We start from the raw sequence: 57,671 nt of genomic DNA on the forward strand, positions 1-57,671 counted from the left end.
TTGGTCGGCGAGCTTGGCGTATTAACAGGGACGTATCGTGTCTCTGATACCCTTAAACTTGGCTATTTTAACCAGCATCAAATGGATATTCTTGATGCAAAGGCAACCCCAATAGAAATGCTGCGTCGTCTAGCAGGCAAAACGTCTGATGCGATGCTACGTTCGTTTTTGGGTAGTTTTGACTTCCGTGGAGAGCGCATTGATACCCCAAGTGAATTATTCTCTGGTGGCGAGCGTGCGCGTTTGACGCTAGCATTAATTGTTTGGCAACGTCCGAACGTCCTCGTCCTTGATGAGCCAACCAACCATTTAGACTTGCAAATGCGCCAAGCATTGACCATTGCCTTACAAGGTTTTGAAGGGGCAGTGGTACTGGTTTCGCATGATCGCGAATTGATTGCGAACGTCTGTGATGATCTGTTTTTGGTACATGATGGTATCATCGAAGAGTTTGATGGTGACATCAGCGACTATGGCAAGTGGCTGGCAGAAAAGCGTAAACAAGAGAATTCACCAGATAAAAACACTAGCAAGAAAAAAAGCAAAAAAGAGAGTAAGAAGTTTGTTTCACGTGAAACAGATAGTAGTCAAATCAGCAATAAAGCGTCTAATGCACCTTCAAAAAACAAAGCCGCTGAACCTACGCTTAGTAAAGAAGAGCAGCGCAAACTGGCCGCCGAACAACGTAAGTTGACCGCACCAATTCGCCGTGAAATTGAAAATACAGAAAAGGCGCTGGCTAAAATTGATGCGCAATTAATTGCTCTAGAAGAAAAATTGGCCAACACGGATCTCTATGAAGATAGCCGAAAGTCCGATTTATTGGTGTTGCTCAATGAGCAAACCGCGCTACAGCAGCAGCACAGCGACCATGAAGAAAAGCTATTGCTAGCGATGACCACGCTAGAGGAAATGGAAGCAAATGCTCGTTAAGCAATATGGTTAGCACAATTAACGGCTTATTGTATGGTCGCTAATTGATAAAATCAGACATAAAAAAGGGAGAGCGTTAGCTCTCCCTTTTTCATTACATTATTCCTTACGGTATCTACCATCACCATAAGAGAGTATCTTCATACTGGTCGTACAAAGTTGACAGTCTATCTTACCAGCAGCGGCTTTAGATAAATCAAGAATGCGTCCTCGGATGAAAGGTCCTCTATCCGTAATTTTTACTATCACGCTCTGCTTTGTCTTTCTATTGGTCACTTGTACCTTAGTACCGAATGGCAACGTTCTGTGCGCCGCAGTCAAGGAGTGCATGTTGAAGATACTGCCACTGGCTGTGCGCTTACCATGAAACTTATTACCATAATAGCTGGTGTTACCGGCAAAAACGGTGGTAGTCAGCAGTAGTGATAAAGTGATAACTAAAGACTTGATGAAATAAGACATTTAATACCTTTAAATGATTTATAAAATAGACAGATAAGCTTGCCTATATTATTCATACTCCCTATGAGTATAAACATTATATTCATTTTACAATACATAGCTTGTCATATCCTTACCGTTCTGTAAAAGAACGCTAGAGGTCACGTATTCATTTATCGAAAATTAAGAAAATGGACCGTTAAAGTGCAAAATAAAGCACGAAATCCAAAGAAAAAATATCGTGTTGTAGATGATGTTAGCAGTGATTTAAGCAACGTTTTTATAGTAGTTAGCCCTTATAAAATAGCGGCTGTGGCTGAATCTTTAATCAATTTATTGAAATAACTTAACACTGTTGTGTTTTTAATAAAAAATGAGCATAAGTTGATGTAAATAAAAATTGCTAGATTCTTACATTTTTGTAAAGTGTATCAAATTGAATATTACTCTAGGGCGTATCTTCATCTCAAAAATGGTATGTTGAACAAGTTGCGATGGTTTTAGTCGCTGCTGCCATGATTTTGTTTGGCGAGCATTTCAGCAGTTTCCATGGCGCGATGTGTGTGACTAGAGAGATTTTTAGGCTTGGCGATATCGAGTTTTTGGAGACGGCATTATTTGAACAACATATGCTATATTTTAAGAATGAGCAGTCAGACAAAGTGCCATCTGCATTGAGTAATAAAACCATGCCAACCAAAGTGACATTATGGCAACAGTGGTCAAAGAATAATAATGCCAAAATCGTCGTGACATCTATCAGGGTCTGTTGAACATTCAAAAATTTCACTGCGTATTGTCTAAAAAATAGCCACTGCCAGTTCCACATTTGAATGTTCAACAGACCCCAATATAATGACGCAGGCGAAAAATTAAATATTTATTCATTATCCCCATATTATGTATTAACTAAATTTATTAGAAATAAATACGATAAGGAAAAACAATATGGCAGAGAAAAATTACTATGACATTTTAGGGGTCAAAAAAGACGCCTCAGACGCCGATATCAAGAAAAAATACCGTAAGCTTGTCCGTCAATTCCATCCTGATGTCAGTGACGATCCAGACGCTGACAATAAGATTGCTGTAATTAATAACGCTTATGAGACCATCCGCGATAAAGACAAGCGCGCTGAATACGATGCGATGCTAAACAATCCGTTTGCTGGTCAAGGTGGCGCTAGTGGTTTTGGTGGTCAATCAGCGGGCGGCGGGCAAGGTGGTTTCCGCTGGGAAGACATCAAAGACCAGTTTGGTGAAGGTGAAGCGTTTGGCGATGGTAGCTTTCGCTTTGATGATATCTTTTCTGCATTTGGTCGCGGTGCACGTGGTTCAGCGAATGGGCAGGCAGGTGGTCGCTCTCAAAATAGTGGTTTTGACCAATTTGGTGGTGGTTTTGGGACACAAGATAGCAAAGGTCAAGACCAACATGCAGAGATTACCGTTGATTTGTCTTCGGTATATAGCGGTGACGACTACAGTATTAAATTAAACGTTCCGGTTCGTCAGCCTAATGGCAGTGTCGATTACGAAAATAAAACCCTCAAAATTAAAATTCCTAAAGGCATCACTGATGGCAAGCAAATTCGTTTGACAGGTCAAGGTGCGGCTGGCGGCGGTAATGGTGAAAACGGTGATTTATTTTTAAAAGTGAAAATCCGTCATGCAGACAATATTCGTATCGAAGGTGTTGATGTTTATCAAACCGTCAACATCGCCCCATGGGAAGCCGCGTTGGGTGAAAAAATCAACCTCACGACACCAGCAGGTACGCTTGGTGTGACGATTCCTAAAAATAGCAAATCCGGTAGCAATTTGCGCTTAAAAGGTAAGGGCATCCCTGCCAAGCAAGCGGGCGATTTGTATTTAACTTTAAACATGGTCAACCCTGATATCAGTACCGAAACCGCTACCCAAGCTTATGAGCAGCTAAAACAAGCTTTTTCTAATACCAATATTAGTCGTTAATGACCGCCAAGAAATACTTAAATCGAAGCAGAGATAAAGACCATACGATAACAATAAAATAAAGAGCAAACGAGGATAATCGCTATGAAACACTCGCCTGAATTTACCGATATTATCATGAGCTTAGATGAGCTAGTATCGGCCTGTGGCCAAGAGCGCCAATGGGTTATCGAATTGATTGAAGAAAATATCATTGAGTATGACGTACCAGAACGTGAGCAATTTACTGGCTATCAGCTAACGATTGTGCGCCGCGCATCGCGTTTGAGTCGTGACTTTGAAGCCAGCGTGCCAGCGATTGGTTTGATACTAGAGCTATTAGGTGAGGTGGAGCAACTCCGCCAATTAAAACATCAGCTGGATATGCAAGCACCCGTCATTGAAGTGGATATTGAACACTCAAAGCAGCCGCATTAGCAGTAAATAGTAGACAATAAAAAAGGGCCTTATCTGAACTGACCCCCATAAGTTGGACACAACTTATGGGGGTTATTTTATGAAGTATGACATCGACTTTAAACTAAGGGTGATAGCCTATTATCAACAAGGACATTCAGGCATTGCTACCGCAAAGCATTTTAATATTAATGATAAAGATGTTTTTAAGTGGGTAAACCAGTATTTAAAAGACGGTATACTTGCAATCAAACCTAAAGCTGGCAAAGCCATCTACAGTAGCGAGTTCAAGCTTCAAGTCCTGACCACAATGGCAGGTGAAGGTTTAAGTCAATCGCAAGCCGCTTTGAGGTTTAACATTAGCTCGCCTGCGCTGATTAGTGTATGGCGCACCGCCTATGCTCGTCATGGTATGCTAGGCTTAACTGCCAAAGCTAAAGGACGACCTACTGTGAAGCACCCTTATCTCACTGACAAGCCTGAGCATGAGAAGAGTATAGAGGAGCTCAAACGCGAGAATGAAAACCTCAAAGCGGAGAACGCCTACCTAAAAAAGCTCGATGCCTTGCTCAAAGAGAGGAAAGCCAACCAGACAAAGCAAGGCTCGTCAAAGGACTAAGAGATCAGCATCCGCTCGCTTACTATTACTCATTGCGGATATAGCAAGGAGCAGCTTTTACTATCATCTGCGTGTTCTGCAAGCGACAGACAAGTATGCCGATCTTAAACAGCGTATCAGTGACGTCTATCATCACCATAAAGGTCGGTATGGCTACCGTAGAATCACTCAAACGCTTAAGAACGAAGGACTAAGATACAACCACAAGCTCATCGCACGGCTTATGAACGAGCTTAAACTTACCGCGAGAATCAGACGACAAAAGTATCGTTCCTACAAAGGACAGTGCGGCGTTATTGCCAAGAATAGGGTCAAACGTAGGTTTAGAGCAAAAGCGCCAAATCGCAGGTGGCTGACTGACATTACTGAGTTTAAAGTGGGCGATGATAAACTGTATCTGTCACCCATACTCGATTGCTTTAATAATGAGATCATCAGTTATGAATTATCAAGACGACCCGTATATGACTTGGTGAAACAGATGCTTGATCGCGCGCTCAAAGGCATATCATTAAAGCGCAGGCTCAAGGAGCAGCTAACGCTGCATTCAGATCAAGGGTGGCACTATCAGATGAAACCGTTTGCAACAACGCTAAAAGCCAATAACATCCAGCAAAGTATGAGCCGAAAAGGTAACTGCTTAGACAATGCGCTGATGGAGAGCTTCTTCGGTACGCTCAAGTGTGAGACTATTTATATTGAAAAGCCATCGAGTATTGAGGCGTTAGAGCAACAGATTCATAAGTATGTGCATTACTACAATCATGAAAGAATTCAGCTTAAACTAAAAGGACTGAGCCCTGTACAATACAGAGCTCAGTCCTATCTTTAATTAAACCGTCCAAGTTTCGGGGGGCAGTTCAATCAGACCCTTTTTTATTGCCAGAATGAATAACGGACTAAAGCTTAACGAGAATACGTTGGATCAGCAGCTGCCGTAAATAGTACGTCAGTCGATGAGTTCAGTGCTGTTTCTGCCGAGTCTTGTATCACACCGATGATAAAGCCAATTGCCACCACTTGCATGGCGATTTCGTTTGGAATACTAAACAAGCTCGCCGCCAATGGAATCAGTAGTAACGAACCACCAGCGACACCAGACGCACCGCAAGCACTAATCGTTGCTACCAAACTTAGCAGAAGCGCTGAAGCAAACGTCACTTCGATACCCAAGGTATGCGCCGCTGCAAGTGTTAAGACGTTGATCGTAATCGCCGCGCCTGCCATATTAATGGTCGCACCCAGTGGAATCGTCACCGAATAAGTATCTTCGTGCAGACCCAGTTTACGCGCAAGGTTCATGTTGACGGGAATGTTGGCAGCGGAACTACGCGTAAAGAAAGCTGTAATTCCTGACTCACGCAGGCAAGTGAATACTAGTGGGTAAGGGTTTTTACCAGTCTTAATAAGCACAATAATAGGGTTGGCGACCAAGGCGATAAATAGCATACAACCGACCAGTACCATCAAGATACGCGCATAACCAGCCAACGCGCCAAAGCCTGTCTCCGCGACGGTATTGGCAACCAAGCCTAAGATACCAAAAGGCGCTAAGGCAATGACCCATTTCACCACTTGTGAGATGGCATCCGCGAAATCACCGACGACAGTACGAGCCGTATCGCTAGCTTGACGTAGCGCAAAGCCAATGATGATTGCCCATGCCAAGATACCAATATAGTTGGCTTCAGCAATGGCGCTGATAGGATTGGCCACCAAATTCATCAGCAGATTGGTCAACACCTCTTTTAAGTTCGCCGGTGGTACTTGCTCGATAGTAGCATTCACCAACGTCAGCTCGGTCGGGAACAAGAAGCTTGCGCCCACCGCAGTCAGGGCGGCCAAAAAAGTGCCGAACATATACATAATGAGCACGGGCTTAACGAAGACTTCATTGCCGCTACGATGCTGACTAATCGCTGCGATGACCAAAGTAAATACCAGTATCGGTGCCACCGCTTTTAGTGCACCCACAAATAGCGTCCCTAACAAGCCTAGTGCTATACCAGTATCTGGTGCTAGCCAACCAATCAGTACGCCTAATATCAAACCAATAATAATGAGCGGCACCAGACCTATACGCTGGTACATCGCAATTAGTGAACGCATCTATACATCCTCGATTTAGTCAATATTCCAAATTATTTATAAATGATGACCGCATTAACCTTGCTTAAAATACGCATTGTACGCTCGGTTGCTTGGTCGCCATTTTGAAATAATTCGACTGTAAATAAGACGTTTATAGTGAAAACAGAAAAATAATCGAAGGATGGTAGCATTTTTTAGGATAAGAGCCTACCTTTACCACCAACCGACATAGGCGGGACAGGTGAAGGTAGAGACTTAATATGAGAAAAATTGACGTGGATTCTCTGATGAGAAATCGTGCTTTTCGTGAGAAATGAGGAGGTGTTAGGGCGCAGGCTGCAACTTAAACTTTAAAATGCGTCAGCTCATAGCCTAATTGTTGATAGGCTTTATACTTATTACGACCTTCTTGAACACTGGTCGCGTCAGGTTTAATCAGCTCAAGAATACGGGTAGGTTGGGCATTGCTGGTTGCTTGCATAAAAGCATTGACGGGCTGTGTTGTTGTATTAATAACGATACCGTTGAAATCTGCTGGCATATAGCCGCCAAGCAGAACAGGCGCTAATCGTTTGTTAATATCAATCTCAGGATCATTGCCTTTAGTATTGTTGGTTAAAAGGCGTTGATGCGGTATAAAGCTTGTCGCTTCTTGTGCCCATAGCGCCTCATCAAGCGTCGATGATAATTCTGCGTCATCACCCACAAGAATGAGCAGCGATTGGCTGCTTTTATTGAGTGCCGTTTGGGTCAACTGACAAATAAAGCCCAAGAAATCTTGGGCTTTACTGTCGCTTAATACATAAAAACTGATCTTCATAGAATTGTTTTCATAAAGTGATTTTCATCAAATAGTTTTCATAAATTGACTGTCATTGATTGACTAAACCATGTCTGCGCTGTTTTTTAAGTATTGCATAAATAACGGTACAGGGCGACCAGTCGCGGCTTTATCTTTACCCGAGTTCCATGCCGTGCCAGCGATGTCTAAATGCGCCCATGCTTGACCTTCTTCGACGAAGCGCGACAAGAAGCATGCAGCAGTTACAGCACCTGCACCTTTACCACCGATGTTTTGCATGTCAGCGATAGGCGAGTCGATCTGTGCTTGATACTCGTCATCCAACGGCATATGCCAGATGAGATCGCCAGATAGGTTGCTGGCATTTTCTAAATCAAATAAGACATCTTCATCATTACTAAAGACAGCCGAGCGGACATGACCCAGTGCAACCACGCAAGCGCCGGTCAATGTGGCGACATCGATGATAGTTTTTGGTTGATAACGCTGTACGTAGCATAAAGTATCTGCCAATACTAAGCGACCTTCCGCATCGGTATTTAATATTTCAACGGACTTACCATTCATGGCTTTTACGATATCGCCTGGGCGCGTGGCATCACCTGATGGCATGTTTTCTGCACAAGCGAGAGCACCAACGACGTTGATCGGTAGACGCGCTTCACATAAAGCTTTAATCGTACCGAGTACAGAAGCTGAACCACCCATATCAAATTTCATCTCATCCATCGCCGCACCGGGCTTGATTGAGATACCACCTGAGTCAAACGTGACGCCTTTACCGACTAATACGATAGGCGCGTCATCATTTGCTGCTTGCACAGTGTCATCGTTCTTTTTAGAGGCTTTTTTGTTAGCAGCCTTGGTTGGTAGTTTATCAGTCAAGGCTTTTAGGCCGCCACTAACTTTGGCACTGCTAGTCGTGGATTTATCAGCGTCGGCGCTAAAGTTTGACTTACCGCGATACTCCATGAGTACCAGCTTGCCTTCTTTAGTAGAGCCTTGCGCGACTGCTAAGAAGCAATTCATGCCCAGCGCTGACATCTCATCTTCACCCAGTACGGTGACTGTTAATAGGTCAGGGTAGGTTGCTGCTAGCTCTTGGGCTTTTTCTGCCATGTAAGCTGGGAAGCAGATGTTGCCTGGTTCGTTAGCCACATCACGAGTCAAGCTTTGACCAGCAAATACTGACTCTGCGAATTCTAATGCTGGCTGTAGTGATTCGTCAGCTAGTAGATAAATATCAGTTAGCGCAGGTGTGCTTTGCTCAGATTTGTATTTGTCAAAACGATAGGTCGCGGCCAATAGATTGAGGGCAAACTGACCAAATTGGTTTTCTTCAAGCGTGTCGCCTAACGCAACGGTGATAGAGGATACCCGTTTCTGTGTGCTGCTATAGATGGTTTGAGTGATTTTTTGCAAGACCGTATTGTTGAGCTTATCAACGTTGCCAACACCGACCAATAATAGCTGGATAGGGTTTTGCTTAGTGGTTTTTTTATCACCCGCTAATGCATAATCAACTACCGTTTCGCCAGCTTTACCGTTGAAGTGCGAGACTTCGATCAATTGCTCGATACGAGTGCTATAGTCTGTCAACACCGATTGAGCAAGGATGTTTTTTTTGTCATCGATTAGGACGACTAGGCAGGCCTCGTCTTTATTTTTAGCTTCTTTTTTTAGAATTTTTTGAGTATGAGTTTTTGGCAGGTGCTGAGATAATTTAATATTCATATAGTTATCCTTATTAGAGTTATAAATTTAGAAGTGCAAATCAGTGATGAAGACAATATCAGCATTTTACTACTCTTATGTCGCCTCACTATTTTTTAAATTTTTAAATTGCTTATTATTGTAGTGTAGCATATCAGCGAATCGCTGCGCAGTCGGCAAGGATTAGGTAATGTTTTCGTTTAAATTTGCTGCACTATCTTGCTAAGGCGTATGGGACGTTCTACGACGAGTCTGCTAGTGGCTGAAAACGAGCTGGAAACAAGCTAAAAGCAGGCAGCCGCCATACTATCGAATGTATGACGATTACGCACAGTGACAGTGACAGTGACAGTGACATTAACCATTAACCAAGTCGTCAGTCGCAACCAAAGCCGCAAATCTATCTTGCAAGGCCGCCATGGCAGTATCGTGCATCACTTCAGCGCTGATGCCCTCTCTTTTAGCACTAGGAAGTGCGCGAGTGGCACAGGCATCATGGCAAACAAAATTATCAAAGCCTAAATCAAACGCTGCTCTGACGCTAGAGCTGACACACATATGACTCATAAAGCCTGCAAAAATAACCTGTTTTTTTCCGGTCGCTGAGATAAGTGCCTGAAGCTGAGTGTCATGAAAGGCATTAGGATGCTTTTTGGTGATTATTTTTTCGCCATCCATTGGTTTTAGCTCGTCCACAATAGCGACGTTAGCAGACAATGGGTCAAAAACATTGCCATTGTCTTCGCCATGATGAGCGATATGAAAGATAGGAACGTCTTGCTTACGGGCTTTATCCAGCAATAGGCGCGCGTTTGCAGTTGCTTTGCTGCCTGCTTGACCTAATGGCATGGCGCCATCGATATATTCGTTTTGATAATCAATAAAGACGACAGCGCAGTTTGACCAATCAAGCGCATCGAATGCGCCACCAGCGAGTTCAAGTAGGGTAGAGGGTGTAGATGTGATTTTGTTCATTATTATTCTCCATTGATCGATATAAAAATATTTTTTGTTTTTACTTAGCGATGTCACTCAGTCTAGCAATTAATATTAGTCATACGCGCTCAGTGATACGAATGACAAACAAACCTTTATAAAATAAATAAAGCAAAAACTTAGTGGAAGAGACATCGTTCATTTAATCTTATTCAGGATTTGGTTACCGCTTCATCCAATATTTGCTATATTTCTCTCTCACTGTCAATAATGCGCTATCAGCAAGGTGTAGGTAATGTTTTCAAACACATTTCACAGTCATTTTTTATCAAAATATGCTAGCATTAGCGGTTACGTTTATCGCTTATCTTTATATCATTTGACTTATAAGTGGCACCGTTACGTTGATATCTATTTAAGTGTTTGTCTGTTTAGGCATTTGAGTAGCATTACGCTGGTAACACCATACTATTGCGCTTGCCTCTGTCAGTCAGCACGCGATACACCGTCCACATATCCACTGTTAAAGAGTACCTATTGTGATATTACGCCGCTACATGACCCAACAAGTTGCCTCAACCACCGCTTTGGTATTGGGGTTTTTGGTGGTTATGATGCTTGGTGGCCGTCTGATACGTTACTTTGGCATTGCCGCAGAAGGCAATCTAGATATCAGCTTATTATTTACCATCATTGGTTATAACTTGCCGTATTTTTTAGAGCTGATTTTGCCCTTGGCTTTTTTTATTGCTTTAATGCTGGTGTTTGGGCGCTTATATGTCGATCAAGAGATGGCGGTTATCAATGCCAGTGGTGTCTCACGCGGCAAACTGGCTCGGCTGATGACTCCCTTGATACTGGTCTTATTCGTTGGCGAGGCCGCGTTATCAGTCGTCGGAAAACCGTGGGGTGTACGCTCATCTGAAGCTATTTGGCAGCAGCAAGCCTTTACCAGTGCTTTTGATTTGATTCGCCCCAATGAGTTTATCAGTAGTGGCAATTATCATCTTTATGTTGGCAGCCTTAGCGATGACAAAAAACAGCTACAAGATGTGATACTTATTCAGTCTGAGCCAAAAGCTAAAGGTAGCAACGCCAAAGCGGCTGCTATGGATGTCGATAATACGATTGATCCTGAAACCGCAGAACAATTAGCGATTCCAGATGTACCGCAAGCGCTGATAAGCAAGGGCGATAAAAACATCAGTAAAGACACCATTACTTTGGCCAAAAGAGCCGAGCAAGTACAGACAGGTGACAAGGGCGTGACCCAGTTGGATTTATTCCAAGGGCGTCGTTACGAGGTCGGTGCGGGCAGCTTGAAGTATAATCAAGTCGGCTTTGATCGCTATCGCATTACCTTGACGGAATCCTCACAAGATGTGATCACCGAAGACAATATCGAAACCCAAGCAATCGGACCGTTATGGCAAGCGGCAACTGGCAGTGCCCAGTTCGGTGGTGAAAATGCGCTGCGTGCGGCACAGGGTGAGCTTGGCTACCGTTTTGCTTTGCCGTGGCTGATGATTATCGCGCCGATGCTCGCTGTCCCACTGGCGCAAGTACGTCCACGCCAAGGTCGTTGGTTACGCCTATTTCCTTCGATTTTATTGTTTGTCAGCTGTGCGCTGGGTATCATTTCACTCAAAAACGCTGTGAGCAAAGGCAGTGTGAGCGTTTGGGCGTATGCTTGGCTGATTTTAGGATTTATGGTATTGGCACTTTATATGAATTGGGGTAGCCGTGTGCAGCACCGATTGCGCTTTCGCAAACCAGAGAATGGGTCTCTAACAGTTGCCGATCATCAAAGCAGTGGCTCACAAGGAGGGCAGTCCTCATGAGTGCTTTATTCTCTAAATCTCCCAATGCTGACTCGCAAAACGCGAATGCTCAGTTTGCCAAAAAACCTGCCAATCTAAAAGTCCTTAGCCGTTACGTCAAACTGAATGCTTTGCTAGCAATCGTCGGAGCGGTTATAGGTCTGTGGGCATTACAACTGGTATTTTCTTATTTGTCTGAGCTGGATTCGTTAGATGATAGCTATACAATGGGTGAGGCGATTAAATATATCTTTTATCGCTCGCCTTATTTTTTAGAGCAGTTTATCCCGACGGGTGCATTGCTCGGTGCAGTGGTCGGCTTGGGTTTACTCGCCAATAAAAGCGAGTTGGTCGTCATGCGCGCCGCTGGCGTTAGCGTCTATCGCATCGTTGGCTGGGTATTACAGCCTGCTTTGATTTTTGTACTGCTCGCCTTGCTCATCAATCAGTTTATTCTGCCGCACTCTAATCAATTGGCAAAAGAGATTAACGATGAAGACAGCACTTCGTTGGTCACATCAGTGCGCGGTTATTGGACAGTGCAACCACGTTTTGAGAATACAAAAGCTGGTCGTACTAAGCCGGATGGTAGCGATATTTTGTATATCGATTATGCCGATGTGCAAGGCAATATCGGCGAGGTCAAACGTTGGCATTTAGACAATAATGGCAATCTACAAACGGCTGTTCACGCTGAGGGTGGGCAGTATATTGGTCGCGAACCTCTGGATACAGTCAGTAGCCAGCCGAGCGAGCAGTATCGTTACGAGTGGGCGTTGAATAACATGACCAAGCTGATGATTAATCAAGGCTTTGAGAGTAGCCAAGCGATCTCGCCGTCAGATACCTTAAGCTTGCCCTTTGCGCCTGAATCAGTATATTTGCTCACCCGAAAAGCCGAAGATCTGTCATTGACCCAGCTATACGAGCATCGTCAGTTTATGCGCCAACAAGGTCAGCGCTCTTTGAGTCATGAGCTGGCTTTTTGGCAAAAATTGCTATCACCATTATCGATATTGTCGTTGGTGATCGTTGCTTGCTCCTTTGTCTTTGGCTCACTGCGGACGCATAGCTTGGGCTTGCGTATCGTGGTGGCATTATTGTTCGGCTTGCTGTTTAGTTATGTGCAAGACTTGGTTGGCTTTGTCTCATTGGCGACTGGATTTTCGCCGTTATTGATGGTGCTACTACCGATCATTGCCAGTGCGATATTGGGTGGGTATTTGCTTAAGCGACAGATGTAGCGAGATATAATCTGCTACAGAAGAGCCCGCTAAAACTATATGTTTTAGCAGGCTTTTTATTTGTGTCATGTTCAAAAATCTAGTCTTTGGTCGCCATCGTAATCGTATAGGTTTTGCCTTGCTTGATTTTGTCGCTATTGCCAAACACTTCGGTAAATGAACGCTTCACAAACTGACGTAGGCCATTGATTGTCACCACATAAAAGCGGCCACCTTTACGCATGCGCGCATAGGCATCGAGGAAATATAGATAATGCTGCTCTTTACCCACTTTGGCTGGCAAGTTCGACATCACGAGGCTAAAGTCTTTGTCTTTTGCCACGTGATTGAAGCCGTTTGATAAATGTACATCGACATTTTTCAGACCGTTTTTCTCGCAATTTAGGCGCGCATATTCTACCGCCATAAAGTCTTTATCAATCAACGTATGCAGACCGTTTGGACATTCACGCGCCGCCGTCATGCCAAGCACGCCATAGCCACAGCCCAAATCGATTGAGTCATCATCCGCTTCAAAATCCACATAATCGAGTAGCATCAAGCTACCATCATCGAGCTTTTGCGGTGAAAAAATACCCCACGTGGTCGAAAAATCAAACGGCTTGCCCAGTACATCTTGGCGAAAGTTAATGTCTTCGCGCCAATGTTGGGCACTTTTCAACAGGTCAGCAGGGGGTCTATGGCTCATAGGATTCTCGAATAATGGATAAATAAAAGGCGGTGCATCGCTCAGTTATGCAGCGTGCACATCATACGCGTATTGTAACGAGAAAAGAGCGGGTTTGCAGCTATGGATTGATGAAATTGTATTGTAGGAAGTTGTCATTGTAAAAATTGTGGTGGGAGCTGATCGCGCCTTCTGCTTGTATCTGTACCTCCGAGCGGGGCGGTCACTATTGGCTAATGGCATTCCTACTCAGCGATACTACCCTCAGCCTAGTGACGCAGCCCGCTCAGATGCACAGGATGCCGCGACAGTCACGGCTAAAAAACCTAGTTTGATTCAGGTTTAGCTTGTTGTTGAGAGGACAAGTTATTATAGATAAGGTGTGCCATGCGCACCTCAATGGAGAAAACGTCTAAAATCGGTGCGCTGGGCGCACCCTACATCTATCTTGTAGTGTAAGATTAGTTTATAACGATATAGCCTATGAGATTATTATGAATACGACAGAAAAAGGCGATAAATTTGAGGACAAAGTATTATCACTTCTTATGAAGGATATCAAAAGTTTCAGCCTATCGATGGGTCATGAGAGTCATATAAAGGTTTTTAAAAAGAAAAAATATTATTCAAGGTTTCGTAAAGGGGATATAGAGTTTGATATTGCTATCGAAATATATAGAGATAAAAATATTCCAAATTATTCATCATTAATACTTATTGAGTGTAAAGATTATAAAAAAGCGGTTGGTGTTGATCAAATAAATAAGTTTTTACAAGATGTTAGAGATCTTAGTGAGGGCAGTTTTACACATGGTTTAAAGCCAATAATGGCGATTAGCTCTAGATTAGCGAAGTCAGCTTATAATATAGCATTAGAAAGGAATGTAGGACTCATCAAAATAAACGAAAGCGATGGGCTGAAATGGATATTAAATAGAAGCTTTGAAAAATATGGTATCAATCAAGCTCTTAGTTCAGAGGGTATATTCGTGGATAGCGACCAACCAAACTACTATAACTCTAGTTGGTTCTTTTATGCTCATAATAGATGGTTTAGTAGTCTGAAGGAATACCTAAAACACATCACTGGACAGAAAGACGAAGTCACTAAATCTCAAGTAAAATATTTTTCTAAAGATACTTTAGAAGATATGGCTAAAGACGTACTGATAAAAATTGCGTATTTAGACGGTGCTGTTTGCTTATCTGAATTACTATCTTACGAGGTATTAAATAACGTAAAGTTATATCAAAACGTTATTCCATCTGTACATGAGAAGAGTCTACTCGGTAGAGTTGATTTTAAAAGTAATGAAATTTTTATGTATAAAAAAGAAGTTGATGACAAAAAAAGAGATAGATTCACTCTTGCACATGAAATCTCACATATCTTACTAGGACACAGTCAATATCTGGATAAAGATTCACTTGAAGAGAGCGACTTAGATAATCTAGAAGTTTTAGATAACTCTATGGTTGCAAAGCTCGAGTTTCAAGCAAATTACTTGGCAAGCTGTTTGTTGGTTCCTAATGACCAATTAGCAAAAGAATTTTCAAAGATATATTCTAATTCAGGATTAAAACGAAGAGGTGTGTTCTGGATCTATTTAGATAACCAGCCCGAAAACAAAATGATAGCGAACAATATTGTTAGCAAGCTAGCTCGTTACTTTGATGTTTCAAAAAGTGTTATTAGAATTAGATTAATAGGTTTTGGTTTACTTCATGACGAAAGATCGAAACTACTTTAACTCCCTAGATGATGCCCAGCATGCAACTTCTGCAATCTTGTCATCGTAATCAAATCATTATCCTCAAAAGTCTAAGTGCAACCGATACCCAAAATTTTTCCATCCTATCCTCGCAAATGCTTCTTTAACAAATGATCAAACACAAACGGCCCAAATGGCAAAAATGAGCCAAGCACACCTGCAGGCATTGCCCACAGCGGCATTTTTATTTTGCTGGTTGCAATCAACAGCATCAAAATATAGGCAATAAACAATGCCCCATGCGCCATACCGACATATTTCACTGCTTCAGGAATACCCAGCATGTATTTTAGTGGCATGGCGATACCAAGCAATAATAAAAAAGAAGTGCCTTCTAAGTAACCCATGATGGTCAGGTTTTTAAGGATAGAATTTTGCCCTTTTGTTAGGGTAGGCAGAGTAGATGGCTGAGCTTGCAACACGTTTTATTCCTTTTACAATTATCAATAAATCTTTGATTTAGACTTTAACCGCGCGGATGATGCTCAGCATGCAACTTCTGCAATCTCGCCGTTGCCACATGGGTATAAATCTGCGTCGTTGATAAATCACTATGCCCAAGCAATAGCTGCACGCTACGTAAGTCCGCGCCATGATTGAGTAGATGGGTAGCAAAGGCATGGCGAAGAGTATGCGGTGATAACTCTTTATCGATACTAGCAACCTTGGCGTATTTTTTGAGCAAATACCAAAAGTTCTGCCGCGTCATGTAGCCACCTTGCGCAGTCAAAAATACTGCTTGGCAATTGCCAGATTTCAAATGCGCAATCAAATCACCACGAGCATGCGTCAGATAATCTTCTAGCGCATCACTGGCATATTCACCTAATGGTACCAGTCGCGTTTTATTGCCTTTCCCTGTGATTTGTAGCCAGCCAGCGTTTAGATTCACTTGCTCTAGTGACAGATTAATCAACTCGCTGACACGTAGACCACAGGCGTATAGCACTTCTAGCATGGCTTTATCACGCAGTCCCAGCGCGGTGCTGGTATCGGGTGCAGCGAGTAGATTATCAACATCGCCCTCGCTTAAGTCCTTTGGTAGTGGACGCCCAAGTTTAGGGCTTTTGATACGCTCGCAAGGATTGTCTTCGCGTAGATTACTGGCAATCATCCATAGATAAAACTGACGCAAGCTTGAGAGCATGCGTGCTTGGGTACGTGGGGTTTTGCCATCTTGGGTAAGGGTTGATAAGCAGTGCAGCACGTCATCAGGCTGCCAGCGGGTCAGGGCGATAGGATTGGTCAGCTCGCAAGAGCGCAAATCGCGCACATAAGCATTACGCGTACGTGTTGCTAAACCACGCGCCAGCATCGCTTGACGAAACTCAGTGATATAAGTTGGTTCGTCGTCTACTGCCAGCGCCTTGGGTTGGCGCTGTTGCACGGCACGGTCGCGACTCATAAGTGATGGCTCATAAAATAATGCTCAATTATTAAATATTAGGCAGGTTCTAAGCACCATAACGAGGTCACTTCCGCACTACGTGCCGCATAAAGAGGATCGGTATCGTCTTGACTGCGACCATGCTTAGGTGTGGTATCGAGACGGTATTTCACTTTTAAACCGCTATCTGCAAACCAACCCAATAGCTCATCACGAGTACGTAACTGTAGATGTTCCGCCAAATCCGACAGAATCAACCAGAGCTCACCTTGCTTAGCTAAGTGAGATTTCGCGCCCTGCAAAAATCCACGCAGCATCTCGCTATTAGCATCATAGACGGCGTACTCTAAAGGCGAGCTTGGCTTAGCAGGTAACCAAGGTGGATTACAGACAATCAGATTAGCGAGAGGTGCATCAGTCGGATACAAATCTGCTTGCTGCAACTGTACGTTAGCCAGTTGTAGGCGTGTAAAGTTTTCGCTGGCGCAGGCCAAAGCACGTGGATTTAAATCCGTGGCAATCACCTGTTTGACACCGCGCTGCGCTAAGATAACGGCGAGTAAACCAGTGCCAGTACCGATATCATAAGCAACCTCATGAATTTTTGGCAGTGGTGCATCAAGCAGTAGCGGTACATACTCATGCCGTGTTGGCGCAAAAACACCATAATGCGGGAATATCGATAGACCTAGGCTTTCAATTGGGACGCCTTTTTCGCGCCACTGCGCTGCACCAAGCGCCCCTTGCAAATCACGAAACGACAGCACGCATGATTCGTCTATCGTTTTATCCAACTGGCCAAAAGCTGCTGTGCAGGCCGCACTGACATCAGGGGCGCGGCGTAGCTGGCTGACATAATTGGCATCAAGCTCTAGTAGCAAACGGCTTAATATACGCGAGCGTTGAGCTTGTATTTGGCGCTGCTGGTGAAATAGGTTAGGGATTTTATTAGCGTTTACTGTATTAGGTTCAGCCGCAGATTTATTAGCCGCTTTCTTTATTTTGCGCTGCTCGGAGCGCTCATTGGTACGCTCGATGCGCCGAGCGAGGGCTTGTAGTAATTGCTTGGCATTATGAAAGTCACCACGCCACAGCAGTGACGTGCCTTCGCAAGCCAAGCGGTAAGCCTCATCTGCGGTCGTTTTGTCATCGACCAATACAATACGCGCAGGCGGTAGATGATTGCTTTCCGATAACCAGCGGGCATTATGGAAAATGTCGTTTCCGTCTTTATTTTCGAGCCACTGCACATACTGTTTTTCGGTTGGTAACACGTTATCTACCTTTAATTTGTGAATGGTATGTTTGGTACAAAGCAAAGATATCTTGATGCTATATAGAGCTAATTGAATGCGTTCAAATATTCTTTTTCTTAACCAAATAACGATAAAGCGTGGCGCTGATTGGTGCATCCTCATCGCCAGCGACCGTTATTTCATCAGGATCGATACTTAGATCTACATTTTCAGCCAGCGTTTCTTGCTGGACAAGCTCATGCCCCAAATGACGGCAGAAATTAGGAATGTCACGAGTGGTGGCTGGGTCGGTAGCGAGTATTTCAATCACCTCGCCAGCATCGGCTTTGCGGATGGTTCGATGCAGCATCATGACAGGCTCAGGGCAGATCAGCCCTTGAGTATCTAAATGATGATTGATCGTCGTTTGCGTGGTAGAAGTGTTCATAATAGTCATTCAAATCGATAATATAAGGTGAAAGTTTTTTGCGTCATTTATAAGTATATTTTGATAAGCATGTTTTACGCTTCTTCAGCGATTTCATTGTCTTTTTCTACTTCTAAAAAATTAAAAAAGCGCTTAAAGCTTACTTTAAATAAAAACGCCACACCTAGCCAGCAGGATAACCCTAACCAAGCGGTATCAGCGAATAATAACCCACCAACCAATATGATGGTCGAGACGCCAATACTCATGGCAATCATTGACGCCTGGTTTAAGCGATAACGATAAATTACCAGCGCATCATAAATAGTAATAGGAATCGTGAGCGCAACCAAGGCATAGGGTAGGTTATAGAAAAGTTGATAAAGCAGCTGATTGTCATGAAAGGCTTTGATACTGGCAATGGTGCCAAAGACCACAAAGGCGAGAATGGCGGCATAAATAAGATAAATCGCTATTTGATTCGCTCGCTGTGCGCCTTTGATACGGGCGATGGCAAGCGGCGCAAAACCATGTTGCGATTTTTTTTGCAAAGAGTGGTCTGAGACAGTGGTCATAATAATCAGGCATTTATCCGTGTAGAGTGACGATATGTCAGAAATTGGCGCTGTTTTAACAGCAGGCTTGTCGCTGATTTAATCGGCTTTGATGGCGTCGATGGCGATACTGCTACTCGGGTCAGCAAAGTAAGTCGACATCAGAATACAGGCAGAGATGTCATCGATTGGGTCGCGTTCATGCTTAATCCAACCGTTATCCCACGCGATCTCACGCGCCGCCACTGAGGTCAGGCGCTCATCACAGAGGCTCACGACCACTGGTAGATGCTGTTCCATGACTCGATGCGCTAGGCGACGGGCAAATTTATGCGCACGCTTCGACAGCATTGAGCTGCTACCATCCATATTAAGCGGCAACCCCACCACCACTTTTGTTACACCCCAGACTTTGATAATACCTAGCAGATTATCCCAGTCCGGTTGACCATTATTCATGGCTAAAATATCAAAGGCACGCGCAGTCTCGGTAATAGTATTGCCTAGCGCCATCCCCATTTTTTTAACCCCGTAATCGAGCGCCAAAATAAGATGAGGCTTAATAACTGGTTCCACCACAGAACTGTCAGCAGTTTCGATTTCAGTGCTAGTATCAGACTCTATAATCATTATGCGCGCTTCCTGTTTCTGTTGGGCGTGATTCTTCTGTTGGGCGTGATTCATTTGGCTTAACGGCTTTAATTTGAATGCGGCTTTATTTAAACGGATAATTTAACCATCATAACCAATCATTAAGCATGACCAATATCACTACTAAGGTAGTCAAAGTTAACGCCAATCTTATCAGCGGCGATTTGCCAACGTTCTTCAAATGGCGTATCAAACAATAAATTCAGATCAGCAGGACAGACGAGCCAGTCGCCACTAGCAAGCTCTTGATCGAGCTGTTTTTTACCCCAGCTGGCATGACCCAAGCACAGCTGATAATGACCAACGCCTTGACCGGCGGCGATACGCTTGAGGATATCTTGGCTGGTAGTAATACAGACATTCTCTGAGATCGCAAAAGACGATGCCCATTCTGGTTGACCCGTATGCAGCACAAATCCAACCTCTGGATACATCGGGCCGCCTTCTAATGCCACATCTTCCATCACTTGTGCATCTGTCACTTCAATGTCTAAATCTTCTAGCAGTTTGCCCACACGTGCCTGCTCTAATGGACGATTGACCATCAGACCGAGTGCACCGTGTTTATCATGACGGCAAATATAAATCAGCGCCTGCTCAAACCTTGGGTCTGACAGTTCTGGTGCCGCGATTAAGAAATGATGGGTCAAATTGGCTTTAGACATAGAAACAAATGCAACCTAGTATTAAAGGTAAAATAATAGAGATGACACACCACTATATGGCGATACTGAGGTGAAAATCAACCAAAGCAAATATTTAGCGGTTATGAGATGCTAGGGCGTGTCCTCATTTTTAAAATGAGGACACGCCCTAATGACGACAAGGTTCTTTACTTAACGTCCGTTAATAAACTGCGGGCGTGGTCGCGGGTAACGTCAGTGATGATCACACCACCAGACATGCGTGCCAGCTCATCGATTTGCGCGCTATCGGTCAGTATTAATAGCTCGCTTTCGGTTTGCTCGTCATGGTGTTTTTGTACCAAGATATGCTGATGCGCTTGCGCCGCGACTTGTGCTTGGTGAGTAATGGCCAGTAACTGCTGCGTCTGCCCAAGCGCGCGCAGCAGCTCACCGACCACTTGCGCCGTGCCGCCACTGATACCGACATCGACTTCATCAAATACCAGCATGGGCTTGGCAGCATTATTGTCAGCATTGGTTGCTTGTAATACCTGCATCACCAGTGCCATTCGTGACAGCTCGCCGCCTGAAGCGATTTTATGTAGTGGTTGAATTGGCATGCCGACATTGGCGCTAAATAATAGGTCAATATCATAGCAACCTTGCGCATTATATTGGCTAGGTTCGGTCTTTTTGGTAAAGACAAACTCGCAGCGCGCGTTGGGCAAAGCTAGCGGTTGTAACTGTTTAACCAGTTGCTTACTGACAGTGGGCGCAGCTTTTGAGCGCTCTTTATTTAACTGCGTTGCTAGCGCAAGGTAATCTTTCCAAGCCTGTTCAATTTGTGCTGCCATGGCATCGCTGCTTGGCTCGTTTTCTAGCTGCTCTAATTGCGTTTCCCAACCTTTAGCTTCCTCGATTAAGTCGCTCGCTGGCAAGCTATGTTTACGAGATAAGCGATGACCTAAGCTGATAAGACTGTCTAGCGTTTGCAAACGCTCAGGATCAGGCAGTTGTTGTTCAGCATAATCTGACAGTAAGCCTGTTACCTCAGTGATTTGCTGCTGCGCTAAATGCAGTTGCTCGGAGGCTTGCTCAAAGGTTTGACTGACGCTCATTTGGTTATCACAAAGCTTAATCGCCTGCCCGAGTAAGGTCATGACATCTGGCTCATCCGTGTCATTATCAAGCAGATGCAAGCCATGACTGGCCTCGATCATCAAAGCTTCGATATTAGACAGCTCTTCGTGCTCCGCTTCGACTTCTGCATAATCAACCGCCAATAACGGCGCAATGTCAGCTAATTGACTCTGCAATAATTGCATACGGTCTTGGCGCTGAGCCTCACGGCTCGCAATGTCATCAGCACGGCGTTTAAGCTGCTGATAAGCTTGATAGCTGCTGGTCGTTTGTACAGCAAGTGGCGTGATTTGTGCCATCTCATCAAGCCATTGCACCACAAACTGCGGCTTAAGGAGCGCTTGCTGAGCATGTTGGCTATGAATATTAACCAGTAACGTACCGAGGTTTTTCAGTTCAGCCAAACTGACTGGCGTGCCATTCAACCACGCTTTTGAGCGTCCGGTATTGCTCAGCTGACGACGAATCAATACTTCTGGCTCTTCTAATGGTCGGTCATTTTTGGCAAACCAATCGGTGACGACGCTGTTATTTTCCACATCAAACTGAGCATAAATATCAGCGTGCGCCGCGCCATGTCTGACCATCGCACTGTCTGCACGTTCGCCTGCACATAAAGATAGCGCATCCAGTAATAGCGACTTGCCAGCGCCCGTTTCACCAGTGATGACATTAAAGCCTTCAGCCACACTCAACTCATGCTGAGCGATCAACGCAAACTGATGTAAAGTTAATGATACAAGCATCAACGCCTCTCATGACAGACAGTCGACCTCGCATGAAATCATAAGAGGCCATATCTAAAATAGGATAAATAAAGGAATGAAGTCGTTCAGTTGATAATGTTAGCGAGACAAATATGGTTGGCAAATAGTATGATGTTAAATGCCATTAAATACAAATTTTAAAGCCATTAAATCCTGCAAGTCACCCTAAAAAGACTGTCATGAAAATCCATTAAGCTTATGATAAATCAGTAATTACTATCTTAATGATGGTCTTTGTAACGGCAATATTAGGGAGGATAATCCTAATTAGGAGTTACTGTAATAGCAGGGTGTCAGTATAGTAGCGCATCAGCAATAATAGCTCTCAACGCTTCAGTCTTATAGGCGCAAGCCGATAATCTAAGCATGAATCATCAAGCGTTCTTTAACCTAAAAACCAAATAAAATTTTCATTGCCGCTGTAACAAACTTTATAGATATAATGTGGTAGCATAATCTCACATAATGATAAACTCTTACCACTAGATTTTTAATCATTGTACGTCATGACGTGTTGTTACCATATCGCAAATGAATAGTACAACCTAGGTAGAGTAAGCAATTAAATTCGTTACTTATTTTTTAGTTTGGCAATAATTATTTGATAAGGAAGCCACTATGACAGCGGCGCAATTTACCAGTGTAACAGTCAACGCCCAAGCCACGATATCGTATGATGGTCGTTGCTCAAGCCATACCATTATGTTTGAGGATGGTCGGCATAAAACATTAGGTGTGATCTTACCTTGCGACAACTTGGTTGAGCATTATCACTTTAGTACTAACACTTCCGAACGTATTGAGATCATCAGCGGCGAGTGTGAAGTCAAAATAAATGGTGATGAAGAATTCAGCTACTATCGTGCGGGACAATCATTCGTCGTTGAAGGCAATAGTGGTTTTAACTTACGCACAGAGGAAATCGTGCAGTATATCTGTCATTTAGAAGGTTGAGACTATCCCAAGTTAAAGTTTTTAAAAGACAATTTATAACGCCTAAGCCCTCAAAAAGAAATAAATCTTGCGATAAGGTTTATTTCTTTTTTTTGGTAACATTATTTTTTAAGCCCTTCATTAGTTGCTACAATTATCGTCATATTTCCCCTTTCTATCGCAGTGTGCGATACCCACTTTATAACCGGTAGTCCTATTATGGCAAAACCCATTTATTTTTATGGCATTCATGCTATTGACGCGTTACTCGAACACCGTCCTCTTGATGGCCTTAGCTTGTTTGTACAGCAAGGTCGCGAGAGTGACAGTCATGTCCGAGCGATTATGGCGCAGGCAGCAGACAATGGCATCAGCATTCAACCGACGCAAAAAGACAAGCTCACGCAATTGTGTGGCAGTCCGCAGCATCAAGGCGTGGTGCTGAATGCGCGTCCGTTAGGTTTCGCTGATGAAGGCTTGCTTGATATTATTATCGGCCGCGAACAGTGTTTGCTATTGGTTTTGGATCAAATTACTGATGCACATAACTTTGGTGCTTGCTTGCGTACTGCTGTCGCGATGGGTGTTGATGCGGTGGTTTGTCCGAAACATCATGCGGCTAGCCTTACGCCTACGGTTGCTAAAGTGTCAGTAGGGGCGGCAGAAATGATGCCTATTATTAGCGTCACCAATTTGGCACGTACATTATCGCAAATTAAAAACGCAGGTGTTTTTGTATTCGGTACGGCACTCAATGCAGAGGCGAAGCCGATACATGAGGCAGATTTGACGGGCAAGACGGCGATGATTATGGGGTCAGAAGGAGAGGGCATGCGCCGCCTGACGACAGAGAGCTGTGATGAGCTGGTTTATATTCCGATGTCAGGCAATGAACATGGCAACTTACAAAGTCTAAATGTAAGTGTTGCCACGGGTATGGCGCTGTATGAGGTTAATCGGCAGCGTACCTTAGCTGCTGGGCAAGCGTAAGATAGCTCTGATGTAGCGGCTCTAATTTTAGGTAGAGATCAGCTAAATTACCATCATTAAGCACGACATCATCGGCGTGCTGATTGCGCTCTTCGCGACTTAGCTGATTGACCATAATGGCTTTAATTTTTTGTACGCTTTGTTCATCTCGTTGGCTGGCACGGGCTAGCTGAGTATCTACCGCGGCGTCCATGACTAAAATACGCTGGCACAAGTTAGCCAGACCTGCCTCCGCCGCTTCAATGAGTAGTGGCGCTGATAACACCACATAAGGTGAGGTACTGGCGGCCAGCTGTAATTTTGCGGTTTCACGTATCGCTGGATGGGTAATCGCCTCTAGCTCAATGAGTGCCTCAGGGTGGGTAAACACATGGGTGCGCACGGCGGTACGATCCATTTCGCCATTGCCATTCAATACCCAATTACCAAACTTCTTCTGGATTTTGCGTAGGGTTGAGCTGCCTTTAGCAACGACCTGATGAGCAATGACATCCGCATCAATAATATCAATCCCTTGTTCAGCGAACCAATCACTGGCAGCAGACTTGCCACTACCGATGCCCCCGGTTAAGCCAATGACTAAGGTTTTGCTTTTCTTTTGCGGGGTCTGAGGCTCATAAGAATAAGGTGAAGATGCTTGTTTTGACATAATAATGACTTATCTGCTCGATATAATGACAGTGATGGTTATAAGTTGAGAAAGTATTCTGACGCTTATTTTAAGATTTGATGTTTACTTTAAGAGGAGCGATCAAAATACTTTCTAAGACAATCTAGTAAGTATACATGCCGAGATACCAGTTGACGATATCTGAGCCATATAATAAAGCAACAATACCAGCGACAGCGATATAAGGACCAAAGGCAAACGGCTTGCTCTCACCTTGTTTCTTCATCAAGATAATCCCAACGATTGAGCCGAGTAGGGAAGACAGTAAAATAATCAATGGCAGCATCATAGGCCCAAGCCAAGCACCCAATACTGCTAGTAGCTTAAAGTCGCCTTGTCCCATACCGTGTTTTTTGGTGATAAGAAAGAATACTTTGACCACTATCCATAGTGATAAAAATCCAAACAATAAACCCCAAATAGACTGAGTTGGCGAGACAAACCAGCTTTGTGAGTTGACAGCCAATCCTAAGCCCGCTAACGGAAAGGTTAGGCGATCTGGTAGTAGTTGAGTATCAAAATCAATACCAGTTAGCGCAACCAATGTCCATACTAAAACTAAGGCTGATAACCCAGCGGCACTGACCCCAAACTGATAGATGACCAATAGTGACAGCAATGCAGTCACTAGCTCAACCACAGGATAACGCAGGCCGATAGGAGCTTTACAGTCTGAGCAGCGCCCACGTAACAGCAGCCAGCTTATTAAGGGTATGTTTTCATACCACTTTATTTTGTGCGTGCAGTGAGGACAGCGTGACGCTGGTCGACTCAACGTAATAGGGGTATCCGCTGCGACGATATTGGTCAGTGGTATGGTATGCTCTTGCGGCATGTCTGCTTGTTGAGACATAAATTCACTGCATTCTTGACGCCAGCTATAGACCATCATCAGCGGCATACGGTGAATCACCACATTTAAAAAACTGCCCACACAAAGGCCCAACAGACCAAATACGACCAATGCTGCCGCCATATTACTTTGTAGTAATTCTATAAATTGCATTAAGTAGCTTTCCTTTCCGTCATCTTTAACCTACTACTGCACCCATTTGAAAAATCGGCAAGTACATCGCAATCACCAAGCCACCAATCAATACACCCAGTACTGACATAATTAAAGGTTCCATTAAACTGGTTAATCCATCAACGGCGTTATCGACTTCGTTTTCGTAATAGACCGCTACTTTATCTAGCATTTCTTCTAAACTACCAGACTCTTCACCGATACCGACCATTTGAATGGCTAAGCTTGGGAATAAATTGGTAGAGCGTATAGAAAACTGTAGTTGTTGACCAGTAGATACGTCATTTTTTATTTGCTGAATAGCATTGTAAAAAACGACGTTATTAGCCGCTCCCGCCGTTGAGTCTAAGGCATCAATAAGTGGTACACCAGCGGCAAAAGTGGTAGATAAAGTACGCGCAAAACGAGCAATGACTGCTTGATAAGCAATGTTGCCAAATATGGGAGCTTTTAGCACTGCGCGGTCTAAAAGGTCACGGAATTTTTTAGAGCGTTTTTTGGCTTCTGAAAAACCAATAATCGCCCCACCAATGATAATAATTAAAACAAACCACCATGCTTGCATCCACTCAGACATGGCTACTACCATTTGGGTGAATGCTGGTAGCTCCGCGCCAAATGATTCAAATAATCCAGAGAATACAGGGACTACTTTTACAAGTAGAATTATAGTCACGATAATGGCAACAACGATGACCGCAATAGGATATTTCATCGCCTTTTTGATTTTGGCTTTTAATAGTTCACTTTTTTCTTTATAGGTGGCAACCCGCTCTAGCATGGTCTCAAGCGCACCCGACTGTTCTCCAGAGTCAACGAGCGAGCAAAAGAGATCGTCAAAATAGCGAGGATGCTTACGCAGGGCAGAGGCAAAAGTACTGCCGGCTTCAATATCAGCTTTTATTTGCAAGACCAGCTCTTTCATACTAGGATTATCGAGGGAGTCGGCGACAATTTCAAAGGATTGAGTCAATGGCACGCCAGCCTTCATCATGGTTGCCAATTGCCGAGAAAAAATGGCAATATCAATAGGCTTAATAGACTTTTTAAAGGTATAAAGGGGCTTCGGTTTTTTCTTAATACCTTTGACGGTGATGCCTTGTTTGCGCAGAGTAGCTTTTGCCAGCTCTAAGCTACGACTGGTCGTTTCACCTTTTACTTTTTGTCCGCGTCGATTTACACCGTCATAGACAAAGTCTAACAGCATGTCGGTCTTTGCTTTTGCCATGATACTACCCTCAAAATTTGTCCAATATAAATATTGCAAAGATGTACGATGCCAGACTTATTACACAAAGATGGCATACTTTATTTTAACGTAAAAAACCAGTATAACTCTGTTTTATTTTTAAGTACATCTGAGTGGATATTATTGCTCATTTATAAAAGCCAATCTATTAAATCTAAAAGCTATCGATATTGAAATTTCTACCACCGTTATTTCTACTTTTAGCATTTACGATTATTCAGAGGTGACACGCATCATCTCTTGAATACTGGTCACGCCTTGCAATACCTTCAAAATACCAGAACGGCGCAAGTCTCGAAAACCATTTTTGAGGGCAGCATCTTTGATATCTATCGCGTTGCCGTCTTCCATGATAATCCGAGAAATATCAGGGCTGACTTTCATCACCTCATAGATACCTACGCGGCCTTTATAACCTTCACGACATTCGCTACAGCCTACTGGTTCATAGATCACATTGTCTGGGTTGTCTAAATCGGTGTCATTAAAGCCAAGCTCAAGCAAGCTTTGCCGTGGGACGTTAATGGGTTTTTTACAGTTTTTACATAAGCGCCTTGCTAGGCGCTGGGCGATGACCAAGTTTACTGACGTGGCAATGTTAAAGGAAGCCACACCCATATTGCGTAGGCGGGTCAATGTCTCTGGTGCTGAGTTGGTATGGAGAGTCGAAAGTACCATGTGTCCCGTTTGCGCAGCTTTAATCGCAATCTCTGCCGTTTCAAGGTCACGAATCTCACCCACCATGACAATATCAGGATCTTGACGTAGGAATGACTTCAGAGCATTGGCAAAGGTCAGACCAACCTTAGCGTTCACGTTGACCTGATTAATGCCTTCGAGGTTAATCTCGACTGGATCTTCAGCAGTGGAGATATTCGTTGCACCCGTGTTTAGTATATTAATACCAGTATATAGCGATACCGTTTTACCAGAACCCGTCGGTCCGGTAATCAGCAGCATACCTTGCGGTTTATGTAAAGCTTCCAAAAACATTTCTTGTTGGTCAGGCTCATAACCAAGGGCTTCGATGCCGAGCATAGCGGATGACGGGTCCAAAATACGCAAAACAAGCTTTTCACCAAACAGGGTCGGTAATGAGTTGACCCGGAAATCGATGGCTTTATTTTTAGATATTTTAAGCTTGATGCGTCCATCTTGCGGTATGCGACGCTCTGAGATGTCCATCTGTGACATCACTTTTAGCCGTGCTGCGATTTTGCTGGCAAGCTGCACAGGTGGGTTGGCCATTTTTTGCATGACACCGTCGACACGAAAGCGGACACGAAAGGTTTTTTCATACGGCTCAAAATGTAAATCTGAGGCACCCATGCGAATGGCATCAACCAGCATTTTATTGACAAATTTTACGACAGGGGCTTCATCAACACTGTCGCTGAGCTCAGTTTCACCCTCTTCTTCACCATCGTCAAAACCTACATTTAAGTCACTGTCCGAAAAACTATCAAAACTTTGCATGGTATCGGCATAAAGACTTTCAATGCGTTTTTTGAGCTTATCTTCTTCGACGACGACGGTTTCGATAGAGAGGCGAGAGTTAAAGGCAATCGCATCAATGGCATCTATACGGGTTGGGTCGCTTAAAGCGACAAATAAGCGCTGCCCACGTTTAAAAAGAGGCAAAGCATTAAACTTACGCACGATTTTTTCATCGACTAAGTCTTTTGGAATGACATCCAAACTGATCGCGTCAAGATCAAAGAGTGGATCACCAAAAGCTTGAGACAGCATTTGTGCTAGCTGATAAGCATTGGCCAATTTATTGTCTACCAAATAAGGGACGAGTCCGATCTGCTGCTGCTGTGATTCCGTCTGCGCAGTTTTCATATGCGCTTCGCTCACGACACCTTCGCTAATCAGCTGCTGGGCTAGACCACCGTATTTATTGGCTGTAATAGACATAATAACCTCTCTTTGATATCGAATGTTTTGCTAAAATCCGCTTGCTCGGTATTGATGGTTTTCATGAGTAGCCCTTTATCATTAATTATCGCTAACGCTTGTTATAACCGTTTGAGGTAAATAATTTTAAGATGCTGTCATTTTTTAGTATTAATAACACCGTGTGGAATTGATATTGTTTTAGCAGTTATATTTTTTAAAAGCTATATATGGAATATGGCACTATATAAATATGGCACTATATATAAGATATGCCGCTATTTAAAGTATTCCACCCTTAAATCAGTCCATGAGCCATTAATCTACAGAGCGTCATAACTGAGTAAAATTCAATGAAAACAGGACGGCCGTAAAAGCCGTTCTGCTGCAGGTCGCACTATACTATAGCACTTGTGAAATATTTGTTATACTGGCGCGCATATAAGCCAAATTGGCAGGAATACATGAGACAAGGTAAATGAGTATGCAAGCTTGGGTAATTGGCAATTGGAAGCAAAATCCAGCAACGAGCTACGACGTCAATGCGCTACTAGATGACTTATTGACTGCAGTTAATACTGAAGAGCAAGTGGTCAAAAACAGCTGCAGGTTAATGGTGGCTCCCAGTTGTATTCACTTAGCTGCTGTCAGCGCCCGCTTAAAAGATACCTCAGTGCTGTGTGCCGCGCAAGATATTAGTGCGCATAGCGCGAACACTGGTGCGTATACGGGTGATTGTTCCGCGCAGCAAGTTGCTGATGCTGGTGCAACTTGGACGATACTTGGTCACTCTGAGCGCCGTCAATATCATCAAGAAACTCATGATTGCTTGCTGCAAAAGCTGACTCATGCGTTGATGCAAAATTTGGGCGTGGTATTTTGTATTGGTGAGACGCAAGCACAATATGACGATAAGCAAACGCTGGCGGTCATTGATACTCAATTATCGGTTGTAAAGGATTTACTCGCGCAACAGCCCGATCTTGCTGCTTCATTATCTGAGCGCTTAATCATTGCCTACGAGCCAGTATGGGCGATTGGGACGGGCAAAGTGCCAACAGTAGCAGAGGTTAGCACCACGCATCAACATATTAAGCAAACCGTCACAGGCTTTGCTGAGTCATTAGAAGCAATGACTGTACTATATGGTGGTAGCGTCAATGTTGATAACGCCGATAGTTTTGCGGCAGATCCCATGATAGATGGCGCATTGGTTGGCGGTGCTTCATTAAAAGCAGACAGTTTTTTGATGATTGCCAACGCTTTTAGTCGCGCGCTTGGTTAGGGTAAGGTGATGAAACAGCTATTTAATCGCTAACTTGTCTAAAAAATGTCTTTATCAGTTGGCAAAAGTAGGTTTAACAGTGCCCTTGCAATCGTGTACAATGCGCCTTATTTATATAATCGATTTGGCAGCATTATAACTTAGTTGCTACCACTATTAACTTTAAGATTTATTTTCCGTTATCTGTCGTCATTACGCGGCAAAAGAGGCCACCATGTTTACGTTTATATTAGCCCTGCATATTATCGTGGCGATTGCCATGATCGGCTTGATCTTGATACAGCATGGTAAAGGGGCAGATGCTGGGGCTTCTTTTGGTGCTGGCTCGTCAGGTACGGTATTTGGTGCCGCAGGAACTGCCAACTTTTTAACACGTGCGACTGCAGTATTGACAGTCATATTTTTTATCACCAGTATGACCCTTGCTGTTCATGCACGTAAGCAGGCAGAAGATCAGTTTCGTTTAGATGTTCCTGTTTCAGCTCCGCAAACGCCGCGCCCATTAACGCAAAATCCTGAGTAAGTGTCTTTTAAGTAGGCAGTGCTTGCTATTTTGGCACGTTAGATTTACAATGCCTTTCTGTTTTCGCAAGACCTTATCTATTGATGCCTACCTTAAGCATCATTTACGGTAGATTAAACGTTAGAGAACAGAGTAGCAAAATGCGATTGTGGTGGAATGGTAGACACGCCATCTTGAGGGGGTGGTGGCGAAAGCTGTGGGGGTTCAAGTCCCCCCAATCGCACCAAGTTTTATAGACGTAGCATATAGCGTCAGGTTGGATTTTTTAGCAGAGAATACTTAATTTAGAATTTATTTAAAAAAAGTATTGACACTTCTACAAAACCTCCCTATAATGTGCGTTCTAGATTGATGCGGGGTGGAGCAGTCTGGTAGCTCGTCGGGCTCATAACCCGAAGGTCGTTGGTTCAAATCCAGCCCCCGCTACCACTTTTTATACTGATGTTTTGTACACTAAATTTGTCAGTGCCGATTAGCCCACCATTATGTTTGTGGGTTTTTTTGTATCTGTGAGTCAGGGTTGTCGCGGTATCTGCCCTACTTATGCTGGGCTCTATGCCCATAGAGTACGATACTTACTATTCATCTACTTACCACTACTTGCGTGACTATTCGCAAGCGACGCTGCCTTTTACTTCATACTCTTTTATTGATCATTTTGCTTTATACATAATAAGCACATTCATGAGCTGAGCTTGATGTTCCTAGGTAATGTCCTTATATATAGTAGATGTCAACCGAATATAATACTGAGCTAGTGCTATTATATAATAGATAAAACACCTAACGATTGCTGTGAGCCGCGCAAATAAAAAAGTAATAAATAATGTGGTTCATTAAGTACGACAGATAAGTAAATAGGAAGATATAAATAAATTATGAAGCTTTCGACTAAAGTTGCAGAACTAACTACTATTATTGCCCCTGCGGTAGCTGCATGTGATGTGGCGCTGTGGGGCGTAGAGTTTACCCCACAAGGCAATCGCTCGTTATTGCGTATTTACATTGAGGCTTTACCTGAAGAAAAAGCACAGGATAAGCAGGTAAGTATCGAAAACTGTGCGGCGGTTAACCATCAGGTAAGCGGCATCCTAGAGGTGCATGATCCTATTGCTGGTGAGTTCATTTTAGAAGTCTCCTCACCTGGTTTTGATCGGGCGTTCTTTTCAGATGACCAAATGTATGATTACGTCGGTCAGACTGTGAGCTTGCGCTTGATACAAGCCATTGGTGAAGGCGATAAAAAGCGCCGTAAAGCAACAGGTACTTTAGACAGTATCGATGCAACGTCTTTAAAGTTGACGTCTACCGATGGTGAACAGTTTGAGATTGCCTTGAGTAACATTGATAAAGCCAACTTGATTTATGAAGATGTCTAATTTCAATATTCAATGGTAACGCAATTCAGTATTAATCAATATTTTGACCCCTAAATAGGGCGTGACTGACGATGACAACACAACGTCAATATGCCAATTATAAAATTTAAGTCAATTATAAAATGATAGGACAGGTATAGCATGAGTCGTGAAATCTTAACGGTAGTAGAAACTGTCAGTAATGAAAAGGGCTTAAATCCTGAAGATATCTTTGAAGCCATAGAAGACGCTTTGGTGGTATCAACCAAGAAAAAAGTCTATACCGAACAGCCAGAAGTAGAGGTGCGGGTATCCATTGATCGTGCAACTGGCGATTATGATACGTACCGTTATTGGACAGTGGTTGCCGATGAAGACCATGAAATGCCAGCCTGTCAGCTTGCTATTACTGACCTTGATCAAGAAGAATGGTCAATTGGTGATATTAAAGAAGAACAGATTGAATCCATTGAGTTTGGTCGTATTGCTGCCACGCAAGCCAAGCAAGTTATCATTCAAAAAATACGTGAGGCTGAGCGTGCGCTAGTAGCAGACGCTTTTGAGCCACGTGTTGGTGAAATGATGTATGGCGAAGTAAAAAAACAAACACGCGATGGCTATATTATTGATTTGGGTGATAACGCCGAAGGCTACTTATCACGTGATCAGATGCTACCACGTGAGCAATTACGAGCGAAATCTCGTATTAACGCCATTTTATATCATGTAAACCGTGAAAATCGTGGTGCCCAGTTATTATTGTCGCGCACTCATCCTGAAATGCTCTCGGCATTGATGCAAAAAGAAGTGCCTGAGATTGCAGAACAAATCATTGAAATCCGTAACGTTGCTCGTCTGCCAGGTACTCGTGCTAAAATAGCCGTCAAAACCAACGATCATCGCATTGATCCGGTTGGCGCTTGTATCGGTATGCGTGGTACGCGTATTCAAGCGGTTCAGCAAGAGTTGGATGGTGAGCGTATTGATGTGGTGGTTTGGTCAGATGATCCGGCCCAATTTATCATTAGCTCTTTAGAGCCAGCAGATGTTAGTAGTATCATCCTAGATGAAGACATGCAGACCGCTGATATCATTTTTAGCACCAACGATCAGCTAGCGCGTGCGATTGGCTCACAAGGTCAAAACGTCCGTTTAGCGTCTGAACTAACGGGCTATAAGCTTAATATGATGCTCGAAGAAGAGTATCAGCAGCGTCAACAAAACGAATCGAAAGCGTTCATTGAATTGTTCTATGAGCGTTTAGAAGTCGATAAAGATTTAGCTCAAGCGCTTGTCGATATTGGCTTTACCAGTATCGAAGAAGTGGCTTATGTGCCAGTTGAGACTTTCTATGACATCGAAGGTTTAGACGACGAAGCGATTGACATGATTCAAGAACGTGCTAAAGAAGTCGTCATCGCTGATGAGCTAGTCAAACAACAAAACATGAAAGAGCCAAGTCAAGAGTTACAAGATCTTGAAGGAATGACCGTCAGTTGGGCTTATAAAATGGCTCAAAAAGACATCATTACTGTTGATGACTTGGCAGAACAAGCCGTCTTCGATTTAGAAGATATCGAAGGATTAGATACTGAAACCGCAGGAAAACTCATCATGAAAGCTCGGGAATCTTGGTTCAATGAATAAGCGGTAACTGCATATCGCTGTCTTTTAGTGATATGCTATCGATAATAAAGTGCTGGTATAAAGTCGCATAATACATGCAACCTAACCACCAGCCTTAACCCAATCATTTGTAGCCAACAACTGAATTGAACATATAGCAAATAATAGACAGTAGGTGATAATAAATGGCAGATAAGACCGTCAAAGAACTGGCAGATATGGTAGGCAAAACCGCAAGTGCTGTAAAACAGCAACTGGTAGATGCTGGACTGCCTGCTCGCGCAGAGGATGACCTAGTCACCGAGCTTGAGCAAGAGAAGTTGGTGACGTATTTAAAGCAAAGTCATGGTCAGCAAGATAAGCGTCGTATTAGTCTCAAGTCTAAAACAACGAGCACCGCGCGTGTGACCGGCTCTTCAGGTAAATCTAAGAGTGTCAATGTGGAAGTGCGTAAAAAGAAAGTATTCGAAAAGCCTGATCCAGAAAAAATGGCTGAAGAGTTGGCTGCGCGTGAGCAAGCGATGATTGAGTCGCAAGAACGTGCTGCTAAGGACGCTGAAGAGCGTGCTGCTACTAAGAAAAAATCTGAAGAGCGTCAAGCAGCAACCTTAGCTGCGATGCGTGCCAGCTTAGGCTCTAGCAAAAAATCAGACGATAAGAATGACGACATTTCTACTTCAGTTGTTGTGAAAAAGGGCGGCAAGACTACTATTGAAGTCAAGCCTAAAGAACAGCCGAAGAAAAAAGTTGCTGCTACGAAACCTAAAGTTGAAACAGCAGCTGAGCGTAAAGCTCGTGAAGTACGTGAAAAAGAAGAAAATCGTCTACGCGAAATTGAGACAGAAACACGCCGTGTTCAAGCTGAAGAAGCGCAAAAGCGCACACTTGAGCAAATGCGTAAAATGGCTGGTAAATATACGGACCAGCCTGCTGCTGAAGTTCGTAAAGATGAGCCATTGGCTGAAGGTCTAGTCGGTGACGCATTAGAAGAATCATTTGAAAAAGAACGTCGTGAAATCAAGCGCGGTGCAAGTAGCACTGGTGCTCGTGGTCGTCGTCGTAAAAATCAAGATGAGCGTGAGATCAAAAACCGTAAAAATGGTTTACGTTCAACACAAGCGTCACAGCATAAGTTTGAAAAACCTGTTGAAAAAATTGTCTATGATGTCGAGATCAGTGAGCAAATTACCGTTGCAGATCTTGCCCAGCGTATGGCAGTTAAAGCCCGTGAAGTCACTAAACTACTCATGAAAATGGGTGAGATGGCTCGTGAGTCAGATACGATTGATCAAGCGACAGCCAGTCTGATTGTTGAAGAAATGGGTCATAACCCAGTACCAGTTAGTGATACTAAGGTTGAAGACGATCTACAATCTGCAGTCAATGAACGCAGCAGTAACGTGCAAACACGTCCACCAGTCGTAACTATTATGGGTCATGTCGACCATGGTAAGACTTCATTGCTAGATAAAATTCGTGAAACAAAAGTAGCGAATGGCGAAGCAGGTGGTATCACTCAGCATATCGGTGCTTACCATGTAAAAACTGGTCGCGGTGTGATCACCTTCTTAGATACCCCAGGTCACGCAGCCTTTAGTGCTATGCGTTCACGTGGTGCGCAGGCGACTGATATCGTTGTACTGGTTGTCGCAGCTGATGATGGCATGATGCCGCAAACGGAAGAAGCTATCGACCATGCACGTGCTGCTGGTACGCCGCTTATCGTTGCCATCAACAAAATGGATAAGCCGGGCGCTGATCCTGATCGTGTACTCAATGAGTTGACTGCTAAAGAAGTCGTCTCAGAAGAGTGGGGTGGTGATACACCAATGGCGCGTATCTCAGCCAAAACGGGTGAAGGTATTGACGAGCTATTAGAATATATCAGCATCCAAGCAGAACTAATGGAGTTAGAAGCGCCGTTAGATGGTGCTGCGCAAGGTGTGGTGATTGAGTCAAGACTTGAAAAAGGTCGTGGTCCTGTTGTTAGTGTTCTAGTCAAAAAAGGCACACTAAAACAAGGCGACTTGGTTCTAGCGGGCGAGCATTATGGTAAAGTCCGTGCGATGACTGATGAACATGGTCAGCGTATTCAGTCAGCGGGTCCTTCCATCCCTGTAGAGATTTTAGGATTACCTGAAACACCTGCAGCTGGTAGCGAATTCTTAGTCGTTACAGATGAGAAAAAAGCCCGTGAAGTGGCTGATTTCAGAACCAATCGCGAGCGTGAACGTCAACTTGAACGTCAGAATGCCATGCGCTTAGAGAGCATGTTCGATCAGATGGAACAAGGCAATGTGTCATTCTTGAACATTGTTCTTAAAACTGATGTGCGTGGTTCGCTCGAAGCATTACTATCGGCACTGAATGAGCTGTCAACTGATGAAGTAAAAGTTCGCGTCATCAGTTCAGGTGTTGGCCCTATCTCTGAGTCTGATGTAACGCTTGCAGAATCTAGCGAAGCGGTATTGTTAGGCTTCAACGTTCGTGCAGACGCGACCGCACGTCGCAAAGCAGATGCAGCCAACATGGATATTCGCTATTACAGTGTTATCTATGGCTTGATTGATGATGTAAAAGCAGCCATGAGTGGAATGCTTGCGCCTGAACATCGTGAGAAAATCTTGGGTGTTGCTGACGTTCGAGAAGTATTCCGTTCTAGTAAGTTCGGTGCAGCTGCCGGTTGTATGGTGGTTGAAGGTACAATCTATCGTAATAAGCCTATCCGTGTATTGCGTGATGACCAAGTTATCTTTACTGGTCAACTGCAATCATTACGTCGCTATAAAGAAGACGTTAATGAAGTACGTACTGGGATGGAGTGTGGCCTAGCCGTTCGTGGTTATGATGTCGAAGCTGGTGATAAGATCGAAGTCTTTGAAATTCAAGAGTTCGAACGTACTATCTAAAGTCACCGCTCGATAGTAAGGTCTCTAATCATGCAAGACGCTTAATCAGCTGAGCATATTAGTATCTCCTTCATATCTAGCTGTACTTAGGCCTAGCAGGTACATCCTGCTAGGCCTTTTTTAACAAATATCAGCCCTTAAATTTATTAATAAGCAAACGGGCTAATCCATAAAAATAGGCCATATCAAATTAAGGTAACAATATGAACCAACGTTTACAGCGCTTATCCGATCAAATTCAGCGTGAGCTTGCTGTTCTTATTCGTGACGCAGTCAATGACCCGCGTCTAACTGGTTTTGTCACTATCTCTAGTGTCAAGGTCAGCCCAGACTTAGGGTATGCAGACGTTTATGTCACCATCATGGAGCCAGAGCTTAATGATGCTATGACCAAAACCAACCACGAAGAAAGCATCAAAGTGCTGAATAAAGCGGCAGGTTTTTTGCGTACCGAATTGAGCCATAGTCTCAAAACGCGTACGACACCACGTCTGCGCTTTCATTATGATGAAGTAACGGCTCGTGGCAACTATATGATGGACTTGATCAGTCAAGCGGTCATCAAAACTGAGCAGAATGAAGATGAAGTCGACAGCAAAGAAAATGATGATTAATGACAATGACTAGTCAAAAGACAACGGATAAACAAAAAGTCTCCGGTGTTATCTTAGTTGATAAGCCGCAAGGTATGACGTCACAGCAAGTGGTCTCAAAAGTAAAGTATTTGTTTAAGTCTCCTGCACATGACAGCAAAAAAGCTGGTCATACAGGTACGCTTGATCCCATGGCCACTGGTCTATTGCCTATTTGTATGGGTGAGGCCACAAAGTTTAGCCATTATCAACTTGATGCTGACAAATCCTATCAAGCGACGATATTGCTTGGTAGCCAGACAGATACTGGCGATGCTGATGGTCAAATCGTTGGACAGGCGTCTATTCCAACTTTTGATCAATCAGTATTGGACAAGGTTGCTCAAAAGTTTTTAGGGGCTCAGCAGCAAATACCACCGATGTATTCTGCCTTAAAAAAGGATGGTAAAAAGCTTTATGAGTATGCCCGTGCTGGTATCGAAGTAGAACGAGCGCCAAGAGATATCGTGATTAAGGCTATTGATTTAAAAGCTATTGATAACGAGCAGATTCAATTGACGGTGACTTGTACCAAAGGTACTTATGTGCGCGTATTGGCAGAGGATATTGCCAAGATAATGGGCACATTAGGGCATTTAATCGCATTGCGCCGTATGCAGGTCGGAAAGTTTAGCATAGTGGAAGCGATTTCTTTATCAGCGTTAGAGGCGCTATCGTTAGATGAGAGACAGGCACAGCTCCTTGCTATTGATGCGTGTGTCAATATCGAGGCTGAGCTTACATTGACTGCTGAACAGTATACCCGTGTCCAGATGGGGCAGCGGTTGAATGTCTTTGAGCAGCTTACTGATGATTTGCGCGATTATATTTCAACCAGTATTAGCCATCAGTCTTCTGTTTCAGAAAGCAATGACACTCCACTAGATAGCGATGTTGTTAGTAGTGACGATGAACAACCATTGCTCCACGAGATAGCGGTAGATATACGCTTGCTAGATGAGCAAGGGGATTTTATTGGATTGGGTGCTGTTAGTCTCAATGGCCGACTACAGCCTAAGAAGTTAATCCAGCGGTAGGGTTACATTTGCTAAGCTTTTCATAGTTCGTATGTTTCATGTGGCTATGAGCCAATTAATCCTCTTTAAACTTACTAACAGTTTACACTAATCACATATCCTCACATTTTATTGCAGGTTTCACCTATGGTGAAGCCTGTTTTTTTTGTACATTAGATAAGTCAGCTAGGGAATGCTGGACGAATGAATCAATATACTAATAAGAAAAATAGACAATAATAAAAATACGTAGGGAATCATTTTAATAAGGAAAATTTACTACTGAAGTCTCAACACTAAATAAAAACAAAGAAGTACTATAAAAACAAAGAAGTACTATAAAAACAAAAAGTACTTATAACAAAAAAAACAGATAAATCAATAATAAAATTTATATATAGAATCACAAATATAAAGACGAGGAATATTATGAAAACGATCGCTTTCTTACTACACAATAATTTTGAACAAGCAGAGTATGAAGATGTTAATAACCAACTGAAAGCAAAAGGTTATAACACATTGCTTATTACTACTAACGAAGACAAAAAAGTTCAAGCGATGAATCAGGATGTCAATAAAGGTGACACTTTCACCGCTGACATCTTTGCAAGTGAGGCTAAAGTTGATGATTATGACGCGCTAGTAGTGCCAGGTGGTACTGTAAATGCGGATACCATTCGAGGCAATAAAGAAGCTCACAGTATAATCAATGCAATTAATGAAGCAAATAAACCGTTGGCGGTCATCTGCCATGCGCCTTGGGTACTTATTAACACGGGTATCGCAAAAGGTAAGACCTTAACGGCGTACCACTCATTGCAAATAGATTTGGAAAATGCGGGAGCAAATTTCGTTGATAAAACCGTACAAATTGACGGTAACTTAATTACTTCGCGTAATCCAGATGATATCAAAAACTTCGTTGATGCTATCGATAAAGCCTTGTCTTAACTGGCTTTATAAGACATTAACGATGAACATATAACATTAATCTACCAATAACTATAACCAACCATGATCGAGGAAAATATTATGTCAAACTCTAACCCAAACGATACGAAACTTGAGCAACAACGTTCTGAATCAGCAACTGCAGCTCTTAAAAGCCAAACCGAAAACAACCATACTGAAGAGTCAGAAGCAGCGGCAGATCGTATTGCGGACAATTTAGAACATGCTAAAGAAGACAAGTAGAGTATTTAAAGTGTCACTCATAGCTGGGTGACGCTATCATATCTTTTTAGCTTGGTATCAATAATTATAAAAGTAAATAGTTCAGAAAATAATAACTTAGGAGCTGATATGAGTAATTCACCGAATAATATGGACGAGCAAGAAAAAGAGATTGAAAAGCTTGCAGAAGATATCAACCCCAGCGAACATGCCACTCCGGATAGTTTAGCGGAAGTCACTACGGCAGCACCTCTTGCTGATGATGAGCTAGGTGGCAATGCTACTGAGAGCGATGTGAAAAAGTAATACGCTAGAATCTTGTAATGGCTATCAATGTAGTTGCTGTGCTTGTAACGGCTGTGAATGTACCTTAGATTATTATCTGGGCAATTCATCTTGCCATGAAACTATTATGAAAAACTGCTGCTAGTTCAGCAGTTTTTTGGTATAATAGCCGTCACATTTGAATTAAGATTTTAGATAAAGCAGGTTGCTGAACTCACTGTTCAAAGCAGATGATTGAGTTAAGCAATATTCCGCTGATATTTGGCTTATTTTTAAGTGGTTTTTTATAACACATTGAGCTTGTCGTACACTAGGTCAACTCTAGTAATGCAGGGTTGTCCTGAATGGCGTACAAGTTACTTTATTTACTATTCTAGAGCTTTTAAGATGGCTTAAATTTGAGTGCATCTTGGATGCTTTTAGCATTGCCGGAGATATTTATGCTAACTAATACTGATCGCGAACAAATCATTTCTCAATACCAGCGCGGCGAAAACGACACTGGTTCTCCAGAAGTTCAAGTAGCTTTGCTAAGTGCACGCATTAATGATTTGCAGAACCATTTTAAAGCGCACAAAGCTGATAATCATAGCCGTCGTGGTCTTATCCGTATGGTTAACACGCGTCGTAAATTGCTTGATTACCTAAAAGGTAAAGACCTTGGTCGCTATACCACCCTTATTAGCCAGTTGGGTCTACGTCGTTAATTTAACGACAATAGTACGAGCGGTCGCTAAAATAACAAATGCCATCCTTTGGCGCTATTTTGAATTTTTTGCTAAACCGCTTGGAACTTGCTTGTTGCTATCGATAAAATAGATTTTTCTAAAACGGTGTGGAATAGTTTCACACCGTTTTTTTATGCTTGTTAATATAGATGATTAATCTCAAATATTTTCACGCTATAGTTTGAGAATTTTTTGTAAAACTAAGGGTTAACTCAATGCTGATTTGAGTCATATCTAAGGAAGACTATAAACAACAGCCCTGTTTTGCAATTAATTGGTCAATGGCTAGAAATCACTGTAAAATAATGCTTGGTCAGTTTTATGCTATTGCTATAGTCGGTTCAATTTAAAAGTGGTACAAGGCAACCGAGTGTAGATGTATATTTAATACCTCAAGCGAGGTTAACGCTGTAACGCTTTTATAGTGGATTGACTATATTGAGATCATTTATACGATCGGTGGTGGATTGGGTTTACCATTATCACCATCCCAATTTTCACGGGCTTTATCATCCAAATCCGCAGGCGTCTTCGGCTCCCATTTACCATTTTCTTTCCAAGTGTCGTCGCCCCAATCTTCGTCTTCCTGTTTTTTGTCCCAATCTTTATAGGCTTTACTAGGGTCGATGCCACGGCGCTTCATGTCTGCCACTTGCTCTTCTAGCGTGTGATACTGTTCAGCATCGTGCATGGTTTTCTCTAGACCATCAATCTCTTTTCTTAACTCGTCATGTTTATCATTACTCATGATAGTGCTCCTTAATCAGTCAATATTATTATACGCTTTTATGTTTGTCGTTTTTACGGTAGATAAGTTTATATAGGCTAGTACACCATTTGAATCGTTTTTATCTCAGTTATTGTCTCAATACCTATTGTTCCAATAACCAATATCGTAAAATATTTTTTACGTTAATGAGCTTTATTATCAAGAGTCTTGGCTAAATTCACAACCGTTACCACGTATGCTTTGTATTACAAAACGTAGTGGGAAGCACAGGAAATCTGTTGACAATCCTTACCATGCCATTGATTAAAGCTTCTGATTGCCATTACTGAGTCCGAATGGCGGGTTGTTGATTTTTTAGTAGGTTTTGAGCATAGAAAGTCAGTTTCCACAATTCTTGCGAGACCCGCGTACCATAAGTCGTCAACTGTATCCAGTTAGCCGCCACTAGCTGGCGTTGCAAATGGTTTAGGTCCTTTTGGGCGATTTGACAGCGTGATACAGCATGGACATTTGGCATCTCTTGTTTGATGTCATGCTCAGCTTTAGAGGCAATTAGACGATTAATAGCACTTTGTAAACCGTAACTTGAGAAAGTCGCAGGTATCTTCATCAACGTGTACCATACCTCCTTCCAACTTAATGTCATCGATCTAGTGACATCTGTCAAGTTGCCACCGGCATAGGCTTGCGCGCTATACTGAATCACAAAAGTGTCTGTTAAGGCGATCGGCTTGCTAACACTATCCGCAACATCCCCTCCATCGACAACACCACTATTTTGTTTCAGCGGCGTATTCATAGGAGGCCGAGAGATTATCGAATCAGGTGAAGCTTGTTTGATTAATTTTATCGATTCTTCGCTGAGCTTTAACCACACATCTTTTAGACTATAGTGAATCACCATATTATGGTAGGCTTGGATAAGCAGTTGCTCGATATCTGTATCCGCATCATAATAATGAACATGCTTGGCTTGCTGGGTGACTGTATTAATAAACTCTTGCAACTGCCGACTGATATCTGCACCCTGATGATGCTTTTTGACTAATATTAGTAAGGGTTTGAGTTTGGCTTTGGCATTCAAATAGCTTAAATGCATTTGACTGACACCAGTATTTTGTACTGTGCCGTAGCTATCCCCGACGACCATTAGCGCATAATCGCACGCATCAATACATTGGCGGCCATATAACGAGGCCTTTGGTAATTTGCTGGAGACATCGTAGGTCAGAAATGCGCGCGCCTGAAAAAAAACCGCCAAACTGTCTAGCACTAGCAACTGATCGTTGTCAGCGCATATGACATGAATATGATAACGACGGTTTGGCAAAATAACCTCTGCACTTGGGTGATGACAGAAATAAATATGAACGTAAAAATAGCACAAATATCATGTCTTGCACAGCCTAGCATAATCCTATTGAGATACGCTCAGCTTATTTTTTAATCAGGTCTATGCTGTCTAATACAGATATAGCGAGATGGTTATAAATAGTTTTTTCTTCGCCTATCAATGTCAACGCTTACTGAGCATAGTACTGTAAGTGTGTCTCTTTGCCAAGTAAACGCTGTACCAGCATGACTAATTTATCATCATATTTGGTCGCATAAAAAGTCAACGGCGGTCGATTTTTTTTACCCGTCTCCTTACCTTCTATACCATCATTTTTCGCATGACTATCAAGCAAGGCAGACAACTGATTTGCAACCAATAGTTGCTTGACCCGCTCAGCGATCGCTTGTCCTGAATCTACCACTTTTATCGACAGCTGTTGCTGCGCAATCTCATCCAACAAGAATGCTTTAAAAAACGGATAATGGGTACAGCCTAATACCAGCTGATCCACTCCATCTTGTGCAAATATCTGTAGCTGCTGCCGTAACCTTTGCGCAGTCTCACAATTCTCTGGCATACCTGCCTCGACCCAAGGCACCAGCTGTGGGTCAAAATATTTGGTCACTAGTGTGCGATTAGGACTGGCAATAGCAGTAATGACTTCATTCAGTAACATGCCATTCAAAGTTGCTTTGGTAGCCAATACAGCAACGTGTTTGCTCTTACTGGCCAACACTGCTGGCTTGAGCGCTGGTACCAAACCGACAATAGGCAACTGCGGATAACATCGTCTAGCTGTCTCTAAAGCATAGGCAGAAGCACTGTTGCAGGCAATCACAATGAGCTTGCAGCCCTGCTGATACAGCCACTCTACTGCTGTCAGGGTCAAGGCTTCGATATCTTCACTATCACGATTGCCATACGGCACATGCAAGGTATCTGCATAATAAATGTAACGCTCTGCAGGCAGTTGCTGGGCTAAATGCAGATAGACAGACAGACCACCTATACCAGAATCAAATAACCCAATCGGGGCATTGCGCTCTTTATTAATCATAGCTTGGCTAACCGAAGTGGCATTTTTAGCGGTATCAATAACAGATTTTTTAGGATCCCGCTTTTCAACGGCAATTGATGGCCTCTCAACCACGTTTAACAGATTGGTTGCAGCAATATTCATCGGTACGCTACCGCTGTCTTCATGTCGATACCTTCATTTTGATAGCAATTTTCAAATGTTACGCTTAATATAAAACATTACTCTTAATGTAGAATACTACTCTTAATATAAGTAGAAAGGCAGCTTATCGCAATAATAAGTAAGACTTAGCCAGTTGGCATAGAAAGCTCGTAAGATCGACCACCACTTTGCAAGGTTAGTATCGTCTCACCTTTTTGCTCTGTCAGTTCACCGATTTCGGTCAAATGATAAAAAACATTACGACCAATCAATGCAGTCAAACCGTTTCTGACTGGCATATAAGGTCTTACTTGCACGTCAGATTGGTCGTCAGTAGTACCATTAAAGGTATAGGCCCGTAAAGTAATTGGATGCGCGTCATCTAAACGTACCACATCACCAGTCGTTGTGGTAAATTCTAACCAGCTATTATTAGCTTCATCGACGATACCGACATCATTAATTAATAATGGTGCATCTTCTACCTGAATGCGAAGTTTTTGTACGGGTGTCTTTAAAAAATACTCTGCTACGCCATTATTTTCTTCTTTCCATAAGATAGTGGCAAATAAGCTCACCAATGACTCTCTGGTCATTTGTCCGCCTTCATGCCACCACTCGCCGTTGGCTTTAATCACCAAATCCATATCATCCACTTGTTCAGGGTGCCATTTTTCCAGTGGTGGTATCGCTCTTCCCTCGCGTGTGCCTGCGGCGGACTTTAGATATTGGTTAAGTGCTTTCATCGGATTTTGGTTGGATGCCACGTTCTGTGGGCTATTAGCGCTGCTTTGTATATTATTATCTATCTTACTATTGTCATTACTCATCAGTTCATCCTTTACCTAGTAATTAAAGTTTGGCAAATCTGTTATTACTATAAATTTTAGTTTCGGGTATGATGAGACCATATCAACATTATACCTTTGCTACATGAATTTCACCTTAACACTGATACTCGTAAATGCGTATCGTGTTTATAGGACTTTTCTTTTATAATGAGTAACGATTTTTTATTGAAACAGTCAAGTGAGCGTTGTATTAACGACACATTTTAGCTGATGTGTTAATAGTTTTTCATTAACTGGGTTTAGTTTAATAGCAACGTTGTCAATTGATGCCGCAAAGACAGTTTCTGTCGAGCAGCCATATGTCTGAGTGAAATTAGCGCCGCAAGCCTTATTATGCAATTGTTAAGCTAATGATGCCCTGAGATAAGCCACTAAAAGTTTAGGAGTAGGTATGCAAGAGCAAGACAATCAAAAGCCAGTCGTCGACGGTGATAGCGTTCACACTGATGCACCAGTCGCGACAGATACGGCCAAGCCAGACACCACAACACCAGAGTCAACGACGCTGACCAAAGAAGCGCCAGCTGAAGAAGTTGCTGTCGAAACCGCCGACCTTGATAAAGCAGAGACCGATGAAACTGCTACTACAGAAGCCATTGAAACGGTCGCCGTGGATAAAGAGCCTGCTGAGAAAGTAGCGGTCGAAAAAACGCCTGAGCCAGTAGTAGAACCTGTCGCGGCAGAGCCAGAGATTGAGCGCGAATCCATGGAATTTGACGTTATTATCGTTGGCGGTGGACCTGCTGGTCTATCTGCTGCGATTCGTCTGCGTCAGCTCGCTATTAAAGCTGGCAACGATGAATTTATGGTTTGTGTGGTCGAAAAAGGCTCTGAATTCGGTGCTCATACCTTATCTGGCGCTGTTATCGAGCCACGTGCTTTAAATGAGCTGATACCAGACTGGAAAGAAAAAGGCGCACCGCTAAACGTACCAGCCACCGAAGATCGCTTCTACTACTTAAATTCAGCCACGCGCTCTACTAAAGTGCCTGATCCGTTGATTCCAGCACCGATGCACAATGACGGTAACTATATTGTCTCGCTAGGTAATGTGGTTCGTTGGTTGGCAGTACAAGCTGAAGAGCTAGAAGTCATGATGTTCCCAGGCTTCCCAGCTGATGATATTTTGTATAACGACGATGGTTCGGTACGCGGTATCTTAACTGGTGATATGGGTGTCGCCGCCAATGGCGAAGCCAAGCCAAGCTTTGAGCCAGGTTATGAGCTGCTTGCCAAATACACTATTTTTGCCGAAGGCAGCCGTGGTCATCTAGGCAAGCGCTTAATCAGCCGCTTTGATCTTGATAAAGACTCAGATCCTCAGCATTACGGTATTGGTCTAAAAGAATTGTGGGAAGTTGTCCCAGAGAAGCACGAGCAAGGCGTGGTTATGCACGGACTTGGCTGGCCATTGACCGAAACAGGCTCTACTGGCGGTTGGTGGTTATACTTCGATGAAAACAACCAAGTCAGTTTTGGTCTCGTCGCAGATCTGTCCTATCACAACCCGTACATGTCACCATTTGATGAAATGCAGCGCCTAAAGACGCATCCTGTCATTAAGAATGTATTAGAAGGTGGTAAGCGCATTTCTTACGGCGCGCGTGCTTTGACTAAAGGTGGCTTAAACTCACTACCAAAATTCACCTTCCCAGGTGGTGTATTGGTCGGTGATGATGCTGGATTCTTGAACCCAGCAAAAATCAAAGGCACGCACACGTCGATGAAGTCAGGCATGCTGGCAGCCGAAGCTATTTTTGAAGCATTACAAGCAGATCGTCAGCACGATGAAGTGATTGCTTATACCACCATGTATAAAGAGTCATGGTTGTATCAAGATAACTACGAGTCGCGCAACTTCTCACCTGCAATACACCGTATGGGTCTGTTTATGGGCGGAGCGTTTACCTTTATCGAGCACAATTTATTGAAAGGTAAAATGCCATTTACCTTGCACGATAACCTGCCAGATTACGATCAGCTAGAGCGTGCCAACCACGCTTATCAGCCCACCTACCTCAAGCCTGATGGCAAGCTGATATTTGACAAGTTGTCGTCGGTATTTATCTCTAACACCAACCATACCGAAGATCAACCAACGCACTTGAAACTCACCGATCAAACGGTGCCTATTTCAATCAACTTACCCCTATATGCTGAGCCAGCACGTTTGTACTGCCCAGCGGGTGTCTATGAAGTGGTCAAAGATGCAGAAGGTGCTAAGTTTGTTATCAATGCGCAAAACTGCGTACATTGTAAAACTTGTGACATCAAAGATCCTTCGCAGAACATTACTTGGGTAACGCCCGAAGGTGGCGGCGGTCCTAACTATCCAAACATGTAAGTCATGATTGAGATAAATAGAAATCAATAAAAAACCGCTCTTAATCATAAGGGCGGTTTTTTTTACTTATACATTCTATTCAACAATCGCAACTAATCTGTCAACTTAATCCGTCCAGGCATCACGATTGGCTTCGTCTTTTAACTTCACAAAGTCATCCGGATTGAACTTAATCTGATCCCCAGTTTTGCCCTCTTTAATCTGACGCTCGTAGTCACGCAAAATTCTAAGTGCTACTGGAGACAAAAGTAAAATCGCCACTAAGTTGACCAAGGCCATCAGACCCATCGACAAGTCAGCGAAGTTCCAGATGGCAGGCAAACTAGCAATCGCACCGACAAAGACCATACCAAGTACCATGAAGCGGAAAATCATGATCATCACTTTGGCATTTTTAGCACCAGAGATGAATTCAATATTTGATTCACCGTAGCTGTAATTGGCAATAATGGACGTAAATGAGAAAAAGAAAATAGCAATTGCAACGAAGACCACACCCAAATCGCCAACATACTGGGACAAGGCCAACTGCGTAAGCTGAATACCTTCTTGCTCAACGTTCGGGTCAACCACACCCGATAAGATAATAATCGATGCGGTGGCAGTACAAATAATCAGCGTGTCCATAAAGACGCCCAGCATTTGCATAAATCCTTGCACTGCTGGATGGTCAGGATGACTTTTTGCTGTTGCCGCCGCATTCGGGGCTGACCCCATACCTGCTTCGTTAGAAAACAAACCACGCTTGATACCGTTAATCATCGCCTGAGCAATACCATAACCGATGACCCCGCCCGCTGCCTGCTCAAAACCAAAGGCGGATTTTACAATTAACGCAATCGCTGCGGGGAATTGGCTAAAGTTCGTGACGATAATGAATAGTGCCAATAAGATATATAAAATCGCCATCACCGGCACAATTTTACCCGCGATACGAGCCACTGAGCGTAAACCACCAAACACCACTGGCGCCACCAGTACTACTAATATTAAGCCTGTCATCCATGTTGGAATACCAAAGGCTTCATTGGTTGCTTGAGCAATGGTATTTGATTGCACGCCATTGAACGCCAAACCAAAAGCCACCAGCAAACATAACGAGAAAAATATTGCTAGCCAGCGTTTACCCAGACCTTTTTCAATATAGTAAGCTGGTCCACCGCGGTAAACGTTATCGTTATGCGGCACCTTGTATGCTTGCGCCAAAGTAGACTCAATAAAGCTGGTCGACATGCCGACTATCGCTGTCATCCACATCCAAAAAACAGCACCCGGACCACCGAGATAAATAGCAATTGCGACCCCTGCCAAGTTACCCGTACCAACGCGCGCCGCGAGTGAGGTCATCAAGGCTTCAAACGAGCTGATACCACCATCTTTGCGCCCTTGGTTTGAGACACGTAACAGCTGCCACATATGACCAAAGTGGCGAAACTGTATAAAACGTGTGGCCACGGTAAAATAAAGACCTGCGCCAATCAGCACGAACATCAGTAATCCATACCAAGGATTGCTCGCAATTAACCAATCATTGTTACCCCAGATGATACTGACACCATAATTTACGATGTTATTAAACCAACTTACTATCCCTTCGTTCATATGGACTCTCTACTCATTCTTTATATACGTTACTTAAATTTTATATTAATATCATATTTTAACGATTCAAAACCTCACAAGGTTATGGACAAAATGTCTGATACTAAAACATCCTGTGCATGATATAGATATTAAATGACTTGCGAGTATCACGTTTGGTTATCCGTTTTATATATTTATTTCTAAAATAAATAATGCTTGTATCTCATATTATATAGAATATATATAAACAATAATTTAGCTGCATACACTGAACATTTTTCGTACAATTTCAGTAATATCGTTTTTATAATAGTAACCAAACTAATTATCAATATATTCCCCATAATTTATGCTCAGTTGTTTGCAATGATATTTATTGAATCGTGCTAAGATGAATTTCATATCTATTTGTGCTGCTTTTATAATTACCAGTCAGCACAAAGAGTTAGAGTGCTCAAAACATTAAAACTCTTGTCAGGAAGACGAGATTGCAAAAAAGACACTGGATAGTCCACCCTTTCTGCCTTCCTCAAGAAATGCTGTTTTTACCATTCGATGGTTTAGATCAATGGTTTCAATCAATGTGATGCCTACAAGAGTAGTTGCTTTTATTTTAAGTAAAAAACCACCAATAAATAAACATACTATTGCGCGTCATCGTTTTCATTATATAAAGCAGTACGTGTCTATTTTTTATATTGATTTTTTTGATAAGAAATAACCACTGTCTTTTTTATATTGTTGGTATTTTTTAGGTAAGACAAAAGGAGTTGTCCTATGGAAAATCATAACGATCCATCCGGATATTGGCGTGCCAATATCCGTCTCATCGTAGGTAGCCTAGTTATTTGGGCACTATGCTCATACGGCTTTGCTATCTTATTACGTCCTCTATTAGCTGGTATCAAGATCGGTGGTACTGACTTGGGTTTTTGGTTTGCCCAACAAGGATCCATCGGAGTGTTTATTATTCTGATTTTCTTTTACGCATGGCGTATGAATAAGTTAGATAAACAATATGGCGTAGACGAGGAATAGCCCCATGAGTCAATTTGTAGTTAATCTTATATTTGTGGGTCTATCCTTCGCTCTGTATTTCGGTATCGCGATTTGGGCCCGTGCTGGTTCGACCAGTGAATTTTATGTTGCAGGCGGCGGTGTCCATCCAGTCGTTAACGGTATGGCAACCGCTGCTGACTGGATGAGTGCGGCGTCATTTATCTCAATGGCAGGTCTTATTGCTGCTGGCGGTTATGGCGCTTCCACCTATTTGATGGGTTGGACAGGTGGTTATGTTCTACTCGCGATGCTCTTAGCCCCTTACTTACGTAAATTTGGTAAATTCACCGTTCCTGACTTTATCGGTGATCGCTTTTATTCCAAGACGGCAGCTATGATTGCTGTGGTCTGTTTGATTACCGCATCGACCACTTACGTTATCGGTCAGATGACCGGTGCTGGGGTTGCATTCTCGCGCTTCTTAGAAGTTGAAAGTACCACTGGTCTGATTATCGCAGCAGTCGTTGTATTCTTTTACGCGGTATTAGGCGGTATGAAAGGGATTACTTACACGCAGGTTGCACAGTATGTCGTTCTAATGATTGCTTATACCATTCCTGCGGTTTTCATCTCACTTGAATTAACGGGTAACCCTATTCCAGGTCTTGGTTTGTTCTCAAATCATGTTGAATCAGGTGTTCCTATCTTGACCAAGTTGAATCAAGTGGTTACTGACTTAGGTTTTGCATCGTATACTGCTGATGTGCCTAACAAGCTAAACATGGTGCTATTCACCTTGACGCTCATGATCGGTACTGCAGGTTTACCACACGTTATCATTCGCTTTTTTACGGTTCCTAAAGTGGCTGATGCGCGATGGACCGCAGGTTGGACATTGGTATTTATCTCGCTCCTGTACTTCACAGCACCTGCCGTTGGTGCGATGGCACGCTTAAACTTAGTAGATACTATCTATCCACAAGGTGTCGAAAATCAGCCTATTCTCAATGAGGAACGTCCTGACTGGATGAAAACTTGGGAAGAGACTGGTCTTATTAAGTATAACGATCTCAATAATGATGGTCGTATTCAATTATATAGCGACAGTGGACTTGGTGCCGCTCAAATAGCCCTTAATACAGCTCAAGCTGATGGTGGCGACGTTGCTACCGCAACTGCAGCGGTAGAAAAAGCTCGCATTGCACATGATGCAGAACTTGATGGTCGTTTTGCTGATGCCGGATGGGCAGGTAACGAGCTTGATGTAAACGCTGATATCTTAGTACTTGCTAACCCAGAAATTGCTAATCTGCCATCATGGGTTATTGGTCTTATCGCGGCAGGTGGTTTGGCAGCAGCACTATCAACAGCAGCTGGACTACTCCTTGCGATCTCATCAGCGATTAGTCATGACTTAATTAAACGTAACTTAAACCCAAATATCACTGATAAACAAGAGCTTAAATATGCTCGTATTACGATGGGTGTGGCAATCGTAGTAGCGACTTATCTGGGTATTAACCCACCAGGGTTTGCTGCGCAGGTTGTTGCCTTAGCCTTTGGTATTGCGGCATCCTCATTGTTCCCTGTGTTGATGATGGGTATTTTCTCTAAACGCATCAACAATCTTGGCGCTATTGCAGGTATGTTGACTGGTTTAATCGTCGTCCTTGTCTATATCTTTATGTTCAAAGGTTGGTTCTTCATCAGTGGTACTGCTAACTTCCCTGATACTGAAGAGTACTGGTTATTTGGTATTTCACCATTATCATTTGGTGCAGTTGGTGCGTTACTTAACTTCATCGTAGCATTCGCCGTATCTTATGCTACTGCCCCACCACCAGCACATATCCAAGAGTTGGTTGAGAGCGTACGTTCTCCACGTGGCGCTGGTGGTGCCGTCGACCACTAAGCTTGCAACTGAGGATATATCTTCTGTTAATATATCACTCACAGGCAGTCACTGCTTGTGAGTGATTTTTTTATCTTGGCGCTATAATAACGATATTTTAAATTCTTCCTTATATCCAATAAGTTCAATTAAACATACCTAACGCATTAAGGAATATTTTATGCTTTTTGAGTTTATCGCTACCATCGCTGCCGCATTTGGTATGGCTGGACTAGCACTTATCATAACTCACCTCAGCAAACTGGCAGGCAAACGTGCCCCTAAATGGCTGATTCCCTTATTTGCTGCTATTGGTATGTTTGCATTTCAGATAAATCAGGAGTACAGCTGGTATGGTCAACAAGTGGAGAAGCTACCAAAAGGTGTAGAAGTCGTCAAAACAGCGAAAAGTACTGAGTGGTTCCGCCCATGGTCTTATGCTAAGCCGCAAATATTACGGTTTATCGCTGCCGATATTGGAAATGCGAGTGTACAAGTAGATAACCAAGATATACATTTATTCAATTTATATTTATTTGAAAGACGAAGAGCCGTAGAGACAGTCCCTCAAGTTATCGATTGTAGTATTCCTGCACGTGCAGACTACGTTATACCTGAAAAAGGCAATACGCTATCAATTGATGAACATGTAAAGCAAACGACTGCATGGCGAGACCTAGCAACAGATGATCCACTATTTATCAGTATTTGCACTGATAAACAAAGCTAACGAATTGAGAGAGATTTAGAACAGTGCATCCATCAACAGGGAAGTCTTCAAAGAAACATATGATAATAAGGCGGTATTTTGAATGAATAAAAAATCTAAAAATACCACCTTATTTGTCTGCTTTGCTTTTTACTGATGAGACGTTGTCGTATAGGTATGTTTAGAATTGGCACCTAGCAGTAGCCCCGCACATAAACCACCAAAATGGGCGGCAAAAGAGATACCTTCTTGCGGCATTAAGCCTTCTTTGATAGTGAGCCAATACCCTGCCCCCATAACGATACAAGCGATTAAATAACCCCAACGCCGAGCGAACACGGCTCCCCCTATCATATAACCAAGCATCGCGAAGCATAACCCTGATGCCCCGATATGAATTGATAGCGGCGAGCCAATGACCCAAGTGACCAAACCCGAAGCGATAATGAGCTTAACAATCGTACGATAAGCATTGTTCTCAAAAAGCCCAAATAAAAATAGAATTTGTAATAAAGTTACACTATTGCCAAGCAAATGTGAAAAATTGCCATGCATCGTCCATGAAGCAAACACCCCAATCATGCTACCGATATCAAGAGCACGCGGCACGATGCCAAAAATATTCCACAGTCCAAACAGCGCAAACTTATTAAGAAAAAACATACCCCACATCGGCACTAAGACAAAAGCATATAAACCGATAACTTGCTTGATTCGTACTAATATCAACGTGAGTAATTGCCGCCACTTCATATAATCTTTTATCCTATTGATTTTATTTTATTCAACAGACCCTAATGGTTCACTGAAAATAGTGGTTGCTGTATCGGCTTAAATGATAATAATGAAGCATCTTTGTCCGCTGTTAAATAACTATTGGCATGCAGTAACGACGTTGAATGATAAGGCACTAAGGCGGTAGGAACAAAACTGCGCGCGGCATCGATATGCTTAATAGAGTCATCAAAAAAGATATGTGGTGCAAACGTTCTAAGTACAGCCGTTTTTTCCAAACCTCCTAAGAAAAACGCCATATCAACATTGACGCCCCACTCTCGCAATGTCTTAATCGCACGCAGGTCAGCGGGTGCATTGCGAGCCGTCACCAACGCAATCTTTATGGGAGAATATTGAAGGCCTGCTGGTAGACGCTCTTGCAAGTTCGATAGCTTGATTAATAATTCAGCATAAGGCCCTTTCTCAATTGGCAAGTCACGCATTTGTGCTTCACGATCATGAAAGGCACGTAATCCTTTTTGCTTATAGAGTAGCTCACCTGAATCATCAAACAGCACGGCATCACCATCAAAAGCGATACGCAGCTGATTGGTATCCAATTTATAAGTATTAACAGGCGTCGCATCGAGTATCGCACAAGCGCAGATATTGGCATCAGCAACTTGCTGCGCATCCTCACGATTGGTGGTCAAAAACAGATCGATATTAAAATCTCTGATATAAGGCGAAACAGGACTACCCGATATAAATGCCGATCGAGAAATATTGAGTCCATTTTCACGAATGGCATTGAGTACTTGAATGCCCGTATCTGGACTGCTTTTCGAGACAATCACTACTTCGACCAAAGGCGCTTCAATATCAGGGAGCTGTACAGTATCGTCTTCACAATAATGATTCAAATTTAGCAATGCTTTGATAAGCGGATAGCCCGCGCCAATATTTAATGGCTCGTTTTCACGCGCTGCCATATAGTCACGAAACTCTTTTATAGCGCTTTCAGGCCGGTGCTCTAATAGCTGTAATAAATAATTTTCTGATTCTGCTAAATCAAACAGCGCGGTTGCAGAAATCGCGACTATGAGCGTGTTACTAAAATCGACAGCCATAAATGTTTACTTCTATTCTAAATATTCAAAATGATAGCGTTTTATTTTACTACATATATAGGCAAGCTGTGTGGCTACTCCTGCTAATCATAACAATCCTCAATATATATTTTTTATGATAAAAAAAAGACTGCAATCGCAGTCTTTTTTAGGTTTCAAGCAACACTTAGCTAATATCAGCACCATCATTAATGACAAAACTTACAATCATAATGACATGATATTTACTAATTTTTCCATCAGTAACCCCTACTTTTTGCTCTTTTATCCAAGCGCCTTCAACATTATTAACGGTTTTAGAAATCCGTTCAATACCTTGTTGAATAGCATCTTCAAAGCTGGTTTCAGAGGTACTACTGATCTCGATATTCTTGGCAATAGTCATAATATTTCTCGCATCCATGTGATTCTAAAATGAGTGTTTTAAGACAAGCTTATCGTAGATAATGCTACTTAAAAGCGATGTCTCTCATTTATTCTAGCGTTATACATAGTACGCAACAATGCTTCAGTGTTATTTTATGTAGGAATTAACTTAATAGCACTAAAGATATCGCAGGGAACATCACCAAAATAACCAATCGAATCACATCAGAAACGATGAATGGTGCTACCCCGCGGAACATGTCGGACAGTTTGATATGCGGAGCCATTGCCTTAATCACGAAAATATTCATTCCCATCGGTGGCGTTATCAATCCAAGCTCTACCGTCAATACGGCAATAATACCAAACCATACTGGATCGAAGCCTAAAGCAACAATGATTGGATACACCACTGGAATGGTAATAACCAGCATCGCTAAAGCATCCATGAACAACCCTAAGAGGAAGTACATGATCAAGATACAGATCAGTACGACCATTGGACTCACTGCTAACGTACCAATCCATGTCGCTAATGTATAAGACAAGCGTGACACTGAGATAAAATAGCCCAAAGCTTCTGCACCCAGTAGCATAAAGAAGACCACTGCTGATAATGCGAGCGTCTCAATCAGCGATTGCTTAAGGCCTTTCATACGCATGCCTTTAACAAAAGCGTAAGCCCAAGAGACAAATGCACCGACTGCTGCGCCTTCTGTGGGAGTAAATAGCCCAAAGAAAATACCCGCAATAATCACGATAAAAATGAAGCTAAACGGTATCAAACCGGTTAACGATATGAGCTTCTCTTTCCAAGTAGTCGACTCGCCACGACGCGCTAAGTGTGGTTTCCAGCGCACCATAATCATGACAGTGATTGAGTACATCACCATCCCTAACATACCAGGCAAAAAGCCTGCAATAAACATGTCACCAACGGACTGCTGAGTTAGGATGGCATAAACCAGTAGCGCAATACTAGGCGGAATCATAATACCTAATGTGCCACCTGCTGCTAAAATACCACAAGCAAAACCAGGTTGATAACCATACTTCTCCATCTGTGGCAACGCAACTTTCGTCATAGTAGAGGCAGTAGCTAATGATGAGCCTGAAATAGAAGCAAAAATACCAGATGATCCGATACCCGCGATACCAAGACTCCCTCGTACTCCACCAAAAATGGTTCGGGTAGCTTCAAACAACTTTCCTGCCATACCCGAATGCGTGGCAAAGACTCCCATTAAAATAAATAACGGAATAGCACTAAAGTCATATTTTGCCAAGACATCTACCGGAATGTCTTTGAGCATTTGCAAAGCACCGCTTGGCGCAGTCACTGCTCCAAAACCAACCAAACCCACACCCAACATGGCAAGTGCGACTGGCACTCGCAGGACAACAAGCAGGATCATGACGACTAAGCCAATGGCTCCAATAATTTCTGGACTCATGCGCCTGTCTCCTCGGCGTCAAAGAACTCGCCCGTTTTAAAGATATTAATGGATTCGATTAGCGAGCGAATAGCGAGTAAAAGACTTAAGAATGCACTAAATGCATAGATGGGCATCATTGATAGTCGAAGATCTTGGGTAACTTTACCGTATTCTATGGCATCAATGGCGCTCTCATAGAGACCCCATGAGAACACAATACCAATGACAAAAAAGCCCATCATAAAGATGCCCATCATGTAGCCTTTAACGGCTTGAGGCATCTTTTGAGTAAAGACATCAACGATGATTTGTGAGCGTTCGACGAAAGCGGCAAAGGCGGCAAGCAAGGAAAATAGCATGAAATAAGACACAATTTCCACGCTACCCTTGACCGTAAATCCAAACTCACCACCAGTGAGCTTGAATATATAACGAGCCGTCACATCCAGCATGGTGGTTAGAACAATAATGATAAGACTGACACCACCAAAAAATTGGCATAATCTAGAAATAAAGGTACTGATTTTGACTAAAAATGCCATGTGACACCTCCAATAGGTTATACCTTACAGGTAGCACTGGCAGCTTTGGCCTTTTCATAGACACTATCAGCATCCAAACCTAAAGCATTGACGTCTTTTAGATATTTTTGCGTTCCTTTTTCAAGTGGCCCTTTCCAATCTGGATCATTTAGTGGATCAGGAATTTCGATAATTTCGTCACCCTTATCTTTGGCAGCTTGAATTGCCAGCTGGTCATGCTTATCAAACACTTCACCGACCTTATTAGCCAATGCCATCCCTGAGTTTTTATCCAAGACTTGTTTTAGATCATCAGGCAAATTATCGTATTTATCTTTGTTCATCGTCACCATGAGCGCTGAACTATAAAAAGGAATATTGGTATGATATTTCGTAATCTCATCGATTTTGAAAGCAGTAACTGCTTCCCAAGGGAAACTCAAGCCATCTACAACTCCGCGCTGTAAAGAGGTATACATATCATTAGCAGGTAGACCTACTGGTGAAGCGCCAGCGCTTTCGATGATATCACCAGCCACGGCTGAAGGACGACGGATACGCATACCTTTCATATCTTCAGGCGTTCGAATTAGCTTGTCAGTGGTATGAAGTGCACCAGGACCAGCACCGTACATGAACAGGAGATGAGAATCTTCATATTCACTAGCAAGTGTGCCATCATCATAAAGGGTCTGGAGCATACAACCCATTTGAGTGGCTGAGTTTGATAGTCCAGGGAGCTCAGTAATTTGAGTTAAAGGGAAGCGACCGTTAGTATAGCCATGAGCCTGTGAGCCAATATCGATCGTACCTTTTGCAGCAGATTCATAGGTAACATCTGCTTTAGCAAGACCTGCTGAAGGATATAATTCTACTTTCAAGCGACCATTAGAATCTGTCTCTATTTGTTTAGCCCAAGGTTCAAAAACCTCAGTGCTAATAGATGATGTTGCTGGCCAGAAGTGAGAAAAGCGTAAAACAGTAGTTTCTTGAGAAGTTGCTGATGAGCCATCAGTAGTATCAGCGGATTGGTTAGAACAGCCTAAAAGACTGATCGCTGCCAAGGCACCAATTGAAAAAAGAGGAGCTAGCTTCATTATCAATTCCTTTTGATAATTATGAGGTGAGGAGTAGAGCTTACGTTTAGCACTCTAAGTCGATGAAATAATTAATCATTTACAAAGTTAAAACGTCTTTCTAATAAATCTGTAATAAATACACCATATAAAATTAGCAGCTATAATGATATAAGTCAAATCATTTTGAGCATATAAAGTAATAATCCATTCAAAAATAAGCATAGATTAACGAAACTCAATGGACAAATCTAATAGTACTCTCAGATACTAAATTTCGACGGATTACCGACTGCAAGCTAG

Annotated in this window: 56 protein-coding genes and 2 tRNA genes (1 of these 58 only partly in view); 29 read left to right on the top strand and 29 right to left on the bottom strand. The window is 42.9% G+C overall.

What is annotated here, in order from left to right:
- A protein-coding gene (locus RH96_RS04125; RefSeq protein WP_010197676.1) for an ABC-F family ATP-binding cassette domain-containing protein crosses the window boundary here: on the top strand, positions 1–933 show its 3' end. Its footprint begins 1,089 nt before the window's first position; 933 of the gene's 2,022 nt are visible here — the last part of the coding sequence; its start codon lies off the left edge, out of view; the stop codon is at positions 931–933.
- 99 nt (positions 934–1,032) lie between these two features.
- Here RH96_RS04125 and RH96_RS04130 read toward each other — a convergent pair whose 3' ends face one another.
- A complete protein-coding gene (locus RH96_RS04130; RefSeq protein WP_010197678.1) occupies positions 1,033–1,395 on the bottom strand; it encodes a septal ring lytic transglycosylase RlpA family protein in 363 nt (120 codons plus the stop codon).
- Between the two features lie 183 nt (positions 1,396–1,578).
- Here RH96_RS04130 and RH96_RS15035 point away from each other — a divergent pair, with 183 nt between their 5' ends.
- The 6 genes from RH96_RS15035 to RH96_RS04155 all read left to right on the top strand — a co-directional run bounded on the left by RH96_RS15035 (position 1,579) and on the right by RH96_RS04155 (position 5,192).
- Positions 1,579–1,719, top strand: coding sequence for a hypothetical protein (locus tag RH96_RS15035; protein WP_157999879.1), 141 nt, complete (start codon positions 1,579–1,581; stop codon positions 1,717–1,719).
- A 149-nt stretch (positions 1,720–1,868) separates the two neighbouring features.
- Entirely contained in the window at positions 1,869–2,147 is a 279-nt protein-coding gene (locus tag RH96_RS04135; protein WP_010197680.1) for a hypothetical protein, read from the top strand.
- A 175-nt stretch (positions 2,148–2,322) separates the two neighbouring features.
- Positions 2,323–3,345, top strand: a complete 1,023-nt coding sequence (locus RH96_RS04140) for a DnaJ C-terminal domain-containing protein (protein WP_010197682.1) — start codon at positions 2,323–2,325, stop codon at positions 3,343–3,345.
- Between the two features lie 84 nt (positions 3,346–3,429).
- Complete coding sequence (locus RH96_RS04145; RefSeq protein ID WP_010197687.1) at positions 3,430–3,762, top strand: chaperone modulator CbpM; 333 nt, start codon at positions 3,430–3,432, stop codon at positions 3,760–3,762.
- 79 nt (positions 3,763–3,841) lie between these two features.
- Positions 3,842–4,360, top strand: coding sequence for a helix-turn-helix domain-containing protein (locus RH96_RS04150; RefSeq protein ID WP_010197689.1), 519 nt, complete (start codon positions 3,842–3,844; stop codon positions 4,358–4,360).
- The gene (locus RH96_RS04155) at positions 4,302–5,192 is read left to right on the top strand and encodes an IS3 family transposase (protein ID WP_081501573.1); all 891 of its coding nucleotides are present in this window, start codon (positions 4,302–4,304) and stop codon (positions 5,190–5,192) included. The genes RH96_RS04150 and RH96_RS04155 overlap by 59 nt, the downstream gene beginning before the upstream one ends.
- A 74-nt stretch (positions 5,193–5,266) precedes the next feature.
- On the opposite strand, the gene sstT is transcribed toward RH96_RS04155, so the two are convergent.
- The 4 genes from sstT to RH96_RS04175 all read right to left on the bottom strand — a co-directional run bounded on the left by sstT (position 5,267) and on the right by RH96_RS04175 (position 9,941).
- Positions 5,267–6,469, bottom strand: a complete 1,203-nt coding sequence (sstT, locus tag RH96_RS04160; RefSeq protein WP_010197705.1) for a serine/threonine transporter SstT — start codon at positions 6,467–6,469, stop codon at positions 5,267–5,269.
- 325 nt (positions 6,470–6,794) lie between these two features.
- Positions 6,795–7,271, bottom strand: coding sequence for a DNA polymerase III subunit chi (locus tag RH96_RS04165; protein WP_010197706.1), 477 nt, complete (start codon positions 7,269–7,271; stop codon positions 6,795–6,797).
- A gap of 63 nt (positions 7,272–7,334) precedes the next feature.
- On the bottom strand, positions 7,335–8,987 hold the full coding sequence (locus RH96_RS04170) for a leucyl aminopeptidase (protein ID WP_010197707.1): 1,653 nt from the start codon (positions 8,985–8,987) through the stop codon (positions 7,335–7,337).
- Positions 8,988–9,323: 336 nt separating this feature from the next.
- On the bottom strand, positions 9,324–9,941 hold the full coding sequence (locus tag RH96_RS04175; RefSeq protein WP_010197708.1) for a cysteine hydrolase family protein: 618 nt from the start codon (positions 9,939–9,941) through the stop codon (positions 9,324–9,326).
- Between the two features lie 500 nt (positions 9,942–10,441).
- Here RH96_RS04175 and RH96_RS04180 point away from each other — a divergent pair, with 500 nt between their 5' ends.
- Entirely contained in the window at positions 10,442–11,743 is a 1,302-nt protein-coding gene (locus RH96_RS04180) for an LptF/LptG family permease (protein WP_010197709.1), read from the top strand.
- On the top strand, positions 11,740–12,966 hold the full coding sequence (gene lptG, locus RH96_RS04185) for an LPS export ABC transporter permease LptG (protein WP_010197710.1): 1,227 nt from the start codon (positions 11,740–11,742) through the stop codon (positions 12,964–12,966). Before RH96_RS04180 ends, lptG begins: the two co-directional genes overlap by 4 nt.
- Positions 12,967–13,045: 79 nt before the next feature.
- Here lptG and RH96_RS04190 read toward each other — a convergent pair whose 3' ends face one another.
- On the bottom strand, positions 13,046–13,654 hold the full coding sequence (locus RH96_RS04190) for a class I SAM-dependent methyltransferase (RefSeq protein WP_010197711.1): 609 nt from the start codon (positions 13,652–13,654) through the stop codon (positions 13,046–13,048).
- A gap of 473 nt (positions 13,655–14,127) precedes the next feature.
- Here RH96_RS04190 and RH96_RS04195 point away from each other — a divergent pair, with 473 nt between their 5' ends.
- Positions 14,128–15,384 carry an ImmA/IrrE family metallo-endopeptidase gene (locus RH96_RS04195; protein WP_010197712.1) on the top strand — a complete coding sequence of 419 codons (1,257 nt, stop codon included), beginning with the start codon at positions 14,128–14,130 and terminating at the stop codon, positions 15,382–15,384.
- A 104-nt stretch (positions 15,385–15,488) separates the two neighbouring features.
- On the opposite strand, the gene RH96_RS04200 is transcribed toward RH96_RS04195, so the two are convergent.
- The 8 genes from RH96_RS04200 to recN all read right to left on the bottom strand — a co-directional run bounded on the left by RH96_RS04200 (position 15,489) and on the right by recN (position 22,171).
- Positions 15,489–15,827, bottom strand: coding sequence for a DUF3817 domain-containing protein (locus tag RH96_RS04200; RefSeq protein ID WP_010197714.1), 339 nt, complete (start codon positions 15,825–15,827; stop codon positions 15,489–15,491).
- A 44-nt stretch (positions 15,828–15,871) separates the two neighbouring features.
- Entirely contained in the window at positions 15,872–16,810 is a 939-nt protein-coding gene (gene xerD, locus RH96_RS04205; RefSeq protein WP_010197715.1) for a site-specific tyrosine recombinase XerD, read from the bottom strand.
- Between the two features lie 38 nt (positions 16,811–16,848).
- On the bottom strand, positions 16,849–18,066 hold the full coding sequence (locus RH96_RS04210; RefSeq protein WP_010197716.1) for a methyltransferase: 1,218 nt from the start codon (positions 18,064–18,066) through the stop codon (positions 16,849–16,851).
- Between the two features lie 82 nt (positions 18,067–18,148).
- On the bottom strand, positions 18,149–18,475 hold the full coding sequence (tusA, locus tag RH96_RS04215) for a sulfurtransferase TusA (RefSeq protein ID WP_010197717.1): 327 nt from the start codon (positions 18,473–18,475) through the stop codon (positions 18,149–18,151).
- Between the two features lie 74 nt (positions 18,476–18,549).
- A complete protein-coding gene (locus RH96_RS04220) occupies positions 18,550–19,029 on the bottom strand; it encodes a hypothetical protein (RefSeq protein WP_010197718.1) in 480 nt (159 codons plus the stop codon).
- A 78-nt stretch (positions 19,030–19,107) separates the two neighbouring features.
- A complete protein-coding gene (gene ruvX, locus RH96_RS04225; protein WP_010197719.1) occupies positions 19,108–19,638 on the bottom strand; it encodes a Holliday junction resolvase RuvX in 531 nt (176 codons plus the stop codon).
- A gap of 122 nt (positions 19,639–19,760) precedes the next feature.
- Positions 19,761–20,324, bottom strand: coding sequence for a YqgE/AlgH family protein (locus RH96_RS04230; protein WP_010197721.1), 564 nt, complete (start codon positions 20,322–20,324; stop codon positions 19,761–19,763).
- Positions 20,325–20,491: 167 nt separating this feature from the next.
- Positions 20,492–22,171 carry a DNA repair protein RecN gene (gene recN, locus RH96_RS04235; protein ID WP_010197723.1) on the bottom strand — a complete coding sequence of 560 codons (1,680 nt, stop codon included), beginning with the start codon at positions 22,169–22,171 and terminating at the stop codon, positions 20,492–20,494.
- A 639-nt stretch (positions 22,172–22,810) separates the two neighbouring features.
- On the opposite strand from recN, the gene RH96_RS04240 reads away from it, so the two are divergent.
- Positions 22,811–23,146, top strand: coding sequence for a pyrimidine/purine nucleoside phosphorylase (locus RH96_RS04240; protein ID WP_010197725.1), 336 nt, complete (start codon positions 22,811–22,813; stop codon positions 23,144–23,146).
- Between the two features lie 198 nt (positions 23,147–23,344).
- On the top strand, positions 23,345–24,115 hold the full coding sequence (rlmB, locus tag RH96_RS04245; RefSeq protein WP_010197727.1) for a 23S rRNA (guanosine(2251)-2'-O)-methyltransferase RlmB: 771 nt from the start codon (positions 23,345–23,347) through the stop codon (positions 24,113–24,115).
- On the opposite strand, the gene coaE is transcribed toward rlmB, so the two are convergent.
- From coaE to pilB, 4 genes are all read right to left on the bottom strand, one after another.
- On the bottom strand, positions 24,078–24,764 hold the full coding sequence (gene coaE, locus RH96_RS04250; protein ID WP_010197729.1) for a dephospho-CoA kinase: 687 nt from the start codon (positions 24,762–24,764) through the stop codon (positions 24,078–24,080). The two genes, rlmB and coaE, sit on opposite strands and share 38 nt — an antisense overlap.
- A 124-nt stretch (positions 24,765–24,888) precedes the next feature.
- Complete coding sequence (locus RH96_RS04255) at positions 24,889–25,791, bottom strand: prepilin peptidase (RefSeq protein ID WP_010197731.1); 903 nt, start codon at positions 25,789–25,791, stop codon at positions 24,889–24,891.
- A 25-nt stretch (positions 25,792–25,816) separates the two neighbouring features.
- Positions 25,817–27,040, bottom strand: a complete 1,224-nt coding sequence (locus RH96_RS04260) for a type II secretion system F family protein (RefSeq protein WP_010197733.1) — start codon at positions 27,038–27,040, stop codon at positions 25,817–25,819.
- 234 nt (positions 27,041–27,274) lie between these two features.
- The gene (pilB, locus tag RH96_RS04265) at positions 27,275–28,981 is read right to left on the bottom strand and encodes a type IV-A pilus assembly ATPase PilB (protein WP_010197735.1); all 1,707 of its coding nucleotides are present in this window, start codon (positions 28,979–28,981) and stop codon (positions 27,275–27,277) included.
- Positions 28,982–29,444: 463 nt separating this feature from the next.
- On the opposite strand from pilB, the gene tpiA reads away from it, so the two are divergent.
- The 13 genes from tpiA to rpsO all read left to right on the top strand — a co-directional run bounded on the left by tpiA (position 29,445) and on the right by rpsO (position 40,477).
- A complete protein-coding gene (tpiA, locus tag RH96_RS04270) occupies positions 29,445–30,245 on the top strand; it encodes a triose-phosphate isomerase (RefSeq protein ID WP_010197737.1) in 801 nt (266 codons plus the stop codon).
- A 214-nt stretch (positions 30,246–30,459) separates the two neighbouring features.
- A complete protein-coding gene (secG, locus tag RH96_RS04275; RefSeq protein ID WP_010197739.1) occupies positions 30,460–30,768 on the top strand; it encodes a preprotein translocase subunit SecG in 309 nt (102 codons plus the stop codon).
- Between the two features lie 142 nt (positions 30,769–30,910).
- A tRNA-Leu gene (locus RH96_RS04280) sits at positions 30,911–30,994 on the top strand.
- A gap of 126 nt (positions 30,995–31,120) precedes the next feature.
- A tRNA-Met gene (locus RH96_RS04285) sits at positions 31,121–31,197 on the top strand.
- 449 nt (positions 31,198–31,646) lie between these two features.
- Positions 31,647–32,147, top strand: a complete 501-nt coding sequence (rimP, locus tag RH96_RS04290) for a ribosome maturation factor RimP (protein ID WP_010197742.1) — start codon at positions 31,647–31,649, stop codon at positions 32,145–32,147.
- A gap of 141 nt (positions 32,148–32,288) precedes the next feature.
- Positions 32,289–33,773: a transcription termination factor NusA gene (nusA, locus tag RH96_RS04295; RefSeq protein ID WP_010197744.1), complete on the top strand. Its 1,485-nt coding sequence runs from the start codon at positions 32,289–32,291 to the stop codon at positions 33,771–33,773.
- Between the two features lie 164 nt (positions 33,774–33,937).
- Positions 33,938–36,661 carry a translation initiation factor IF-2 gene (infB, locus tag RH96_RS04300; RefSeq protein ID WP_010197746.1) on the top strand — a complete coding sequence of 908 codons (2,724 nt, stop codon included), beginning with the start codon at positions 33,938–33,940 and terminating at the stop codon, positions 36,659–36,661.
- A 203-nt stretch (positions 36,662–36,864) separates the two neighbouring features.
- Positions 36,865–37,275, top strand: a complete 411-nt coding sequence (locus RH96_RS04305) for a ribosome-binding factor A (RefSeq protein WP_010197749.1) — start codon at positions 36,865–36,867, stop codon at positions 37,273–37,275.
- Positions 37,275–38,330 (top strand): tRNA pseudouridine(55) synthase TruB, encoded by a 1,056-nt coding sequence (truB, locus tag RH96_RS04310; protein WP_010197751.1) that lies wholly within the window; start codon positions 37,275–37,277, stop codon positions 38,328–38,330. The genes RH96_RS04305 and truB overlap by 1 nt, the downstream gene beginning before the upstream one ends.
- A gap of 408 nt (positions 38,331–38,738) precedes the next feature.
- Positions 38,739–39,263 carry a type 1 glutamine amidotransferase domain-containing protein gene (locus RH96_RS04315; RefSeq protein ID WP_010197753.1) on the top strand — a complete coding sequence of 175 codons (525 nt, stop codon included), beginning with the start codon at positions 38,739–38,741 and terminating at the stop codon, positions 39,261–39,263.
- 81 nt (positions 39,264–39,344) lie between these two features.
- Entirely contained in the window at positions 39,345–39,506 is a 162-nt protein-coding gene (locus tag RH96_RS15040) for a hypothetical protein (protein WP_157999880.1), read from the top strand.
- 108 nt (positions 39,507–39,614) lie between these two features.
- A complete protein-coding gene (locus tag RH96_RS15115; protein ID WP_010197755.1) occupies positions 39,615–39,791 on the top strand; it encodes a hypothetical protein in 177 nt (58 codons plus the stop codon).
- A 419-nt stretch (positions 39,792–40,210) separates the two neighbouring features.
- Positions 40,211–40,477, top strand: a complete 267-nt coding sequence (gene rpsO, locus RH96_RS04320) for a 30S ribosomal protein S15 (protein WP_010197757.1) — start codon at positions 40,211–40,213, stop codon at positions 40,475–40,477.
- Between the two features lie 469 nt (positions 40,478–40,946).
- Here the strand turns inward: rpsO and RH96_RS04325 are convergent, their stop codons facing one another.
- The 4 genes from RH96_RS04325 to RH96_RS04340 all read right to left on the bottom strand — a co-directional run bounded on the left by RH96_RS04325 (position 40,947) and on the right by RH96_RS04340 (position 44,574).
- Complete coding sequence (locus tag RH96_RS04325; RefSeq protein ID WP_010197759.1) at positions 40,947–41,246, bottom strand: hypothetical protein; 300 nt, start codon at positions 41,244–41,246, stop codon at positions 40,947–40,949.
- Between the two features lie 304 nt (positions 41,247–41,550).
- On the bottom strand, positions 41,551–42,558 hold the full coding sequence (locus tag RH96_RS04330) for a DUF4062 domain-containing protein (RefSeq protein ID WP_010197761.1): 1,008 nt from the start codon (positions 42,556–42,558) through the stop codon (positions 41,551–41,553).
- A 193-nt stretch (positions 42,559–42,751) separates the two neighbouring features.
- Complete coding sequence (murI, locus tag RH96_RS04335) at positions 42,752–43,744, bottom strand: glutamate racemase (RefSeq protein WP_010197763.1); 993 nt, start codon at positions 43,742–43,744, stop codon at positions 42,752–42,754.
- Between the two features lie 146 nt (positions 43,745–43,890).
- Positions 43,891–44,574, bottom strand: coding sequence for a DUF1285 domain-containing protein (locus tag RH96_RS04340; RefSeq protein WP_010197770.1), 684 nt, complete (start codon positions 44,572–44,574; stop codon positions 43,891–43,893).
- Positions 44,575–45,301: 727 nt separating this feature from the next.
- Between RH96_RS04340 and RH96_RS04345 the strand changes: the two genes are divergently transcribed.
- A complete protein-coding gene (locus RH96_RS04345; RefSeq protein WP_026037129.1) occupies positions 45,302–46,939 on the top strand; it encodes an electron transfer flavoprotein-ubiquinone oxidoreductase in 1,638 nt (545 codons plus the stop codon).
- Between the two features lie 105 nt (positions 46,940–47,044).
- On the opposite strand, the gene RH96_RS04350 is transcribed toward RH96_RS04345, so the two are convergent.
- Positions 47,045–48,541: an alanine/glycine:cation symporter family protein gene (locus tag RH96_RS04350; RefSeq protein ID WP_010197773.1), complete on the bottom strand. Its 1,497-nt coding sequence runs from the start codon at positions 48,539–48,541 to the stop codon at positions 47,045–47,047.
- A 759-nt stretch (positions 48,542–49,300) separates the two neighbouring features.
- Here RH96_RS04350 and RH96_RS04355 point away from each other — a divergent pair.
- From RH96_RS04355 to RH96_RS04365, 3 genes are all read left to right on the top strand, one after another.
- Positions 49,301–49,561, top strand: a complete 261-nt coding sequence (locus RH96_RS04355) for a DUF4212 domain-containing protein (protein WP_010197775.1) — start codon at positions 49,301–49,303, stop codon at positions 49,559–49,561.
- Between the two features lie 4 nt (positions 49,562–49,565).
- Positions 49,566–51,434 carry a sodium:solute symporter family protein gene (locus tag RH96_RS04360; protein WP_010197777.1) on the top strand — a complete coding sequence of 623 codons (1,869 nt, stop codon included), beginning with the start codon at positions 49,566–49,568 and terminating at the stop codon, positions 51,432–51,434.
- A 160-nt stretch (positions 51,435–51,594) separates the two neighbouring features.
- On the top strand, positions 51,595–52,143 hold the full coding sequence (locus RH96_RS04365) for a hypothetical protein (protein WP_010197779.1): 549 nt from the start codon (positions 51,595–51,597) through the stop codon (positions 52,141–52,143).
- A 129-nt stretch (positions 52,144–52,272) separates the two neighbouring features.
- On the opposite strand, the gene RH96_RS04370 is transcribed toward RH96_RS04365, so the two are convergent.
- The 6 genes from RH96_RS04370 to RH96_RS04395 all read right to left on the bottom strand — a co-directional run bounded on the left by RH96_RS04370 (position 52,273) and on the right by RH96_RS04395 (position 57,389).
- Positions 52,273–52,875, bottom strand: coding sequence for a rhomboid family intramembrane serine protease (locus RH96_RS04370; RefSeq protein ID WP_010197780.1), 603 nt, complete (start codon positions 52,873–52,875; stop codon positions 52,273–52,275).
- 41 nt (positions 52,876–52,916) lie between these two features.
- Positions 52,917–53,969 carry a 5'-nucleotidase gene (locus tag RH96_RS04375; RefSeq protein ID WP_010197782.1) on the bottom strand — a complete coding sequence of 351 codons (1,053 nt, stop codon included), beginning with the start codon at positions 53,967–53,969 and terminating at the stop codon, positions 52,917–52,919.
- Positions 53,970–54,135: 166 nt separating this feature from the next.
- Positions 54,136–54,354, bottom strand: coding sequence for a dodecin family protein (locus RH96_RS04380; RefSeq protein WP_010197784.1), 219 nt, complete (start codon positions 54,352–54,354; stop codon positions 54,136–54,138).
- Between the two features lie 145 nt (positions 54,355–54,499).
- Positions 54,500–55,789 (bottom strand): TRAP transporter large permease, encoded by a 1,290-nt coding sequence (locus RH96_RS04385; RefSeq protein ID WP_010197785.1) that lies wholly within the window; start codon positions 55,787–55,789, stop codon positions 54,500–54,502.
- Entirely contained in the window at positions 55,786–56,313 is a 528-nt protein-coding gene (locus tag RH96_RS04390; protein ID WP_010197787.1) for a TRAP transporter small permease, read from the bottom strand. The genes RH96_RS04385 and RH96_RS04390 overlap by 4 nt, the downstream gene beginning before the upstream one ends.
- 17 nt (positions 56,314–56,330) lie before the next feature.
- Positions 56,331–57,389 carry a TRAP transporter substrate-binding protein gene (locus tag RH96_RS04395; protein ID WP_010197789.1) on the bottom strand — a complete coding sequence of 353 codons (1,059 nt, stop codon included), beginning with the start codon at positions 57,387–57,389 and terminating at the stop codon, positions 56,331–56,333.
- Between the last annotated feature and the right edge of the window lie 282 nt (positions 57,390–57,671).

The organism is Psychrobacter sp. PAMC 21119 (genome assembly GCF_000247495.1).
Lineage (GTDB): Bacteria > Pseudomonadota > Gammaproteobacteria > Pseudomonadales > Moraxellaceae > Psychrobacter > Psychrobacter glaciei.

Coding starts and splice junctions, on each gene's coding strand:
- pilB (WP_010197735.1), bottom strand. CDS start 28,981: ATGTCTATTACAGCCAATAAATACGGTGGTCTAGCCCAGCAGCTGATT.
- RH96_RS04340 (WP_010197770.1), bottom strand. CDS start 44,574: ATGAGTAATGACAATAGTAAGATAGATAATAATATACAAAGCAGCGCT.
- RH96_RS04345 (WP_026037129.1), top strand. CDS start 45,302: ATGGAATTTGACGTTATTATCGTTGGCGGTGGACCTGCTGGTCTATCT.
- truB (WP_010197751.1), top strand. CDS start 37,275: ATGACAATGACTAGTCAAAAGACAACGGATAAACAAAAAGTCTCCGGT.
- RH96_RS04150 (WP_010197689.1), top strand. CDS start 3,842: ATGAAGTATGACATCGACTTTAAACTAAGGGTGATAGCCTATTATCAA.
- RH96_RS04370 (WP_010197780.1), bottom strand. CDS start 52,875: ATGAAGTGGCGGCAATTACTCACGTTGATATTAGTACGAATCAAGCAA.
- rlmB (WP_010197727.1), top strand. CDS start 23,345: ATGGCAAAACCCATTTATTTTTATGGCATTCATGCTATTGACGCGTTA.
- RH96_RS04325 (WP_010197759.1), bottom strand. CDS start 41,246: ATGAGTAATGATAAACATGACGAGTTAAGAAAAGAGATTGATGGTCTA.
- RH96_RS04145 (WP_010197687.1), top strand. CDS start 3,430: ATGAAACACTCGCCTGAATTTACCGATATTATCATGAGCTTAGATGAG.
- RH96_RS04170 (WP_010197707.1), bottom strand. CDS start 8,987: ATGAATATTAAATTATCTCAGCACCTGCCAAAAACTCATACTCAAAAA.
- RH96_RS04390 (WP_010197787.1), bottom strand. CDS start 56,313: ATGGCATTTTTAGTCAAAATCAGTACCTTTATTTCTAGATTATGCCAA.
- RH96_RS04360 (WP_010197777.1), top strand. CDS start 49,566: ATGAGTCAATTTGTAGTTAATCTTATATTTGTGGGTCTATCCTTCGCT.
- RH96_RS04220 (WP_010197718.1), bottom strand. CDS start 19,029: ATGACCACTGTCTCAGACCACTCTTTGCAAAAAAAATCGCAACATGGT.
- RH96_RS04240 (WP_010197725.1), top strand. CDS start 22,811: ATGACAGCGGCGCAATTTACCAGTGTAACAGTCAACGCCCAAGCCACG.
- rpsO (WP_010197757.1), top strand. CDS start 40,211: ATGCTAACTAATACTGATCGCGAACAAATCATTTCTCAATACCAGCGC.
- RH96_RS15115 (WP_010197755.1), top strand. CDS start 39,615: ATGAGTAATTCACCGAATAATATGGACGAGCAAGAAAAAGAGATTGAA.
- RH96_RS04350 (WP_010197773.1), bottom strand. CDS start 48,541: ATGAACGAAGGGATAGTAAGTTGGTTTAATAACATCGTAAATTATGGT.
- RH96_RS04135 (WP_010197680.1), top strand. CDS start 1,869: ATGGTTTTAGTCGCTGCTGCCATGATTTTGTTTGGCGAGCATTTCAGC.
- RH96_RS04175 (WP_010197708.1), bottom strand. CDS start 9,941: ATGAACAAAATCACATCTACACCCTCTACCCTACTTGAACTCGCTGGT.
- ruvX (WP_010197719.1), bottom strand. CDS start 19,638: ATGATTATAGAGTCTGATACTAGCACTGAAATCGAAACTGCTGACAGT.
- rimP (WP_010197742.1), top strand. CDS start 31,647: ATGAAGCTTTCGACTAAAGTTGCAGAACTAACTACTATTATTGCCCCT.
- infB (WP_010197746.1), top strand. CDS start 33,938: ATGGCAGATAAGACCGTCAAAGAACTGGCAGATATGGTAGGCAAAACC.
- lptG (WP_010197710.1), top strand. CDS start 11,740: ATGAGTGCTTTATTCTCTAAATCTCCCAATGCTGACTCGCAAAACGCG.
- secG (WP_010197739.1), top strand. CDS start 30,460: ATGTTTACGTTTATATTAGCCCTGCATATTATCGTGGCGATTGCCATG.
- RH96_RS04190 (WP_010197711.1), bottom strand. CDS start 13,654: ATGAGCCATAGACCCCCTGCTGACCTGTTGAAAAGTGCCCAACATTGG.
- RH96_RS04395 (WP_010197789.1), bottom strand. CDS start 57,389: ATGAAGCTAGCTCCTCTTTTTTCAATTGGTGCCTTGGCAGCGATCAGT.
- RH96_RS04315 (WP_010197753.1), top strand. CDS start 38,739: ATGAAAACGATCGCTTTCTTACTACACAATAATTTTGAACAAGCAGAG.
- RH96_RS15040 (WP_157999880.1), top strand. CDS start 39,345: ATGTCAAACTCTAACCCAAACGATACGAAACTTGAGCAACAACGTTCT.
- RH96_RS04255 (WP_010197731.1), bottom strand. CDS start 25,791: ATGCAATTTATAGAATTACTACAAAGTAATATGGCGGCAGCATTGGTC.
- RH96_RS04375 (WP_010197782.1), bottom strand. CDS start 53,969: ATGGCTGTCGATTTTAGTAACACGCTCATAGTCGCGATTTCTGCAACC.
- RH96_RS04380 (WP_010197784.1), bottom strand. CDS start 54,354: ATGACTATTGCCAAGAATATCGAGATCAGTAGTACCTCTGAAACCAGC.
- xerD (WP_010197715.1), bottom strand. CDS start 16,810: ATGAGTCGCGACCGTGCCGTGCAACAGCGCCAACCCAAGGCGCTGGCA.
- RH96_RS04165 (WP_010197706.1), bottom strand. CDS start 7,271: ATGAAGATCAGTTTTTATGTATTAAGCGACAGTAAAGCCCAAGATTTC.
- sstT (WP_010197705.1), bottom strand. CDS start 6,469: ATGCGTTCACTAATTGCGATGTACCAGCGTATAGGTCTGGTGCCGCTC.
- tusA (WP_010197717.1), bottom strand. CDS start 18,475: ATGAACACTTCTACCACGCAAACGACGATCAATCATCATTTAGATACT.
- RH96_RS04385 (WP_010197785.1), bottom strand. CDS start 55,789: ATGAGTCCAGAAATTATTGGAGCCATTGGCTTAGTCGTCATGATCCTG.
- RH96_RS04365 (WP_010197779.1), top strand. CDS start 51,595: ATGCTTTTTGAGTTTATCGCTACCATCGCTGCCGCATTTGGTATGGCT.
- RH96_RS04140 (WP_010197682.1), top strand. CDS start 2,323: ATGGCAGAGAAAAATTACTATGACATTTTAGGGGTCAAAAAAGACGCC.
- RH96_RS04305 (WP_010197749.1), top strand. CDS start 36,865: ATGAACCAACGTTTACAGCGCTTATCCGATCAAATTCAGCGTGAGCTT.
- recN (WP_010197723.1), bottom strand. CDS start 22,171: ATGCTTGTATCATTAACTTTACATCAGTTTGCGTTGATCGCTCAGCAT.
- RH96_RS04155 (WP_081501573.1), top strand. CDS start 4,302: ATGCCTTGCTCAAAGAGAGGAAAGCCAACCAGACAAAGCAAGGCTCGT.
- RH96_RS04355 (WP_010197775.1), top strand. CDS start 49,301: ATGGAAAATCATAACGATCCATCCGGATATTGGCGTGCCAATATCCGT.
- RH96_RS04130 (WP_010197678.1), bottom strand. CDS start 1,395: ATGTCTTATTTCATCAAGTCTTTAGTTATCACTTTATCACTACTGCTG.
- RH96_RS04230 (WP_010197721.1), bottom strand. CDS start 20,324: ATGTCTAAAGCCAATTTGACCCATCATTTCTTAATCGCGGCACCAGAA.
- murI (WP_010197763.1), bottom strand. CDS start 43,744: ATGAATATTGCTGCAACCAATCTGTTAAACGTGGTTGAGAGGCCATCA.
- coaE (WP_010197729.1), bottom strand. CDS start 24,764: ATGTCAAAACAAGCATCTTCACCTTATTCTTATGAGCCTCAGACCCCG.
- RH96_RS04195 (WP_010197712.1), top strand. CDS start 14,128: ATGAATACGACAGAAAAAGGCGATAAATTTGAGGACAAAGTATTATCA.
- tpiA (WP_010197737.1), top strand. CDS start 29,445: ATGCAAGCTTGGGTAATTGGCAATTGGAAGCAAAATCCAGCAACGAGC.
- RH96_RS04260 (WP_010197733.1), bottom strand. CDS start 27,040: ATGGCAAAAGCAAAGACCGACATGCTGTTAGACTTTGTCTATGACGGT.
- nusA (WP_010197744.1), top strand. CDS start 32,289: ATGAGTCGTGAAATCTTAACGGTAGTAGAAACTGTCAGTAATGAAAAG.